The organism is Micromonospora sp. DT48 (assembly GCF_049844495.1).
Lineage (GTDB): Bacteria > Actinomycetota > Actinomycetes > Mycobacteriales > Micromonosporaceae > Micromonospora.
Genome location: NZ_JBNCLE010000006.1, coordinates 215,882 through 270,762 on the forward strand (window position 1 = coordinate 215,882; position 54,881 = coordinate 270,762).

Below are 54,881 nucleotides of genomic sequence, written 5' to 3' on the forward strand. Positions count from 1 at the left end.
CAACTCCAGGATCTCGCCCCGGGCATCCACCGTGATCTTCTGGCTCAGGTCACCGCGCGCCACCGCCGTGGTGACCGAGGCGATGTTGCGCACCTGGCTGGTCAGATTCGACGCCATCGAGTTCACGTTGTCGGTCAGGTCCCGCCACGTACCGCTGACGCCCTTGACCTGCGCCTGACCACCCAGCTTGCCTTCGGTGCCCACCTCACGGGCCACCCGGGTCACCTCGTCGGCGAACGACGACAACTGGTCCACCATCGTGTTGACGGTGTTCTTCAGCTCCAGCATCTCGCCCCGGGCGTCCACCGTGATCTTCTGACTCAGGTCGCCCTTGGCGACCGCGGTGGAGACCTGGGAGATGTTGCGGACCTGGCTGGTCAGGTTGCCGGCGAGCTGGTTGACGTTCTCGGTGAGGTCGCGCCAGGTGCCGGAGACGCCGCGTACCTGCGCCTGACCACCGAGCTTGCCCTCGGTACCCACCTCACGGGCCACCCGGGTCACCTCGTCGGCGAACGACGACAGCTGATCCACCATCGTGTTGACGGTGTCCTTGAGTTCCAGGATCTCGCCCTGCGCGGCAACGGTGATTTTCTGGGACAGGTCGCCCCGGGCGACCGCCGTGGAGACCTGGGCGATGTTGCGGACCTGGGCGGTCAGGTTCGACGCCATCGAGTTGACGCTGTCGGTCAGGTCCTTCCAGGTGCCCGCGACGCCCGGCACCTCCGCCTGGCCACCCAGCTTGCCCTCGGTGCCCACCTCACGGGCCACCCGCGTCACCTGCTCGGCGAAGAGTCGCAGCGTGTCGGTGAGGGAGTTCATCGTGTCGGCCAGCTCGGCGACCTCGCCACGAGCGCTGACCGTGATCTTCTGGGAGAGGTCGCCCTTGGCCACCGCGGTCGCCACCTGGGAGATCGACCGGACCTGGCCGGTCAGGTTCGACGCCATGGTGTTCACCGAGTCGGTGAGGTCCTTCCAGGTGCCGGCGACGCCACGGACGTCGGCCTGGCCGCCCAGCTTGCCCTCGGTGCCCACCTCACGGGCCACCCGGGTCACCTCGTTGGAGAAGGATGAGAGCTGGTCGACCATCGTGTTGACCGTGCGACCGATGCGCAGGTACTCACCACGCAGCGGGCGACCGTCCATCTCCAGCGCCATGTGCTGGGTGAGGTCGCCGTCGGCGACCGCCACGATGACCCGGGCGATCTCGGTGGTCGGTCGACCCAGGTCGTCGATCAGCGAGTTGACCGCCCGCTGACTCTCCGCCCACGCGCCGTCCAGGCCCTCCTCGTCCAACCGCTCGGTCAGCCGGCCGTCCCGACCCACCACCCGACTGATCCGACGCAGGTCCAGATGCTGCCGCTCCTGGAGCGACACCACGTCGTTGAAGGCGTCCGCCACCTCACCGGCCACGCCGGAGCGCCGGGGCAGCCGCACCTTGAGGTCGCCGCCACGCACCCGCCGCAGCGCCTCCGCCAGCTCGGTGAGGACCGCCTCGTGGTCGGCGGCGGGGGTCTCCGCGGTCACCGACTTCTTCGCCGTGGTCATCATTCCTCGCTCACCTCGGGGTTCACCGGCTCCCACCGGCCACCCCATCATTGTCCCCGTGACCTCGAAAACGCCACGGCGCGGCGTTGTCCGGCGGCAAAGACCGCTGATGATCGGCTTGGCACTTCAGAGGTGGCGGTGGAGGATACGAGGGTGTCAGCGGAGGCGGGGCCCGCGGCGAAGACGGGCCCAGACGAGCACGTACGACGCGTCCGGCTCCCCGCAGACCGCCGCACACCGGCCGCCGCACGCGCGGTCGTCCGGTCCGTGCTCGCGGAAGCGGAGCTGGACGAACTGCTCAACGAGGCACTTCTGCTCACCACGGAGCTGTCCACCAACGCGGTCGAGCATGCGCGCACCGAACTGGACATAGAGGTCACCGCCGACCATTCGGGCCTGACCGTGACGGTCTCCGACTTCGCCGCCGGCCCGGTCGACGAACTGACCGTCGGCGTACGCAACAAGTCCACCGACATCGCCGAGGTCGCCGAACGGGGACGTGGGCTGCTGCTGGTCGACCACTTCGCCAGCCGCTGGGGCACCACCTATCTGCGCACCGGCAAGGGTGTGTGGTTCCGGCTGGACCGGGCCGATCGCGGGGAGACCGGACTGTCGACCCCCGCACCGCCGACGTACCACGACCAACCGGACACCCCCGGACAGAACGCCGTGCCGAGCGCCGGTGCGATGAACGCGCTGATGCAGACCACCCCCGACCCGTACGCCGAGGATCCCCTGCCGGACTTCGCCGCCGGCCTGCTCACCCGGGTGGCGGAGATGGTCGGTGCCGCCGGTGGGTTGGTCCGGCTGGACCGGGGTGACGGTCAGGGAGCCCACATCCTCGCCCGGTACGGCCGCCAGCCCCGGGCCGGCAACGACCTGCTCCGGGTGCCGTTGACCGTGCACCGCCCGTACGCCGGGGAACTGGAACTGGACGCCGCGCCCACCGCGTACGCCCAGCCGCTGGCGGCGCTGACCGCCGAGCGGCTCTCGCTGCACCTGGAGAACGACCGGCTGCGCCGCGCGGACGTACGCCGACAGGCGTGGCTGACGTTCCTCGCCGAGGCCAGCGAGTTGCTCGCGCAGTCGCTGGACGTGGAGCTGACCATGGCGCTCGTCCCCCAGTTGGTGGTGCCCCGGCTCGGCCAGTGGTGCGCGGTGCACACCACCGACGAGTGGGGGCGGCTGCGGCTGGCGGCGGCCAGCCACGCCGACGAGTCGATGCTGCCGCAACTGCACGCCGCGCTCCGCGAGGCCGGTCCCGACTCGGTCCAGGCCCGACTGCGCGAGGCCAGCCGCAACGGCACCCGGACCCCGCTCGGTGCGCCGATGGAGGGCTTCGCCGTCCCGTTGATCGCCCGAGGGCAGCGCCTCGGCACGCTGGCCGTCGGGCGGCACCAACGGCACCGGCAGGACCCGGACGAGATCGCGGTGCTGGAGGATGTGGCCCGCCGGGCCGCCCTCGCCATCGAGAACGCCCGCATCCACGCGGAACGCCGCCGGGTGGCGCAGACCCTGCAACAGTCGCTGCTGCCGCCGGTCCTGCCGGTGGTGGAGGGCATCGGCTTCGCCGCCGAGTACGTCCCCACCGGCGGCGACGTCGACGTGGGCGGCGACTTCTACGACGTGGTGCCGCTGCCGGACGGGCGCTGGCTGGTGGTGATCGGCGACGTCTCCGGCAAGGGAGTTCAGGCTGCGGCGGTCACCGGGCTGGTGCGGGACGTGATCCGGGTGCTGGCCGGTGACGGCAAGCCGCTGCCCGAGGTGCTGTCCCGCCTCAACGAGACGCTGGTCGAGCGGGGTGCGGGCCGCTACTGCACGCTCGCACTGGCTGCGGTCGGGCCGGGTGAGGGTGACCGGCTCGACGTCGATCTGCACCTGGCCGGGCACGACCGGCCGGTACTGCTGCGCTCCGGCGGCGGGCCCGCCGCCTTCGTCGGCACCGGTGGCACCGCCCTCGGGCTGCTCGACACGATCGCCTCGCCCACCGCGCAGATCGTCCTGGACCCGGGCGACTGCCTGGTCTTCTACACCGACGGGGTGACCGAGCGCCGCCGGGGCCGGGAACTGTTCGGCACCGGGCGGCTGCGCGACGCCGCCGCCCCACTCGCCGGCTACCCGGCTGACGTGGTGGCCGCCCGGCTGCGGTCCACCGCGATCAATTTCTCGGTCGAGGAGCCCCGCGACGACATCGCCATCCTCGTCCTGCGCAACGACGCCGGCTGACCGGGGTCAGAGACCACCGGGGAGGCGGCCGGGCGCGAGGCGGTGGGTCGGGTCGAGGTGTTGCTTCACGGCGCGCAGGTGGGCCAGGTCGGCCCGCTCGCCCCACAGGTCGACGCCGTGTCGCACGGCGGGCGGGGCGGCGAGCACCACACAGCGGCCCTGCCGGGCGAGCAGCACGCTGCGCACCGCGGCCAGGATCGACGCGACCCGCCCCGGCGGCAGCGACCCGGGCAGGGCGGCGTGCACCACGCCGAGCCCGGCCGAACCACGGACCGGCACCGGCCCACCGGCCGCGTCACGCAGGGCGTAGACGGCGGCGTGCAGGTCGGTTATCGGCACCTCCAGCCGCAACGCCGTGTCGCCGGGCGCGAACGGGTAGCTGCGCCACCACGCGGGCGCTGTCCGCGCGACCGTCGAACGGGAGCCGAAGATGTCGAGCAGTCGGTCGGTGCGCTCGGCCACCTCGGCGGGACCGCCCTCCAGCAGCACCACCAGCGAACCGGTGCCCGTCGGCCCGGTCGGCACACGCCCGGTCATCGACGGGTGCATCGCCATCGACTCGGCGCGGCGGTCCCGCTGGGGTCGGCAGCCGGTGCCGACCGGCAGGTCGAGTTCGATCGCCGCCGGATCGAGCCGAGCGGCGAGCACCGCCCCGATCAGATCGTGCACCTCAAGCGGCGTCCACACCGGCCGGGTCACCCACACCCGGGCGGCCGGCACCGCCTGCACCCGCAGCGTCGCGCTGACCAGCACCCCGAGCGCCCCCTCCGAACCGCAGAGCAGGCGCGCCTCGGCCAGCCCCGCCGCCCCACCACCCGCCTCGGCCAGCTCACCATCGGCGGCCAGATAACGCAGCCCGACGAGTTGATCGCAGGCGGTGCCGTGGCGGTGACGCAGCGGACCGGCCTCGTCCGCCGCCAGCACCCCGCCCAGGGTCGCGCCGGGTGAGGGGGCGTCCAACGCGAGCCGCTGACCGGTGCGCTCCAGGGTGGCCTGTACCGCGCGCAGCGGAGTACCGGCACCGATCTCGGCGGTGCCCCGACCCGGCGACCGGTGGCCGATGCCGGCCAGTCTCCCGGTGTCGAGCATGATGTCGACCCGCTCGGGGGGCGCACCCCAATCGATCTTCGTGCCCGCTCCTCGGGGCACCACGGTCAGGTCGTGCCCGGCGGCCAGCCGCAGCACCTCGGCGGCGGCGTGCGGGCCGCCCGGCACCGCGACCCAACGGGCCGTGCTCCCGGCCACCTCGTCGGCAGGGCCGGCGAGGCGGGCGAAGCGCGGACCGCAGATCTCGGCCAGCCGACGGGTGATCTCGCGGACACCGGGCGTACCGGTGGAAGGGGGTGGCACCATGTCGGCGATCGTACATGTGTTCGAACAATCCGGTGCAGAATTGCGCCGCACCACAGGCCGCCGTGGCCGGTAACGTGGCGCCGTGACCACCGAGACCCCCGTTCCCGCGGCCAGGCGGGTACCGACCGAACGCGTCCACCACGGCGACACCGTCGTCGACGAGTACGCCTGGCTCGCAGTCAAGGACGATCCGGAAACAATCAACTATCTGAACGCGGAGAACGCCTGGACCGAGGCCCGGACGGCGCACCTGTCCGGGCTGCGGACAGAGTTGTTCGAGGAGATCCGGCGACGCACCCAGGAGACCGACCTGTCCGTGCCGACCCGCAAGGGGAAGCACTGGTACTACACCCGCACGGTCGAGGGCCAGCAGTACGGAGTGCACTGCCGCCGGGCGGTCCACCCCGACGAGACCACCCCGCCGATCAGCGCGGACGGTGCCCCGCTGGACGGTGAGCAGGTGCTGCTGGACGGCAACAAGCTGGCCGAGGGGCACGACTTCTTCGCCCTGGGCGCCTTCGACGTCAGCCCCGACGGGCGCTACCTGGCCTACTCCACCGACTACTCCGGCGACGAACGGTTCACCCTGCGGGTCAAGGACCTCGACACCGGCGAGTTGCTGCCCGACGAGATCCCCGGCACCTTCTACGGCACCGCCTGGTCCGCCGACGCCTCGGTGCTGTTCTACGTCACCGTGGACGAGGCGTGGCGACCCAACCGGGTCTGGCGACACGTCATCGGCACCGCCGCCGCCGAGGACGTGGTGGTGCACACCGAGGACGACGAGCGGTTCTGGGTCGGCGTCGAGCTGACCCGCTCGGAGCGGTTCATCCTGATCGACATCGCCAGCAAGCTCACCAGCGAGGTACGGGTGATCCCGGCCGACAACCCGACCGGCGAACCCGCGGTGATCGCGCCCCGCCGACAGGGTGTCGAGTACTCCGTGGAACACCACGGCCACCGGTTCCTGATCCTGCACAACGACAACGCCGAGGACTTCGCCCTCGCGTACACCTCCGCCGACGCCCCGGGCGACTGGGTGCCGCTGATCGAACACTCCCCGGGCACCCGGCTGGAGTCGGTCGACGCCTTCGCCGACCACCTGGTCGTCTCGGTACGCAGCAACGGCCTGACCGGGCTGCGGGTGCTGCCCGTCGGCGGCGGCGACGCCCACGACATCGAGTTCCCGGAGCCGCTGCACACCGTCGGGCTGGACGCCAACCCCGAATACCGCACCGGGCGGCTGCGGCTGCGCTACACCTCGCTGGTCACCCCCGACTCGGTGTACGACTACGACCTGGTCACCCGCGAGATGACGCTGCTGCGCCAGCGCCCGGTGCTGCCCGGACCGGACGGTCAGGCGTACCGACCGGAGGACTACGAGCAGCAGCGCGACTGGGCCCTGGCCGACGACGGCACCAAGGTGCCGATCTCGCTGGTCTACCGGCGCGGCACCCCCCGGGACGGCTCGGCGCCCTGCGTCATCTACGGCTACGGCTCGTACGAGGCGAGCATGGACCCGTGGTTCTCCGTCGGCCGGCTGTCCCTGCTGGACCGTGGGGTGGTCTTCGCGGTGGCGCACATCCGGGGCGGTGGCGAGCTGGGACGCCGGTGGTACGACCACGGCAAGATGCTGGCCAAGAAGAACACCTTCACCGACTTCGTGGCCTGTGCCCGGCACCTGGCCAAGACGGGCTGGACGGCACCGGACCGGCTGGTCGCCCGGGGTGGCTCGGCGGGCGGGCTGCTGATGGGCGCGGTGGCGAACCTGGCGCCGGACGCCTTCGCCGGCATCGTCGCGCAGGTGCCCTTCGTGGACGCGCTCAACACCATCCTGGACCCGTCGCTACCGCTGACCGTCACCGAGTGGGAGGAGTGGGGCAACCCGCTGGCCGACCCCGAGGTGTACGCGTACATGAAGTCGTACACCCCGTACGAGAACGTGGCCCCGCTGGACTACCCCGCGATCCTGGCCATGACCAGCCTCAACGACACCCGGGTGCTCTACCACGAGCCGGCGAAGTGGATCGCGCGGCTGCGGGCGGTCGCGCCGCAGGGTGACTACCTGCTCAAGACCGAGATGGAGGCGGGTCACGGCGGTCCGAGTGGGCGCTACGACGCCTGGCGGGAGGAGGCGTTCATCAACGCCTGGATCCTGGACCGCATCGGCCGCGCCTGACCGGCCGCCGCTCGCGTCTGACCGGCCGCCCGGTGGCTCGCGGCATGCGGTGGCTCGCGGCATGCGGTGGTTCGTGGCGTGCGGTGGCTCGCGGCATGCGGTAGCTCGCGGCATGCGGTGGTTCGTGGCGTCCCCGACCGGGGAGAGCCCGACATGCCGCATGCCGCGAGCCACGCGGCGGATCGAGGTAGGGCTGGGTATACCCGCGAAAGTGGGCCCAGTCGGCTGGGGACGGACTCGCCGTCTCACTAGCGTCGGCGGCATGACATCGGCCGCACCGACCCATCTCGCCCAGGCCCTACGGCGAGCCCGCTACCCGCTGACCGGCTGGCCCTGGCGCGCCCTGGGGTACCTGCTCACCAGCGTGCCACTGGCCGGCGTGCTCTCGATCGGGCTGCTCGTCGTGCTGGCGCCGCTGTTCGCCGCCATCAACGCGGCCCGCCAGGGCCGTCCCCCGTCGCTGACGCTCGGCGTCTTCCTGGCCTTCGGCGCGCTGATCATCCTGGCGCTGGCGCCGCTGCTGAGCGTGCCGGTGGCGGCATTCGAGCGCTACCGGCTCGGCCTGGTCGACGACCGGCCGGTGCCCGGCACGTCCTGGCGCGGCCTCGCCGCCCGGTACACCACGGGCGCGGCCTGGCGGGAGGTGGCCCACCTGTTCTTCCTCGGCGGCGTCGTCCCCGCCGTCTACTGGCTCTTCACCATGCTGGTGCTGCTGGACGCCATGCTGATCGTCAGCCCGTTCGTGGTCGGCCCCGGCGAGGAGGTGGTGCTGCTCTGGACAACTGCGGACACCGTGGTCGAGGCGGTACCGTACGCGATCGTCGGCGTGCTGCTCGCGCCGCTGCTGTGGTACGCGGTCGGTGCCCTCGCGGCGGCTCAGGGCGCGGTGACACGGTGGCTGCTGTGGAGCGCCGACGGGGCCGCGTTGCGCGAGGTGACCCGGTCGCGGGCCCGGTTGGTCGACGCGTACGAGGCCGAGCGCCGACGCATCGAACGTGACCTGCACGACGGCGCGCAGCCCCGGCTGACCAGCCTCAGCCTCCAACTCGGTCTGGCCCGGCTGGACGTGCCGGAGGACTCACCGGCCGCCCGCCCGCTCGCCGTGGCACACGAGCAGGCGAAGGGACTGATGGAGCTGCTCCGGCAGATCGTGCGGGGCATCCGCCCGCAGAGCCTCACCGACCTGGGGCTGGCCGGTGCGGTCCGGGAACTGGCCGACGAGGCGACGATTCCCGTCGAGGTGCACACCGAACTCCGACGTCCGATACCCGAGGCGGTCGAGACCACGGCGTACTTCGTGGTGTCGGAGGCGCTCAGCAACGTCGCCCGGCACGCGGAGGCGACCCGCGCCCAGGTCCGGCTCAGCGACAGCGGCACCGCGCTGGTCGTCGAGATCAGCGATGACGGCCGGGGCGGAGCGGACCCGGCCCGGGGCAGCGGACTGACCGGGCTGGCCGACCGGGTGGCCGCCGCCGAGGGACGGTTGCTGCTGGCCAGCCCGCCGGGCGGCCCCACGGTCGTACGGGTGGAGCTACCGTGCAACGGGTGACCCGGGTCGTACTCGCCGAGGACGAGGTGCTGCTGCGGGAAGGGCTGGTGGCCCTGCTCGACCGCTTCGGCTTCGAGGTGCTCGCCGCCGTCGGCACCGCACCGGCGCTGCTGGACGCCGTCCGGACGCACCGACCGGACCTGGTGGTGACCGACATCCGGATGCCACCCGGGCACCGTGACGACGGGCTGCGCGCGGCGGTGGAGCTGCGCGCCGAGCAACCCGGGCTGGCCGTGGTGGTGCTCAGTCAGCACGTACAGTCCGAGTACGCCTCGGCGCTGCTCGCCAGCGCCGACGGCCGACGGGTCGGCTACCTGCTCAAGGACCGGGTCGCCGAGGTCACCGATTTCGTCGACACCCTGCGCACCGTCGTCGCCGGTGGCACGCTGGTCGATCCCGACGTGGTCCGCCGACTACTGCACCGCCCACGCGATCCGCTCGCCGCCCTCTCCGCCCGCGAGCGGGAGGTGCTGGTGCTGGTCGCCGAAGGGCGGTCCAACGCGGCGATCGCCGGACGGCTGCACATCACCGAGGCGGCGGTCGGCAAGCACATCGGCAACATCCTGGCCAAACTCGGCCTGCCACCGGACGACGACACCAACCGCCGGGTGCTGGCGACCCTGACCTACCTGCGGGCCAACACCGCCTGATCCGCTCTCAGGTGGCCCGCAGTTCCGCCACCGCCGTGTTGGCGCGGAGGAAGAGCACGCCCAACCCCACCACGAACAACACCGCGACGGTCGCACCGGCCCCCTGCAACGCCAACTGCCCCAGCGGTACGCCCGGCTGAGGGCCGCTCCGACCGAACTCGCCGGTGAGCAGTCGACCGATGGCGTAACCGACGCCGAGTGCGATCAGCACCGCGGGCACCACCGGGGCCAACATCTGCCAGACGATCGAGGTGCCGATGGTGCTGCGGGGCACGCCTGTCGCCACCAGTGCGGCGTACGCCCGGCGGCGGCTGACGATCCCCTCCACCAGGGTGACGAACAGACCGGCGGCGGCGATGGCCACCGCCACGGCCACGGCCAGGTCGACCAGATTCATGGTGTCCAGGTAGAACGAGTTGTAGGAGGCTTCGCCGCCGTAACCGGCCAGCTCGTTCTGCTCCTGCTCGCGCTGCGCCTGGAACTGGAACGCGGCGCGGAAGGCGGCCGCGCCGCCGGCGATGACCAGGGCGGCCAGCAGGGCGGCGAAGGTACGGCTGCTGGCCCAGGGGTCGTCGGTCAGTCGGCGGGCCGCCAGCAGCGCGGCCGGACGTCGGGCGAACCGGTGCAGCGTCCGCCCGGCCAGGTGGGAGATCCAGCCGACCCCGAAGATCACCCCCATCACCGCACCGAAGATGCCGAGCAGCGCGGCCAGGGCCAGCAATTCGAGGCTGGCACCCCGCAGGGCCCACTGGATCTGGTCGATCATCGCCGCCGCCAGCACGCCGAGCCCGATCAGCAGCGCCGGCCACGGCCGGGGCGACCCGGTGCGACCGGCCCGCCGGACCACACCGAGCGGCGTGGTGACCACCCTGCGGAGCAGCAGGGCGGTGGCCGCCGCGGCGAGCACCGGAAGCCCGAGCACCACCGCCGCCATCGCCGACACCGGCGGCAACACGTCCGTGGGCAGCGCCAGCAGACCGTCGGCGTTGGGACGATGCAGCAGCTCCCGCCCACCCAGGTAGCAGGCCAGCCCGGCCAGGGCGCCGAGCAGGCTGGCGAAGCCGGTCTCCAGCATGGCGATCCGGCTCACCTGACCGGGGGTCGCCCCAGCCAGCCGGAGCGCGGCGAGTCGCCGATCCCGCGACGGCGCGCCCAGCCGGGCGCTCTGCCCGGCCAGCGCCAGCACCGGGATGGTCAGCAGCACCAGCGCGAACGCCGTCCCGCCGCGCAGCCCCGGCTGGCTGAGCAGCTCGCTGGTGTACTGCTCGGACCGCTGCCACTGGTCACCCGGCGGTTTCTCGATGGCCAGCACCGTCAGGGCGGCGAGCCCGGCGAGGGTGGCCAGCAGGGCGCTCAGCGCGGTCAACGCCACCCGCGCGGCGTCCGTGCGGTTGCCCGCCAGAGCCAAGCTGGTCAGGGTCGAGGGGCTCACCGGGAGCCGCCGGCAAGTGGCGCGTCGAGACCCAGGCCGGTGTGGTCGATCATGCCGTCGCGCAGGATGACCTCACGATCGGCGTACGCGGCGATCCGTGGCTCGTGGGTGACCAGGACGACGCTGGTGTGCTGCTCCTTCGCCACCCGGACCAGTTGCGTGAGCACCTGCTCACCGGAGAGGGTGTCCAACGCGCCGGTCGGCTCGTCCGCGAAGAGCACCCGTGGCTCGGTGACCAGCGCCCGGGCGGTGGCACAGCGCTGCTGCTGACCGCCGGACATCTCGCCGGGGCGCACGTCGGCACACTCGGCCACACCGAGCCGGGTCAACCAGGTCAGCGCCGCCGTCCGGGCCGCTCGCCGCCCCGTGCCGGCGAGCAACAGCGGAAGGGCGACGTTCTCCGCCGCGGTCAGCTCGGGGACGAGCTGACCGAACTGGAACAGCACCCCGAACTCGGTACGCCGCAGGCGGGATCGGGCCGCCTCGGACCAGGTGTCCAGCCGGTGACCGCGCCAGCTCACCTCACCGGCGTCGGGTCGGATGATGCCGGCGAGGCAGTGCAGCAGGGTCGACTTGCCACAGCCGCTCGGTCCGGTCACCGCGACGATCTCCCCCTCGTCGATGTCGAGGGTGATGCCGCGCAGGGCGGGTGTCGGTCCGTACGACTTCACCAGACCGCGAGCCTGAAGTTGCGTCACGAGTGCACCTCCCGGTGCCAGTCGGCGACCCGTTCCAGGGTGGTGTGCAACCACCGCAGGTCGGCGTCGAGATGGGCGATGGCGTAGTCGGCCGCCACGACGTCGTCGACGGTGGCTGACGGGGCCGTCTTCAGCGCGGTCAGCTCACGCAGCCGCTCGGTGTGTGCGCGGCGCTGCGCGACGAGGTACGCACGCGCCCGGTCCACGTCGGCGACCAGCAGCGCCACCACGACCTTCGTGAACAGCGGACTGTTCACGTGCGGCATCGGTGGCTCGACGCTGCTCAACCACTGGTCGAGGGCGGCCCGCCCCTGCTCGGTCAGCGTGTACGCCGTCCGCTCCGGCCCGGCGAGGCGCTCCTGCCCGGCCGGTGCCACCAACCCGTCCCGCAGCAGCCGGTTGAGCGTGGCGTAGACCTGCCCGAACGCCAGCGGACGGGCCTGCGGCAGCCGCGTGTCGTGGGCCCGCTTCAGCTCGTACCCGTGCATGGTGCCGGTCGAGAGCAGTCCCAGCAGCAGGTGGGAGGTGGACACCAGGCCACTATTCACTGAGTGAATAGTGGCCGTCAAGCATCCGGTGCGACCGAACCGGTGTCGATGCGTCAGCCGGCTGGCGACCAGGCCGGGTCGCGGCCGGTCGCGCCGAGCAGCCGGTCCAGCTCCGGCAGGGTGCCGTCGACCGGCACCTCCTCGGCGAAGACGCCCATCTGCCGGGCGGTCGTCGCCAACTGCCCGGTCAGCTCGTGCAGCGCGGGCAGCACCTCGGGGGCCGGCTCGTACGCCTGACCGGTGGCCACCGCGAGATCCCAACCGTGCACGGTGAGGTCGAGCAGTGCCATCCCGCCCACCACCTGCTGCGGCATCCCCATTCCCGGCGAGACCCCCTGCTCGCTGGCCGGATCCGCCCACGCCTCGACCAGCCGCCCGGTCTCGGCCTCGAACCGGTCCCGCCACCCGGCGGTCAGGTGGTCGGCTTTGTCTGCCCAGGTCACCGTCGAACGTCGGGCGAGGCCCTGGAAGTTCACCACCACCTCGTACAGGTGGTTGAGCAGGTCGCGGACGCGAAAGTCCCGGCAGGGGGTCGGCAGGTCGAGCTGGTCGTCGGTGATCTGCCGGACCACCGCCACGGTTCGCGGCGCCGCAGCCGCCAGCAAATCGCTAGTCTGTGTGGCCATATGGCCAGCGTATGAGGGTGGTCTTGAAGAAATGCGACAGCCGCGCGCAGACAGCCGGGGCATCCTCGACCCCGCCCGGCTGAAGCGGCAGGTCCGGTTCCGCAGGCACCTGCCCGCCGTTGCGCTACGCCGGTGGGTGGAGCACTACTGGCTGATCGACTGGGATCTCGACGAGCCGTTCGAGCAGCGGATCCTGCCGCATCCGGCGGTCAACGTGGTGGTCCAGCGCGACGGGGACGGCCCGGAACGCCCGGAGGTCGCGGGCGTCGGTCGGCACCTCTTCTCGATCACGCTGTCCGGTTCCGGGCGGGTCAGCGGGGTGCAGTTCCGGCCGGGCGGCTTCCATCCGTTCTGGCGTCGACCGGTCGCCGAACTGACCGGCCTGAGACGTCCCTTCGCCGACCTGGCCGACGTCGGTGTCCCACCGGCCAGGCCGGTCTGCGCCGGTACGGACACCGAGCGCGGCCAGGCACTGGACGCGCTGCTGATCGAGTGGGCACCCCGGCCGGATCCCGTCAACGACGAGGTGATGAGCCTGGTCGAGATGATCCGGACCGACCGGAACGTACGCCGGGTCGACGAGTTCGCCCGCGAGCACGGCGTCTCCGTCCGCCGGTTGCAGCGACTCTTCCTCACCCACGTCGGTGTCGGTCCCAAGTGGGTGATCCGCCGCTACCGGCTGCACGAGGCGATCGAGCGGGCGGCGGGTGAACCTCCCGACTGGGCCGGGCTCGCCGCCGAGCTCGGTTACAGCGACCAGGCCCACCTGGTACGCGACTTCACCGCCGCGACCGGCGTCTCGCCCGCCGCGTACGCCCACAACCGGCGTTAGGAAGGGCCCCTTCCTCTACCGCAGGCGTTAACAAGGTGCCCTTCCTTACACCTCAGCGGCGGCGGAGGGCGACTACGGCTACGTCGTCCTGGATCTCGTCCGGGGCCAACTCCACCAGCAGCCGCTCGCAGAACCGGTCGAGGTCGTGATCCACGTGTGCGGCACACGCCGAGAGCGCGGCCAGCCCCTCGTCGATGCTGACGTCCCGCCGTTCGATCAGACCATCGGTGTAGAAGACCATCGTCGCCCCGGCCGGCAGCACGAACTCCAGGTCGGCGGGGCGGGGTGCACGCACCCCGAGCAGCGGCGCGACGTGGTGCACGTACTCCGCCTTGCCGTCCTGGACGATCAGCGGCGGCAGGTGACCGGCGCTGGCCAGCCGGACGTGCCCGGTGGTCGGCTCCAGCAGCAGTACGCAGATCGTCGCCAGTTCGGTGGGCAGCAGCGTACGCATCAACTCGTTGACCCGGTGCAGGATCTCGCCCGGCTGGTGCCCCTCCACCGCGTACGCCCGCAGCGCGTATCGCAGCTCGGCCATGATGGTGGCGGCGTGCAGCGAGTGACCGGCCACGTCCCCGATCGCCAACAGCAGGTGCCCGTCGAGCATCACCAGCTCGTAGAAGTCGCCACCCACCTCGGTCTGGGCACTGGCCGGCTCGTAGCGCACCGCCAGGTCGAGACCGGCGATCTGCGGGATCCGACGCGGCAGCAGGCTGCGTTGCAGCGTCACCGCGATCCGGTGCTCCTCGTCGAAGGAGCGTTGCGCCTCCACTGCGGAGGCCACCGCCTGGGCGAGCTGGACCAGCACCGGGGTACGGGCGGTCTGCGTCGCGGTGGGCACCACCACGTAGAGCGGCGCACGATCCTCACGCAGCCGGGCAGCCGCGACGGTGACGGTGTCGCCGGCGGGCCAGTCGACCAACGACCAGGCATCCGGCTCCTGCACCACGACGGTGGCACCGGTCGGCACTCCGGTGTCGTCGACGATCCACGGCACGATGCCGGCCTCGGCCCCGGGTCCGGCACAGACCCCGGCCAGGCAGTCGCCGTCGAAGGTCTCGGCGATCACCGTGGCGGGACTCTTGAAGATCTCCGCGGCACCGGCCGCCGCCACCTGGAGCAGCTTGGTGAAGCTCGGCGCGGCGTGCACCGCGACGGTGGTGTCCGCCAGCCCGGTGAGCCGCTCGGCGAGCAGTTCGGCTCGCCGCCGGGCCTGGTAGTACCGCAACACCGACTGTGTGGTGGCGACGAGTTCCTCCGGCTCGATCGGCTCGGCCAGGTACGCGTCCGCCCCTCGGGTCAGGCCCTGGGTCCGGTCGTTCGTGTCGACGGCGTGCGCGGACACGTGGATCACCGGCAGCGCCGGGTGCGCCGACTTGATCCGCTCACACACCTCGAAGCCGCTGAGGTCCGGCAGCCGGACGTCGAGCACGACCAGGTCGATCGGGTCCACCCCGACCCGGCGCAGCGCCTCACCACCGGTCTCCGCCTCCAGCACGGTGAACCCGGCACGGGTCAGCCAGTTCACCAGGAGGTAGCGCTTGGTCCGACTGTCGTCGACCACCAGCACTGTCGCCGTGCCGTCCACGTCACGTCCCGTCCGGAAGCCGAACCGTGAAGGTGCTGCCCCGACCCGGCTCGCTGGCCAGTTCGAGTGTCCCGCCGAGCAGCTTCACCAGTCGCCGGGCGTACGGCAGCCCGAGGCCGGTGCCGCCGACCCGAGCCGGGCCGGGCACCTGGTAGAACTCCTCGAACACCCGATCGTGCAGCTCCGGCGGGATGCCCGGACCGGTGTCGGTGATGGTGAGCCGCCAGCCGTCCCCGTTCCGCTCGGCCCGCAGCCGAACCTCGCCGTCGGTGGTGAACTTCAGGCCGTTGTGCAGCAGGTTGCGCAACACCTGGGCGAGCAGCACCTCGTCGGTACGCACCGTGGCCGGCGGCGCCGGGTCCTCCACCACCAGTTCGACATTCTCGGCGGAGGGCAGTGCCCGCAGGGTGCCGCGCAGCTGGCCGAAGACGGCCCGCAGGTCCACCTCGGCCCAGTCCGGCTCGATCCGGCCCGACTCCGCCTTGGCCAGGTCGAGCAGCTCGTTGACCAGGGTGAGCAGGTCCTTGGCCGAGGTACGGATGAGACCGACCTGCCGTTCCTGCTCGGTGGTGAGCGGATCGGACGCGGAGTCACCGAGCAGGCGGGCCAGCCCGATGATCGCCGTCACCGGTGCCCGCAACTCGTGACTGATGTTGGCCAGGAACCGGCTCTTGGACTCGCTGGCCGTACGCAGCTGCGCCGACTTCTCGTCCAACTCCGCGTAGAGGGCCACCACGCCCTGGTTGGTCGCCTCCAACTCGTCGGTCAGCTGTTGATAGAGCGCCATCACGCCCCGATTGGTCTGCTCCAGTTCCTCGTTGAGTCGGGCCAACTCGTCGCGTTGGTTGCGTACCTCGTCCAGCGCATTGATCAACTGGATGTTCTGGGTGGCGAGTTCCTCCTCGGCGGTGCCCGGGGCACTCTCGCGGAGCTGGGCGCGCAGCTCCGTCAGGCGCTCGGTGGTGAGCGCCTGTGCCGTGGTGGGAACCCGTCGGGACATCCTGACGACCGTATCCCGCTGGACCGTCAACACGCTCAATGTGTCCACCAGGCGTGCCACCGCGCCGGATTCCGGCTCGTACCGCCCACCGGGCAGCGGGGCCACCGGAGTGAGGTCGACACGCAGGTGACAACGGCCGTCCGACGCGTCGGCGACGGCGAACGTCACGTCCGCCCCGCCGACCGTCCGGAGCAGGTCCCGGGCCACCTCGCTCAACGCGGTGGCGATCCGGACCTGGTCCTGGTGCTCCAGCCCCACCGCGGCGGCGACCTCCCGGCCGCGCTGGCGGACCACGAAGATGTCCTGCTCCACCCGCAGTGCCATCTGAAGCAGCGGTGTCGCGGTCATGACCAGGACCTTGCCACCAACACCCCGGCGTCGTCACGCCGGATGCCCGCGTCGCGCAAAAGGGTGGCGGCCACCACCAGGGGCGCCCGCCCGGCCAGACCCGGGTAGTCGGCGAGTTGCCACCGGTCCACCACACCGTCGGTGTGCATGATCAGCAGACTGCCGGCCTCGAAGGGATAGTCGTACTGCCGGATCACCGGTCGTTGGTGCCCGGCGATGCCGGGTAGCGAAACCAGACCACGCTGTCGACCGTCACCGGTGGCCACCACGCCGGTGATGTTGCCCAGACCGCAGTAGCGCAGCACCCCGGCTGCCGGGTCCGGCTCGGCCACGGCCAGGGCCGCGCCCCGGGTGTGCGACATCGCCCGGTGCAGGTGGCCGACCACCTCGGCCGGCGAACCCGCCGGGGCCTCCCGGAAGGCGGTGAGCGCGGCGGCGGAGGCCGCGGCGGCCAGCGGCCCGTGGCCCAGTCCGTCGGTGACCAGCACCTGACGGCGGTCGCCCAGGATCCGGACCGCGTAACCGTCCCCGCTGACCGTCTCCCCGGTCAACGGGCGGGTCAGCCCGTCAGCCCAGGGCAGCTCGACGTCCGGGGCGGCGAAGACCCGCACGGCGATGACGGTCCCCCGGCCCGGCCGCGAGTACGCGTCGAACCAGCTCGCCTGCCGGACGATCGCACCCAGACCGATGCCGAGGGTGCCGGTGGTGGAGTGGCCGTCGCGGGCGGATTCGGCGAGGTCGACCATGCCCGGACCGGTGTCGATCGCGATCAGTTCCACCCCGGCGTCCAGCTCACGGCGTACCGGTCGCAGCAGCAGCACCCCGTCCTCGGCGTGCTTGATGAGGTTGCTGGTCAGCTCGGCCGTGACGATGGCCAGGTCGGCGATGCGGGCGGCCGGCAGACCCAGCTGCTCGCCGAGTCGCTCGGCGGCCCGCCGCACCGCGCTGCCGGCGCTGCCGTTCTCCACCCGGAACCAGATGCCCCGATCGGCGATCGGTTCGACCGTCACCGGGACCACTTGGTGATCGTGATGCGGGTGCCCTGACCCGGCGCGGTCTGGATGTCGAACTCGTCGACCAGTCGACGGGCGCCGCTGAGGCCGAGGCCGAGGCCACCGCCGGTGGTGTACCCGTCGGTCAGCGCGAGATCCACGTCCGCGATGCCGGGGCCGGAGTCGACGAAGACGATTCGCAGACCGGTGCGTCGGCCGTTGTCGACGACGGCCACCTCGACGGTTCCGCCGCCGCCGTAGACGAGCGTGTTCCGGGCGAGTTCGCTCGCCGCGGTGACCACCTTGGTCTGGTCGACCAGGGAGAGCTTGACCGCCACGGCCACGGTACGCACCAACTGACGGACGCGGACGACGTCCTCGTCGCTGCCCACCGCCTGCGCCTGGGGACGCCCCAGGTCGACCCCGCTCGTCACGGTGACGCCGTCGGCTCTGGGATCGGACCGTCGTCCCGCTCGTCGTAGGGCTCGTCGGCCCGCTCGATCGCGATGAGTTCCATCCCCCGCTCGACGTTGAGCGCGGTTCGGATGCCGTTGAGCGACAGCCCCAGCTCGACCAGGGTGATGGCGACGGCCGGGCGCATCCCCACGACCACCGTCTCCGCGTCGAGCACGCGGGAGATCGAGGCGATGGTGGAGAGCATCCGACCGACGAAGGAGTCGACGATGTCCAGCGCGGTGATGTCGATGATCACGCCGTGGCAACCGGTCTCGACGATCCGCTCCGCCAGGTCCTCCTGGAGGGCCACGGCCGTCTGGTCGGACATGTCGACCTGGATGGAGACCAGCAGGATGTCGCCGATCTTGAGGATCGGCACCCGCTCCATCACGCCTCCCGACGCGGTTGGCGGCGGGCCGTCTCGACCCCGGTGAGTCGCAGGACGTGGCGCAGTGCGTCGGCGAGGCTCGCCTTGGTGGCGATGTCGCCGAACTCGATGCCGAGCGCGACGATGGTCTGCGCGATCTGCGGCCGGATGCCGGAGATGATGCAGTCGGCACCCATCAGCCGGGCGGCCACCACGGTCTTCAGGATGTGCTGGGCCACCTGCGTGTCCACCGCCGGTACGCCGGTGATGTCGATGATCGCGTACGGCGAGCCGGTGTCGACCAGGGTCTGCAACAGCCGTTCCATCACGACCTGGGCGCGGGCCGAGTCGAGCGTGCCGACCAGCGGCACCGCCACCACACCCTCCCAGAGCTTGACCACCGGGGTGGACAGCTCCAGCAGCTGCTCGGCCTGGTCGGCGATCAGACTCTCCCGGGTGCGGACGAAGCTTTCGAAGGTGAACAGCCCCATCTGGTCGATCAGCGTGGAGAAGGCGACGTAGTCGCGCAGCGTCTCGATGCTCTGGTCGACTTCCAGCACCGCGAGTAGCGCCTCCTTGAGGGCGAACACGCCGGTGGCGGTCTCGGTGGCGGAGAAGCCCTGACGGGCCTGTCCCCGGGAGAACTCGGCGAGTACGGCCCGCAGTTCGGTGGCCTCCTCGCCGTTCAGGTCGACCGTGCCCTTGCCGAGGGCGTCGACCATGGCGCGGTGCAACTCCTGCACCTGCCGGACCAGTTCGGCTTGGCTGAGCCGCCCCCGCAGCTGCCCGGCGATGATCTCCGTCCACTGCTGGGTGACCTGCTCGGCCCGGCTGGTCAGCAGCTCACCCAATCGGCTGCTCTCGTCAGCGCTGAGCGCCATGGCAATACCCCCTAGACCTGGACCGGCCGGACTCTATCACCGGGGCCCGGTCAACTACTTGTCGTAATGCAATGGAAATGGCTTTGAACACCTGATCCTGCTCCCGTTCTGCGTACCACGGTCCGCGTGGGATACCGTTCCACCGATAAACAGGAGGTCTGGCGAATGTCCTTGACGGTGCACACGGAACAGCGCGGTGACGTGGTCGTCGTGTCGGTCGCTGGCGAGTTGGACATGGCCACCGCACCGCAGTTGCAAGACCAGATCACCGACCTGCTCGACAAGGGGCGCAGTCGCCTCGTGTTCGACCTGTCGGATGTCTCGTTCTGCGACTCTACCGGTCTGTCGGTGTTCGTCCGCGCGAAGAACAGCTGCGACGAGGCCGGCGGAGTGGTCCGGCTCGCCGCGCCGCAGCGCGGCGTGCTGCGGATCCTTGAGGTGAGTGGCCTGGTCGAGGTGCTGCACACCTATCCCACCGTCGAGCAGGCGGTCGCCGGCGATCCGACGCCGGCTTCCTCCTGACCCGGTCGGCTCACGGCTCGTCCTCGATGTAGCGGGGACGAGCGATCAGTACGCCCGCGCAGGTCTGCACGGCCAGGGCCGCCAGCAGGAAGCCGATCGGCGCCAGCCATCCCCCGGTCACGTCGTGGAGGATCCCGACCAGAAGCGGACCGGATGCCGCGATGACGTAGCCCGTGCTCTGCGCGAAGGCCGACAGCGCGACCGTGCCGTCGGCGGTGCGGGCCCGCAGCCCGATGGTGGCCAGGATGAGGGGGAACGCCCCCTGTCCGAACGCCAGCAACACCACCCACACCACCGCCCCGCCGCGCGGTGCGAACGCCAGCCCCAGGTACGCCAGGCTGGACGCGGCGGTCAACCCGAAGACCAACGGCCGTAGGCTGCCCAGCCGCCCGGCCAGCGTCGGCATCAGCAGCGCGATCGGCACCCCGAGCGCGGTCACCCCGGCGAGCAGCAGCCCGGCGTCCTGCGGGTGGAAACCCGCGTCCCGGAACATCTGGGCCAACCAGCCCATGATCGAGTACCCGCTGAGCGACTGCGCGCCGAAGTAGACCGCCATCGCCCAGCCGAGCCGGGTGCGTCCGGGTCGCACCACCCGCCGGGAGGTTCCGTCGCGCCGCACGGTGGTGCGGCTGCGCAGCGCCGCCGGCAGCCACGGGAGTACGGCCAGCGCCGCCAACCCGGCCCAGACCCCCAGCCCGGCCCGCCAACTACCGAAGGCGTGGGCCACCGGCACCGCAGCGGCGGCGGCCACCGTCGTGCCCACGGTCAGCGCCATCGTGTACGCCCCGGTGACCAGCCCGGTGCGGTGCGGGAAGTGCTGCTTGACCAGCATCGGCAGGAGGATGTTCGCCACCGCGATCCCGGCCAGCGCGAGCGCGCTGGTGATCAGGAAAACCAGGGCGGAACCGGTGAGTGCCCGGAGCACCTGCCCGACGGTGAGCGCGATCATCGCCACCACCAGCAGCCTGGCCGGGGAGAACCGGCGGACCAGCCACGGGGTGGCCGCGCCGAGCGCGGCGAAGGCGATGGTGGGCAGGGTGGTGACGAAGCCGGCCATCGTCCCGGAGAGGGCCAGTCCGACGCGTACCTCGTCGAGCAGTGCGCCCAGGCTGGTGACGGCGGCGCGCAGGTTGAGCGCGACCAGCAGCATCCCGGCCAGCACCAGCCATCCGGCGTTGGCGCGGGAGGTGGCCGGAGCCGCGCCACCGGCCGGGTCAACCGCACCTGGCGACCCCGGACCGGTCACCGCCTCCGCCGCACCGGCCGAGACGGAGACCGGGTTCGTGGGGACGGCGGGGACGCCAGGGGGTGACGGGGGCATGACCTCGAACCTACAATCATGGGATGAATTCCGGCGAGAGGTTGTAACCAGTGACACCCGCAGCCGATTCCATCTCCGTACCGCCCCGTGGCCGACGGGTCCGGGAGACGATCGCCCAGCTCCGGCAGCGGATCATGGCCGGAGAGTGGCCGGTGGGTGGTCGGATCCCGACCGAGCCGCAACTGGTCGAGGCACTCGGCGTGGGACGCAACACGGTTCGCGAAGCGGTCCGGGCTCTCGCCCACGCCGGGGTGCTCGAATGCCGTCAGGGCTCCGGCACCTACGTGCTCTCCACCGACGAACTCGCCCCGGTGGTGGCCCGTCGACTCACCGACGACCGGATGACCGAGGTGATCGAGGTGCGCCGCGCCTTCGAGGTGGAGGCGGCGCGGCTCGCCGCGCGACGGCGTACCCCCGAGGATCTGGCCGCCCTCGACGACGCGCTCGCCGCCCGCGAGGCGGCCTGGCGCGGCGGCCGGGTCGACGAGTTCGTGGCGGCCGACGCCGCACTGCACACCGCGGTGGTCGCGGCGGCGCACAACGCCATGCTCGCCGAGTTGTACGCCTCGGTCGGCACCGCCATGCGCAGCACCCTGACGCAGGCCATGGGCGACGCGCTGACCCCGGAACGACACGTCGACCACGCCCGGCTGGTGGCCGCGATCAGGGCCGGCGATCCGGAACTCGCCGCCCGGGAAGCCGGCGCTTTCCTGGAGCACCAGCCCGGGGCATAGGTTGTCCCCGACAAAGACGGGACACCTCGGGAGTGCGGATGCTCAAGGGCTTCAAAGACTTCATCATGCGCGGCAACGTCGTCGACCTCGCGGTCGGTATCGTCATCGGCGCCGCCTTCACCGGCCTGGTCACAACCTTCACCGACTCGTTCCTCCAGCCGATCATCAACCTGATCGGCACCGGCCCGGCCGGCGACGGGGCCCAGTTCAGTCTCGGAAAGGACAACCCCGTCACCTGGGGCGTCTTCCTCAACGCGTTGATCACCTTCCTGCTCACCGCCGCCGCGCTGTACTTCCTGGTCGTCTACCCGATGAACAGGCTCGCGGAGCGCCGCAAGCGGGGCGAGGAGCCGCCGCCGGCCGCGCCGAGCGAGGAGGTCAAGCTGCTCACCGAGATCCGGGACGCGCTCGTCGCCGCCGGCCGGACCACCCCGGCCCAGCAGCGCGGGGCACTGGACGACGTCCTCGGCCGTCGGGACGAACCGCCCGCCGCGCGCTGAAACCGGCAACACCCAGGCAGGCTCCGGCGGGAATCCCGCAGGGGCCTGCCCCTATCGAACATATGTTCGATAGAGTCCCGCCATGGAGCAGCGAAAGCACTGGTGGAACGGGAAATGGGGGCGACTGGCCCGGCGGGACGTCTTCCTCCGAACGGATGCCGACCGATGGTTCGTCGAGCAGCGGGCCGGCGGCGCCGAGGGCGTCTCCCGGTTCTACGAGTACGACACCGTCGACGAGGCCGAAGAGACCATCCGCGCACTGCTCCACGGCACCGACACCTGGCGCGAACTAACCCCCCGCCCCCACTCGCGTTGATCAAGAAGTTTTGGTCAGGAACAGGCGTGGATTCTGACCAAAACTTCTTGATCAATACGGGTCTGCGGGCGGGAGGGTGGGTTTAGGGGGAGGGGAGGGTGGGAACCGCGCGGGGATGGAGCAGCAGGGCATCGATCAACGGACAACCCTCTCGCAGGTCACCACCGGCATGCGGGTGGTCGACTCGACCGGCCTCGACGTGGGCACCGTGGACCTCGTACAACGCGGCGACCCGAACGCGGTGACCGTGCAGGCGCCGACCACCGACCCCGGCAGCAGCCTCGACGAACTGATCGAATCCGCAGCCGTGCAGGAGCCGGACGTGCCGGCGGACCTGGCGGCCCGACTACTGCGTACCGGCTATCTGAAGGTCTCCACCGACCTGGTGCCCACCGGCGCCGTCTACGTCCTCGCCGACCAGATCTCCGCCGTCACCCCCACCACCGTGGCCCTGGACACCCCCGCCGCCGATCTGCCACCAGCAGACTGACCCCCGCCCGCTGGACTTGTCGACCGTGCAGCCAAACCGGGTGTACGCCCAGCTCAACCGGCATGTCGACACACCCGATCAGGGACACCGGCAAACATTCCTCAACCCGACGCAGTAGTGCGTAGAGACGCGGGAAGGGAGTTCTTGGCAAGCTTGACCCATGACGCTGATCCTCCGCTCGGCCATCCTCAACGACATCGGTCTGGTCCGGACCAACAACGAGGACTCCGCTCTTGCCGGCGAGCGCCTCGTCGCGGTGGCCGACGGCATGGGTGGACTGCCCGCTGGTGAGGTGGCCAGTGAGATCGTCATCCGGATCCTCGACGAGCTGGTCCCACCGACCGCACCGGACGCCGCCGCCGAGGCGCTGCGCGCGGTGGTGAGCACCGCCAACCAGCGCATCCACGCCGCGATCGTCACCGACCCCGCCCGCGACGGCATGGGTACCACGCTGACCGCCGCCCTGCTGGCCGGGGACACGCTGGTGGTGGCGCAGGTCGGTGACTCCCGTTGCTACCTGCTCCGGGACGGCCAACTGCGCCAGCTGACCCGGGATGACACCTTCGTGCAGGCACTTGTCGACCAGGGCGCCCTCTCCCCCGAGCAGGCTCGCCACCACCCGCAGCGATCGCTGGTGACCCGGGCGGTGCAGGGCGCGGACGCGCCACCGACGATGGGGGCGGTGACCCTCGTCGCCGGTGACCGGCTGCTGCTGTGCAGCGACGGGCTCTCCGACTACGTGACCGACGACGCCATCGCCGCCACCTTGAGCATGCACGCCGACCGCCACCAGTGCGGCGAGCAGTTGGTGAAGCTGGCCCACCAGGCCGGCGCGCCGGACAACGTCACAGTGGTGATCTCCGACGTCGTCAACGGCTGAGACAGCCCGACACCAGCGACATCCACCGGGGGTCCGCCGGTGGTCAATCCTGCCCGCCGGTCGCCGCGCACGGTCCACGCGCCGCCGCACCAGGTAGTTGCGGGTCCGGCCACCCGCGCACGGTCCACGCGCCACACCAGGTAGTTGCGGGTCCGGCCACCCGCGCACGGTCCGCGCGCCGCACTAGGTAGTTGCGCCATCTAGATAGCGGCACTAGGGTTCGGCGGGTGGATTACGACCGTCGGGGGCAGTGGCTGCGCGGGGTGCTCGACCTCTGCGTCCTCGCCCTGCTGCGTGACGGCGAGTCCTACGGCTACCAACTCGCCCAGTCACTCGACGCCGCGGGCGTCGGACCGATCCAGGGCGGCACGCTCTACCCGGTGCTGCTGCGGCTGCAACGCACCGGGCTGGTCACCGCGCAGTGGCGGCACGGGGGTTCCGGTCCCGCCCGCAAGTACTACCGCCTCACCGACGACGGGCGAGCGGCGCTGCGCCACGGCGGCAACGCCTGGTTGGCGTTCGTGGCCCCGGTGACCGGCATCGTCACGAAGGGGGTCGACGGGTGAACGCCGACGACTGGCTGCGGACGTTCGCGGCCGAGCTGCACCATCGCCGGGCGGGCCACGACGCCATCCGGCACGTGGTCGCCGAGGCGGCCACCCACCTGCGCGAGGGCGGCGGTGATCCGTGGCTGGTCTTCGGCTCGCCGCAGGCGTACGCCGCCGCCATCGTGGAGAGCATCGGCACCGTGCCCGGCCCGCGTCCCGGCCCCGTCCGGCTGCAAGCCCAGGGCATCACCAAGCGGTACGGCCGACACGTGGTGCTCAACGACGCGTCGCTGACCGTACGCGCCGGGCAGATCGCCGCCGTGATCGGCGCGAACGGCTGCGGCAAGAGCACCTTCCTGCGGATCTGCGCCGGGCTGATCTCCCCGGACGCGGGAAAGGTGACCGTCTCGGGCCGGCTGAGTTACTGCCCGCAGCAGGGCGGCACCGCCGACTTCCTGCTGCCCGACGAGCACTTCATGCTGGTGGGTGCCGGTCAGGGCATGTCCCGAGGACCCGCCCGGCAGGCCGGTCGGGCGGCGGCCCGACAGCTCGGCTGGGACGCCGAGAACGCCGCGCTCGCCAGAAACCTCTCCGGGGGTACGCGGCAGAAACTGAACCTGACCATGTCCACCCTGACGCAGTCGGACGTGCTCCTGCTCGACGAGCCGTACCAGGGCTTCGACCAGGGCAGCTACGTCAACCTGTGGGACCAGCTGACCCGGCTGCGCGACGAGGGACGGGCCATCGTCGTGGTGACCCACCTACTCAACCAGCTCGACCGGGTCGATGTCGTGCTCGACCTGACCCCCGTCCACCAGGGAGGCCGATCGTGAACCGGCTGGTCACCGTGGCCGAGATGACGCTGCGGGAGTTGGCGCGCCGTCGGGGCGTACTCCTGCTTCTGCTGTTGATGCCGTTGACCTTCTGGCTGATCCGGCGCGACTCCTACGTCGGGCAGTCCGTACGCGCGCTGCTGCTCGGCATCAGCTGGGCGGTCAGCACGGCGGCCCTCTTCGCCACCAGCGCGGCCCGTGAACTGGAGCCCCGGCTGCGGCTCGCCGGTTACCGGCCGCACCACCTCTACGTCGGTCGGATGCTCGGCCTGTGGGCGCTCGGAGTGGCGATCTCGGTGCCGTTCTTCCTGCTCACCGTCGTCGACGCGAACAACCTGCGGTACGGCGGGATCGCCGTGGCGATGCTCTGCTGCGTGGCGGTGGCCGCGCCGTTCGGCATGTTGATCGGTGCCCTGCTGCCCCGCGAACTGGAGGGCACGCTGCTGCTGCTCACCGTGGTGGCGGTGCAGATGCTGCTCGACCCGGCCGACGCGGGAGCGAAGCTGACGCCGTTCTGGTCGAGCCGGGAGATCGCCACCTGGGCGGTGGACCACACCGACGACGGTTACCTGACCCGTGGTTCCGTGCACGGGGTGGTGGTCACCGTGCTGCTGATCGTGACGGTGGCGGCCGTCTTCGCCGTCCGGCTGCGCCAGCGGCGACATCTGCACCACATGCCGCTCACCTGATCCCCAGATGCTAGGGCCCGCCCCTCGTTGACACGGGCCCTAGCATCACGGGGTGCGCCTGAGATCCTTCAATGCCCTGATCGCGTTCGGCGTCGCCATCGCCACCCTCACCGCGTGCGGCCCGTCCGTGCCGAGCGCCGACCCACGCGACGCGCAGGCACCGGTGACCGGCGCGGACACCGCCGCCTCGCCGACCGAACCGGAGCAGGAACCGGGCGCGCAGGCCACCCCGGCGGCGCGGACCGGGCTGGGCAGCCCAAGCCCCAGCGCCACCCCGTCCGGTACGCCCCGGGGGTCCGGTACCGGCAACCCGTCCGGGCGGGTGAGCGTACCGGCGGCGGGGCGGGCGGTCGACACGTCGAAACCGACCCGTACCGTCGGCGACGGCACCGCCGCGAGCTGCACCTCCGCGGCCGTCGTCCGGGCGGTCGCGGCCGGCGGGATCATCACCTTCGACTGCGGCCCCGACCCGGTGACCATCCGGATGACCGCGACCGCAAAGGTACGCAACGCCAACGGTCCACAGGTGGTGCTCGACGGCGGCGGCAAGGTCACGCTCAGCGGCCAAGGCAAGCGGCGCATCCTCTACATGAACACCTGCGACCCGTTGCAGGGCTGGACCACCTCGCACTGCGACAACCAGGACCACCCGCGTCTGACCGTGCAGAACCTCACCTTCGCCGACGGCGACGCCACCGGCCAGGGCACCGACGGTGGCGGCGGAGGTGCGATCTTCGTCCGGGGCGGTCGGTTCAAGGTGGTCAACTCACGCTTCGTCGACAACCGCTGCGACCGGAGCGGCCCGGACGTGGGCGGTGCCGCGATCCGGGTCCTCGACCAGCACGACGACCAGCCGGTGTACGTGGTCAACAGCACCTTCACCGGCGGCTCCTGCGCCAACGGCGGCGCGCTGAGCAGCATCGGTGTGTCCTGGGTGGTCCTCAACAGCGTGCTGCGGGACAACGAGGCGATCGGCACGGGCGCGAATCCGGCCCGCTCCGGCACGCCCGGCGGCGGCAGCGGTGGGGCGGTCTACTGCGACGGCAACACGTTCTCCGTACGCATCGCCGGCACGGTCATCGAGGGCAACGACGCCCGGGAGGGCGGCGGGGCGATCTTCTTCGTCAGCAACGACCGCACCGGCACCCTGCGCATCGAGAACTCGACCCTGCGCCGCAACCCCAGCCGTGGCTTCCAGACCCACCCCGGCATCTTCTACCTCGGCGCCGGCACACCAACCTTCACCACCTCCACCATCCGCTGACCCTGATCCGTGTTGATCAAGAAGTTTTCGTCACCCGCAGGGCGGTTTCTCGACCAAAAGCTCTTGGTCAACAGGCCGGGTCAGTGGGGGTTGCCCTGGCCGGTGGGGAAGGTGGGCGCGGTGGACAGGGCTGGGCTGGGTGCTTGGGCCCCGTCGGCCATGCCGCCGAACAGCTCGCGCAACGCGCTGACCGAGTCGACCGTCGGGCTCCAGCCAAGCTCGTTCTCGGCCCGCTCGCTGGACATCAGCGGCGCGTTGAGCGCCAACTCCACCCATCCGGCATCGACCGGTTGCAGCCGCGCCCGCCAGGTGAGCGCCGCCGCGACCCGCAGCACCGGTGCGGCCACCGGCACCGTCCAGCCGTGGAAGTGCCGGGCCACCAGCTCGGGAGTCAGCACCGGGTCCGCGGCGACATTGAACGCGCCGCGCGCATCACCCATGATCGCCCGGGCGTACGCGTCAGCCACGTCGTCGGCGTGCACCACCTGCATCCGTAGTCGCCGGTTGGTCGGCACCAACGGCAGCCGACCGAACCGCAGCAGCCGCACCGGTGCCAGCGGACCGAGGAAGTAGCGGACGATCTCGGTACCGGCCTCCCGCTGGAAGATCAGCCCGGGGCGCATCCGGACCAGCCGTAGCGCCGGATGGCTGCGCTCGATCCCGTCGAGCATCTCCTCCACCGTCGCCTTGTCCCGGCTGTACGACGACTCGGGCACCCCGGTCACCGGCCAGCGCTCACTGACCGGCGCGTCCTTCGGGCCGGGTGCGTAGGCACCGACCGACGAGGCGTACACCAGGGCCGGCACCCGGGCGCGCAGCACCGCGTCGACCACCGCCCGGCTGCCGCCGACATTGGTCCGGCGCAGCACATGCTGGTCGTGGCTAGGCTGGATCTGCCAGGCCAGATGCACCACCACATCGGCACCGGCGAAGACCCCGGAAAGCTCGTCGGTCGCGCCCGCCAAGCCGATGTCGCAGGAGTGCCACCGCACCCCGTCGTACGGCTCACCCGCTCCCCGAGGCGGCAACCGCCGCGCCACCCCGACGATCTCCACGTCACGCTCGCGCCGCATCCGGCGCAGCAGCGCCGAACCCACGTTCCCGCTCGCTCCCACGACCACGATCCGCATGTCCGGCCCGTACCCGGTCAGCCGCTTTCCAAGCGCGCCCGCCGCGCCGTCCTCGGCTCCCGCCGATCAGCGGGCGAGCAGCGCGCCGATCAGGCAGGCGAAAGCGGCGACCGAGCTGGCCGTCCGGACCAGGTTCCACCGCACCCACGGCGTCTCGAACCACCGGCGTACCCCCGCCAGATCATCGATCTCGTCCACCGGCCCGGCGGCTTCCAAGGTCCACCCGCGCCCCGGCCGGAGCCGCCACCAGCCATCGATGACACCGGCGGAAGCCGCGAGCCCGCTTCCGCCGGTGTCCGGTAACCTGATCGCGCGGGCCGCTAGCTCAATGGCAGAGCTGTGGACTTTTAATCCATAGGTTCAGGGTTCGAGTCCCTGGCGGCCCACTCCTCCGCAGGTCAGCGGCTCTGTGTGGGGTCGCACGAACCGCGATCTCGGCCCGCACAGCAGCGAAGAACAGCATCGGCCACGAGTGAGGCAACAGCGCCCCACCCGAGGTACAGTTTTCTGTACCTGCCCTGGAGGTCGTCATGCGGACCGTGAACTTCACCCAGCTACGCCAGAACCTGGCCGCCGAACTCGACAGCGTCATCAACGACGCCGAGGAAGTGGTGGTGACCCGCTCGGGCCACGAACCGGTGGTCATCGTCCCGCTTGCCGAGTACGAGGCGATGAAGGAGACCGAGTACCTCCTGCGCAACCCGGCCAACGCCGCAGCCCTGCGCCGCTCGATCGCGGAGCTTGAGCAGGGCGACGCGGCCGAGCGGGACCTGATCGACCCGGCCACCGTGCGAGACGTCGCGTGAGGTTGGTCTTCACCGCGACAGCCTGGAATCAGTACCTCAGCCACACCGACCGCAAACTGGTCAAGCGCATCAACGACCTGATCGCGGACGTGATGCGCAACGGATACGAGGGCATCGGCAAGCCGGAACCCCTTCGGGGAGAGCTGTCCGGCTTCTGGTCCCGCCGAATCGACCGCGAACACCGGCTGGTGTATCGAATCACCAAGGACGACGTCGAGATCATCGCCTGCCGATACCACTACGGCGACCGGTAGTCGGACCGGCGCGGAGCCAGCAGCGCCGACGGTCATCGGTCGAGCGCCTAGCCGAGCCGCTCGAGCGCGTCGCGGGTGGCCGCCGAGGACACCACCGTGTAGATCTCCATGGTGATGGCGAACTGCGCGTGCGGCTGATCATGCCGGGCTGGACGTGCGGCGGCTGCGGCGCTGACTGGCCCTGCCACACTCGGCGGCGGGAGCTGCGAGCGGAGTACGACCGCGCGCCGGTGTCGCTGGCCCTCTACCTGGCCGCCCAACTCGTCGACGCCGCCCAGGACCTGGCCCACGTCCCCGCCGGCCACCTGCACCACCGATTCCTCGGCTGGACCCGATGAGCATCATCCGGCCAGGCAACGAGACGTTCCACTACAGCGATGGCTCCCATAAGTGGATCCCGCCGGACCCGGACTACGACCAGGCAGCCTGGGACGAGCAGGTCCGCCGGACACGGAACCTGATCCGGCCAGCTCGTCGGCAATCCATAGGTTCAGGGTTCGAGTCCCTGGCGGCCCACGTACTTCTCTGACCTGCGGTTCTTGGTACGTGCCGCAGTCGTCATGCGAACCGGTTGGTCGAGGTTCGAGTCTTTCTGGCCAGCAAGTGAGACTGCATGCATAATGAATGCATGGTTGCGCTCCAGATTCGAGACGTCCCGGAAGAGGTGCGAGACGCCCTGGCGGCCCAGGCCAAGGCGCGTGGGCAGTCACTCCAGGCGTACCTGCTGGAGTTGGTGGAGACCCAGGCTCGACGGCTGCGCAACACGGCGGCCCTTGATCGCTTCGCCGGCCGATCGGACGGTGCTCGCTCCCTGCCGGGGGAGAGTGCCGCCGAGTTGGATGACCAGCGGGAGCAGCGCGGACCGTGGGGAACCGCCGCGTGATCGTGGTGGATGCGTCGGTTCTGGCCGATGCCCTGGTCGACGACGGGCCGGTCGGCGACGCGGCGCGGGCGGAACTGACCGGAGATCCGCACTGGGCCGCGCCGAGCCATCTTCTGATCGAGGTCATGTCGGTGATCAGAGGCAAGGTCCTCGGTGGGAAGCTCGGCCTTGCTCGGGCACAGGAGGCGATCGACACCCTGCCTTCGTTGGTCATCGACGAGGTTGGTGTCGCGACACTGCTTGATCGGATGTGGCAGTTGCGGGGCAATGTCACGGCGTACGACGCGGCGTATGTCGCGGCGGCCGAGTTGCTGGCCTGTCCACTCGTGACCGGTGATGGTCGGCTCGCCAAGGCCAACGGCGTCCGCTGCGAGATCCGGCTGCTCGCGGCGTCTTGACGGTAGCCGCCCGAGGAGTATCGGCCTGAGGTCCTTGGGGCGGCGGCCAACCTGAGTGGTAGCGGGTCACCGGCGATCGTGGCGGTGTGGTTCGCATGGTGGTGCCGCCGGCCCACCATTCGCCACTGCTGACCTGCGGGAGCGCAGCCTCCCGTGATCCGAGTTCTGCCACCTGACCGCCCGGATGTTCCGGCGAGGCCTCCATCTGCTCGGCATCTCGCCCCCGAACGGACGTGACACAGGCACGGAGAGGTTCAGTGTGCCGGCGGCCGGTAGCGGCGGAGCCAGAGCCAGATCGTCCATCCGATGAGATAGCCGAGATATCCGACCAGCAGGACCGGGGCCGCCCCGGACAGCCGGTGGTCGGCGCTGGTCGAGGCCTGGACGGCCAGGACGAGGACGCCGACGAGAAAGAGCATCGTGACCGCTCCGAGGTGGTATATGTCCTCGGCGGAGCGGCGGCGCAGCTCGGCCACGTGCTCCGGTTGTTTCCAGTACGACGGATGCGGGACGTTGAGGAGGTCGATCGGGATCCGACTGACCAGGGCGGCAAGACCGACGAACATCGCCACCAGGCAGAGACCGAGCACCACGGCGACCAGGATCGCCGTGCCGCGTGAGCTGTACGAGTCCGCGCGCAGATCGGTCCCGAAGTGCAGCGCCACCCGCTCCGGCCAGACGAGTGCACCGTAACCGACCGCTGCGGCGTAGCACAGAGTAGCTACTACGAAGCCCTTTCGCTGCATGGCCAGCGAGGCTATCCGACCGTCCGAGAGGGATCGTCGCCACCTGCTGATCGGAGTCGAACCCGTGGCTGGAGCGTGGCCTGACGACTGGCCCGGGCTTGCTACCGCGTGAACGTCTGGCGGTAGGTGTCGGGCGGCACGCCGACCGTACGACGGAAGTGGCGGCGCAGGGTTGTCGCGGTGCCCATGCCGGAGGCGGCGGCGATGGCGTCGATGCTGTCGCTGGTGGTTTCGAGCAGCTCCTGCGCGCGGCGGATCCGCTGGGTCAGCAGCCACTGAAGCGGGGTGGTGCCGGTGATCGCGTGGAAGTACCGGGTCAGGTGGCGTGAGCTCAGGTTCGCCTGGCGGGCCATGTCCTCCACGGTGAGTGGCTGGTCCAGGTGCCGCATGACCCAGGGGATCACGTCGGCCAGGGGATGGTCGTCCTGGGCGGGCACCGGTGTGGTGACGAACTGTGCCTGGCCGCCGGCTCGGTGCGGCGGCACGACCAGGCGGCGGGCGGCGATGTTGGCGATCGCCGAGCCGTGGTCGCGGCGCACCAGGTGCAGGCACAGGTCCATTGCCGCGGCCTTGCCTGCCGAGGTGAGCACGTTGCCGTTGTCGACGTAGAGCACGTCCGGGTCGACGGTGACCCGGGGGTGGCGCGCGGCGAGCTGCTCGGTGTGCGCCCAGTGGGTGGTGGCACGCAGCCCGTCCAGCAGACCGGCGGCGGCGAGTACGAACGCGCCCGTGCACAGGGAGACCACCCGCGCACCGGCCTCGTGAGCGGCGCGTACCGCTTCGACGAGGTCGATCGGCGGGTCCTCGTCGACGTCTGCCAGGGCGGGGACGATCACCGTTTCGGCGTGGGCCAGCTGGTCGAGTCCGTGGTCCGGGTCCAGCCGGAACCTGCCGACGCGCACCGGCCGGGTGCCGCACACGGCCACGTCGTACCAGGGGACTCGCACGGCGTCGGGGGCGGAGGCGAAGACCTCGTAGGCCAGGGCCAGTTCGAAGTGCAGCATGCCGTCGGTGGCGGCGAGGGCGACGGAACGCGGGCGAAGGGCCATGTCGGAAATTGTGCGGGTCGCGTCGTTCCGGACACTGGCAGGGGTACGCCGTACCGAAGAGGATCTTCAGCAACGGGAACACTTCGGCGTGCGGGAGCAGGACATGGTGGCGGTTGGAAGCATCGCGGTCTACGGGGCGTACGGACACACCGGGCGGTTCGTGGTCGCCGAACTCCGGCGGCGCGGGCACGTACCGCTGCTGCTCGGACGCGACCGGGACAAGTTGCGGGCGCTGGCGCGGGACCAGCCGGATCTTGAGACGCGGCAGGCGTCGGTCGACGATCCGGCCTCGCTCGACCGGGCACTGGAGGGCGCCGTCGCGTTGATCAACACCGCCGGACCGTTCGCCTTGACCGCCGGCCCGGTGATCGAGGCCGCGCTGCGCGCCGGCATTCCGTACGTCGACGTGGCGGCCGAGATCGAGGCGAACGTCGACACGTTCGCGCACTTCGCCGCACGCGCCCGCGCCGCCGGCACGGTGGTCGTCCCGGCGATGGCCTTCTACGGCGGTCTCGGCGACCTGCTGGTCACCGCCGCGATGGGCGACTGGACCACTGCGGATGAGGTGCACGTCGCCTACGGGCTGAGCAGTTGGCACCCGACCGAGGGCACGCTCGCCGCGGGCGCCGTCTCGGCGCGGCGGCGCGGTGGCCGCCGGGTCCGTTTCACCGGCGGTCGGTTGCAGTACCACGACGACCCGCTGCCGACCCTGGAGTGGCCCTTCCCTACGCCGCTCGGCCCGCAGCGCGTCATCGGCGAGTTCACCATGGCCGACGTCGTCACCGTCCCCAGCCATTTGGCGGTGCCGGAGGTGCGTACCTACATGGCCGCCAAAGCCGCCTCGGACCTGCTCTCCGCCGATCCCACGGCGCTGACCGGGGTCGACGAGCGCGGCCGCTCCGCGCAGACGTTCGTCGTCGACGTTCTCGTCCGCTCAGGCGACGCGAAACGCCGCGTGACCGCGACCGGCCAGGACATCTACGCCACCAGCGCGCCGCTCGCGGTGGAGGCCGTCGACCGCGTCCTCACCGGACGGACCCGGGCGACCGGTGTCGTCTCCGCCGGTGCGGCCTTCGACGCCCGCGACTTCCTCGACGCCCTGTCCGCGCACCTCACGCTGCACGGACCGGCGGACACCCGCACGGCCTGCCTCTCCGATGACGGTCGGCCAGGGGCGCACGCTGGTTAGAGTGCCCGACGTGGATGAGGACCCTCGGGATATCGCGGCCACGGTCACCGAGTTGCACGATGTGACGAGGGTCCACGAACTCGCCGAGCGGCGTCTCGGTGCCGGCGATGCGCGCTTCGTCGCGGATCTCGGCATCGCGTTGTGGCGAAGGTACGCAGGGCAAGCCGTCTCACCGTGGCAGTACCGCAGCGTCTTCGATTCGGTGCTGCGGCTGTTGACGCTCACGCCGGGTGTCGTCGACCAGGCGGCCCGGTTGGTTTCCGTCGTGCAGGACCGCCACACGACCCGCTACGCCGCGTCCCTGCTCGCTTCGGCCCATAGCCCGGCTGACCTGGGCGTCGTGTTCGACGCGGGCCGGTCGGAGGAGCTGCGGGCCTGCGTGCTCCAGGAGTTGGTGCTGCGTGGTGCCGAAGTTCGCCACCGGTGGGCGACCTCCTCGCACTGGCGCTACCACCCGCTCGGCTGGCTGCCGCTGTCGTTGACTCCGATCGAAGGACGCCCCGTCCTGCCCGACTACCACCTCCACGGAAGCAGCCAGGAGTTGCCGGTCATCGCGGCCGAGGCGGTGCGCGGACACGGACCCGTACCCCACTGGCAGGAGACGACCACTCCCGACGAGGCGGCCTCGCTCGCCGCCGCCGTGGACAACTGGGCCGAGGAGTCCAACGGTCACATCGAGGCGCGAACGTTCGCCTTCGACGACGACCTCCCGGCAGCGGCGGTCGGGGACGCGCTGGTCCGCGTCGGTCTGCAATGCGCCCAGGGCATGACGACCGGACTCAAGGTCTGCTCCGCCTCCCAGGCGTGGCGGCAGTTGTTCTCCGCAGCCTCCACCGGTGGGGCCTACAACAGCGGCGAGTTCGGCGCGTACGGAAGGCTGCTCGCCTGGCGGTCGGTCGCGGCACTGGTCGGTGCCCCGCACGACGCACCAGCCGGTGACGTCGAGGCCATCGCGAACCGCTGCTCCTGGTACTCGTTCGCCCTCTCCACCCCGTGGTTCGACAGAGTCGCCTGGGATATCGGCCTGGCGGTCGTGACACCGGACCGGCGGCGTCTGGCGGTACTCGCGGCCACCGACACCGACTGACAACGTCCTGAGTGAAAGCGCTTCCACACCCGGCTGAGCTGGTCAGATCGATCGGGGCGGGTTGTCCGGGCCAAGCCCGCACGGCACCCTTGCCGGCATGTCGATGGAGTCGCTCGACTGGCAGGACGTCAACGGTAATCGCGTCGGATCTCCTGACAGCGGTCTGCTCAGCGCACCGGCCCGTACGGACTGGTTCGCCGACCCGGCCGGCGGCGAACCGACCGGGTCAGCGCCACTCGCGCTGACTCGATGCGTCGGCGATTTCCAGCTCAGCGCCCTGGTCGAGGCCACGCTGACGGAAACCTACGACGCGGTTGCGCTGTTCGTCCATGGTGGAGCGACGAGCTGGGCGAAGCTGGCCATGGAACGATCACCGGCCGGTACGGACACGATCGTCACGGTGGTGACCCGTGGGGTGTCCGACGACGCCAACGGGGTCGCCGTGGCGTGTCCGGGGCGCTCGTGGCTGCGGATCTCCCGCATGGGGGTGGTGTACGCGTTCCACCACTCCGACGACGGCGCGCGTTGGAAGTTGGCCCGGCTGTTCACGCTCGGGCCGATAGCCAGCCACCGGGTCGGCTTCAGCGTGCAGTCGCCGATGGGCGACGGATTCGATGCCCGCGTACGGCACGTCAGGATCACCCCCACCACGCTGCTCGACGCCCGCAACGGATGCTGATCCGACCACCGGCCGCCGCCGTGAGCCGCCGCCGTCCGTGCGGCCCGGCACCACGCGCGGCGGGCCGTCATTCATCCGCGGCGGATCGGCAGCGCGCCTGTTCCAGTCCGTCGAAGAGCAGGTCGAGGGTGAACTCGAACTCGGTCTGACTGTCACACCAGCCCAGGGTGGGGTCGGTGGCGGCGTGCATCTCGGCGGCGACCATCGCGCCGAGGTGGGGCAGCTGCTCGGCCAGCACGGCCAGTTCCGCCTCTGCGGCGTCGGCCTCCTCGCCGGTGGCGGGCTTGAAGACCTCCTGGGCGAAGCCGAGTGCCAGGCTGCCGAACGCGTGCAGCGCCCGGTGGGCGATCCGGTACGAGAAGCCGCCGTCGACCAGGGTGGCGAGGATGCCCTCGTAGTAGCCGTAGACCCCGGGGGGAATGGTCGGGCGGGAGCTGAGCAGTGCGGGTGCCCACGGGTGCCGCAGCATGACCGTACGTGCGGCGAGGAAACGCAGTCGGAGCCGGGTACGCCAGTCTCCGCCGGCCGCGTCCGTCTCGGCCTGGTCGGCGGCTGCGGTGATCTCGGCGATGACGGCGTCGACGAGGCCGTCCAGCAGCCCTTCCTTGCCGGGCAGATGGTGGTAGAGCGACATCGCCTCGACGCCTAGATCGGCGGCGAGCCGACGCATCGTCAGCGCCGCCATCCCCTCCGCGTCCACCAGCGCTGTCGCGGCGGCCAGGGCCCGGTCACGGCTCAGCGGCTCCCGCCGTTTCCTCGCTGCCACGTGACCCCCACCTCTCCTTGACCTTACAACGTACGGTTGGCCTTACGACGTAAGGCTCGTCTGCCCGGTCCGCCCCGGGAACTGCCGCAACCGAAGGAGCCACCATGCATCCGCTGATTCGCACCGCCCGTACGACCGGACTGTTCTACCTCGGCCTCGGTGTCGCCGGCATGCTGGGGTTCCTCACCATCCGCCCGATGATCTTCGACGCCGGTGACGCCGACGCGACCCTCGCCAACCTGGTCGCCAACGAGTCGTTGGCGCGGGCGGGGGTGGCCCTCGAACTGCTCGTCGTGCTCACCCAGTCACTCGCCGCCGTCTGGTTCTACCGGCTGTTCCGTACCGTCGACAGCACCGCCGCCGGAAGTATCGCCGCCTTCGGCATCGTCAACGCCGTCGCGATCCTCGGCAGCGCCGCCCTGCTCGCGACCGCCGTCGGGGTGGCCACCGACGGGACCGGCGACGCCGCCGGCACCGTCCAATTGCTGTATCTCGTCAGCGAGAACCTGTGGGGAGTCGGCGGGATCTTCTTCGGCCTCTGGCTGGTGCCGATGGGCTGGTGCGTGCTGCGTTCGGGCTGGCTACCCCGCCCGCTCGGCTGGATCCTCGTCGCCGGTGGGGTGGGCTACGTGCTCATGACGTTCGTCAACTACCTCGCCCCCGGTGCTGGAGCCGCCGCCGACCTGCTGGTGATCCCCGCGACCGTGGGCGAGTTCTGGATCCTCGGCTACCTGATCATCTTCGGCCTCCGGAAGCGGGCGCTCACCGAGACTCCGCAGGTGAACGCACCGCTCACCGCCACCTCGCCCGCCTGACCGTCCGCCCGCCCCGGCTCGGGCCGTGTCCCCGTGCGGTACGCCCGAGCCGGGGTCAGCGGCGGGCCGGGCGGCGACCGGGCGGCGACGGCGGTTCGGGACCGAAGTCGGGTAGCGCGGGCATGGGACGGACCGTCGGTTGCCCGGCGGTCACCCGCAGGCGCTCACCGTGGTGCCACAGCTCGATCGCGGTGTCCGCGTCGGCGTCCGGCAGCGCGTACCGGGCCTCCTCGGCGGTCAACGTGACGTGCAGCCGGTGACCGTGCCAAAGCAGGCTGAACGCGAGGCGGTCGATCCGGTCGGGCAGCCGTGGGTCGAACGACAGCAGTTCCCGGTCGTCACGCAACCCGCCGAAGCCCTGCACCAGCGTCAGCCAGGCCCCGCCCAGGGAGGCCAGGTGCAGCCCGTCGCCCGTCTTGTCGCCGAGATCCTTCAGGTCCTGGAGCACCGACTCGGCGAACAGGTCGTACGCCAGGTCGAGGTGGCCCAGTTCGGCGGCGAGCACCCCCTGCGGGGCGGCGGACAGCGACGAGTCCCGGACCGTCCGCGCCTCGTAGTAGGCGAAGTTGGCGGCCTTCTCCTCGGCGGTGAACTCGCCTGGGCAGCGCAGCATCGCCAGCACCAGATCGGCCTGCTTGACCACCTGGTGCCGGTACAGCTCCAGATAGGGGAAGTGCAGCAGCAGCGGGTAGTCGTCGTCGCTGGTGTTGGCGAAGTCCCATTCCGGCAGGTCGGTGAATCCGGCGGCCTGCTGGTGCACCCCGCGCTTCGAGTCGTACGGGATGGTCATCGCCTCGGCGGCGGCCCGCCAACCGGCCACCTCGGCCGGATCCACGCCCAGCCGACCGGCTGCCTCCGGGTGCCGCTGCACGGCGTCGGCCGCGCCGCGCAGGTTCCGTCGTGCCATCAGGTTGGTGAACAGGTTGTCGTCGACCAGCGCCGTGTACTCGTCCGGACCGGTCACCCCGACGATGTGGAAGCTGCCGTCGTCGGTGAAGTGCCCGAAGCCGTGCCACAGCCGGGCGGTGGCCACCAGCAGGTCCAGCCCGGCACCGACCAGGAAGTCCTCGTCGCCGGTGGCCGCGACGTAGCGCAGGACCGCGTCGGCGATGTCGGCGTTGACGTGCAGCCCGGCGGTGCCGGCCGGCCAGTAGCCGGAGCACTCCCTGCCGCCGATGGTCCGCCAGGGGAAGGTGGCACCGGTGAGCCGCAGCTCCGCCGCACGGTCGAACGCCTGCGGCAGGTGCGCGTGCCGCCACCGCAGCGCCGACCGGGCCACGTCCGGCGCCACGTAGGTCAGCACCGGCAGCACATACCCCTCGGTGTCCCAGAGGACGTGCCCGTCGTAGCCGTTGCCGGTCAGCCCTTTGGCGGGGATGGCCCGGTCGCTGTCCGAACGCCCGGCCTGGATCAGGTGGAACATCGCGAACCGGGTGGCCAGCTGCAACTCCTCAGCGCCGTCGAGCACCACGTCGGCGGTGCGCCAGGCGCCGTCGAACGCGGCCCGCTGTTCGGCGAGCAGGGCGTCCAAGCCGTCGGTACGCGCGGCGTCCGCGTCGCCGGACACCTGGTCGGCCAGTTCCTCGACCGAGGAGTCCGCGACCGGCCTCCACTCGTACGCCGCGAACTTGGTCAGTCGGGCCCGCTCACCGGGGCGCAGCGCCCCGGTGAGGGTGAGCCGGATCCGGTCTGCGGTGGCGTCCACCCCGGTGGCGACGTGCTCCGGCAGGGCCGTCCGGTGCGCGACCGCGACGGCGACCCGCTGCCCGCTGCGTTGGGTACGGTGCACCAGCAGCGCGTCGGAGTCGTCGGCACGGTGCAGTTCGGCGGTCAGCGGCTCCTGGATCAGCGAGGCGGCCCGAGGGTCGTCGCCGCGTTCCGGGATCCGTTCGTTGGCCAGCAGGTCCGCGCAGATCCGGACGTCGACCGGCCCGTCCAGGGGCTCCACCGTCCAGTCGACGGCGGCGACCCGGCGGCGGCGCAGCGACACCAGCCGCCGGCTGCGTACCCGCACCCCGTCACCGGCCGGCGAGATCCATTCGGTGTGCCGTTCGATCACTCCGGCGCGCAGGTCCAGCACCTGCTCGTGGGCGAGCACCGTGCCGGTGCGCAGGTCCAGCGGCTCGTCACCGACCCAGAGCCGGATCAGTGTGGCGTTCGGCGCGCTGATCGCGGTGTCACTGAGCTGCGGGAAGGCGTACCCGTCCTCGGGGTAGTTCAGCTGTCGGCATTCGTGCAGCCCACTGAGGTAGCTGCCCGGCATGTCGACCGGATCGCCTTCGTCGAGGGTGCCGCGCCAACCCAGCCAGCCGTTGCTCAATGCGAAGACCGACTCGGTCTCACCGAGCCGGTCCAGGTCGTCCCGGGTACGTCGGATCCGCCACCGCTCGTCGGGCTGCGGCTCGTCGGCCTCCGGGGGCGACGGGTCGGTGTTGGGCTGCACAGCGCCTCCAGGCGTTTCCGTTGGTCCTGCAGGGCTGACAGTTCCCCAGCGGCTGGCTCGCCACACCAGCAGCGGCTCACCACCACACCAGCAGTAACGCGCCGAGCCCGCCGAGGACCAGGTAGGGCCCGAACGGCAGGTGGCTCGACCAGTGGGCCCGTCGGCTGACCAGCAGGGCCAGGGCGACCAGCCCGGACAGGGTCAGCGCGAGGAGCAGCCCGAGCACCGGCACGCTCCAGCCGTACCAGCCCAGGAGCGCGCCCGCGCTCAGTGCCAGCTTGGCGTCGCCGATGCCGAAGCCCCGGTTGCCGAGCAACAGGGTGGTGGTTCCGAAGAAGAGCGCCAACCCGAGCCCGGCGGCGATGGCGCGCAGCCACGGGGCGGCCCCGGCACCGGTCAGCGCGGCCAGCCCGAGCAGCAGCCAGGTACCGGCGGCGGCCGGCAGGGTGAGCCGGTCCGGCAGCCGGTGGACCGCGAGGTCGATGAAGACCAACGGCACCGCGAAGGCCAGCCACCATGTGGCGGCGGCCAGTTCGACGACGGGTGGGCGGGCCAGCAGCAGCGCGGTCACCGTGGCCAGGGCGGTCAGTTCGACGACGACCGGCGCGGCACCGACCCGTGCACCGCAGCCCCCGCAGCGGGCGGTGGGGCCGAGCGCCGGCCAGGGACGGCTGGGGCTGATCGGCGCGCCGCAGGCGTCGCAGCCGACCCGGCGATCGGTTCCCGGGGGTACGGCGTGTCGGGCGACGGCGTACCGCAGCAGTGGGGTGATCGCGAGCACGGCTGCGGCGTGCGGCCACGGTCGGGGGGCGCGCCTCGGCGGAGAAACGGTCGACGCGACGGTCCGGTCCGGCGGTGCCGGTGCGGCGGGTCGCCGGGTCACGCCATCCACCCCCTCACGGAGGGTAGTGTGACCGGTCGGTTCGGGTGGCGAACCGACCGGTCAGCGGGCCTTGTCGGGGCGCCGTTCGAGGGTCGACGAGCATGATCGACACCGGAAGATGCAATTCCCACGGGATGCAATTGACGCCCAATTGGCACCGTTATTGCCGGGGACGGATCGGACCGATTGCCATTTCCCACCCCATTGCGACCGGTCGGCTGTGAGCCCGATCGAGGGCGGGATCGACCACCCCGCCGACCCCACCGGCCCGCCCCACACATCGAGCCGACAAACGCCGGCAACCTTCCGGAAACCACGCCGCGCCACCACCGATCATCACTAAGAGTGTTCACATGAATTGCCTCTGTTGCATCGGCTGACGTCAGCCTATGCTCGCCCCTTGGATGTGACACAACCCACGTCCACTACCGACAAGCAGCCAGGCCAGTGCATTCATAGGAGATCCACAAAAGTCAATGCGGCTGCGTACGGGGGACAGACCGGAGTGATCCTTCCGGTCGCGCTGCCGCACGCCCGGCGAAAGCGTCCGCCGGTCGGCACCGAGGAGGGCACGAGGTGCGAGCACGGCAAGTGAGCCGCTGGACGGCCAGCCTGATCGCGGTGGCCACGGTCGGCACCAGCACCGCCTGCGGCGGCACCCAGACGACGTCCACCGCCGCGACACCCGAACGGAACACGCCTGCCGGTGCCGAGCGCGCCGCCGAGCAGGCGGCTGCGGAGAAGGCGGCGCTGGCGGCCTACTCCGGCTATCTCGCCGCCTCCCGCGCGGCAAGCCGCCGCAGTGACCCGCAGGAGCCGCAACTGGCCCGGTTCCTCGCCGACCCGCTGCTGACCAACGTCCGGTTCAACCTGCGGCAGGCCCGCCAGCACGGCGCGGTCGCTGCCGGCACGTTGCGCTCGGAAGGTCCCACAGTCGTCTCGATGGACCTGGACGCCGATCCCCCCACTGTGGAGATCCAGGACTGCGTCGACGCCAGCAACTACCGGCTGGTCTACGTCGCCGACGACAAGGTCGTACCGGGCACCCGTGGCTCCCGTCACCTGGCCACCGCCACCGCCACCCGCTATCCCGACGGCCGCTGGCGGATCAGCGCCGGCGCGGCTCACCAGGACCAGCCGTGCTGACCCGGCGGACCAACGGTCGCGGCCCACGGCGACCCGTCGACGCGTTTCCCGGCCGACCCGAGCCGGTATCGGTCGGCCGTCGATGCCGACCGGCCACCACCCGGATCGTCGATCTCCGCCGGGCGCTGCTCGGCGGGGCGCTGGCGGTGCTGCTGGCGGCCGTCGGCGCGGTACCGGCGACCGCCGACCCCGGTGCCGATTGCCCACCGGCCCAACCCAACTGCAACGTCTGGGACGACGACCCGGGTACGCCCGGCGGCGGCGGTAACGGAGGCGACAACGGCGGTGGCGACAACGGCGGCGGAGGCGGGGGCGTCTGCCAGTGGCAGGGTCGCACCGTCCCCTGCTACGACGAGTTGTTCGGCTGGTTCAACAGCGGTGACGGCTGCTACTACAAGCTCGTCGAGTCCCCGGCCACGGAACCTCCGCCGGGCCAGCAGTGGTACCTGCGGAACTGCATCGGCACGCTGGGCCAGGGCACGCTCGTGTCGCTGGACGAGCCGCCGCCGGGCTTCGGCGCCCCGCCGGACCCGGATGAGCTGGCCCGCCGGGCGTTCGCCTCGATCACCCTGCTCGCGCCCCGCGCGGCGGTCGCACCACGCAAGCGCGTCGGCCCGGGTCTGGTCGGCCTCCCGGTCTGGATGTGGGCCGAACGGGGCGCCAACCAGTTCGGCCCGTTGCGCGCCTCCGCCTCGGATCGCGGCCTGACCGTGACGATCCGGGCCGAGGTGGAGCGGGTGGTCTGGGACATGGGCAACGGTGACAAGGTCACCTGCACCGGCCCCGGCACCGGGTACGACCCTCAGGGCCGGTACGCCGGGCGACGCTCCCCCGACTGCGGCTACCACAGCGGCTACGACCGGGCCGACACGTACACGGTCCGAGCGACCACGCACTGGTCGGTGACGTGGACCAGCAACAGAAATGACAGCGGAAGCATCGACGGTGTCACCCGCACCACGGACCCCGTCGAGATCGAGATCAACGAGCTTCAGGTGGTGACGCGGTGAGCGAGCACGTCCTGCGCGTTCCGCAGTCGCGAGCGAAAGGTGGGCACCGATGAGCGTGGCGACCCGGAACGAGATCCCTCCGGTGGATGCGCCGGTCGCCCCACCCCGGGTGGTCCGCCAACGTCGGGTTCGACCGGGGCTGCTCGGCCTCGCCGTCCTGCTGATCGCCCTCGGCGGGCTGGGCTCCGCGTTCGCGGTGACCTCGGTCCGGGCGACCGGCAGCTACCTGGCGGTGGCCCGCGCGGTCGAGGTGGGCAGCGTGGTACGCGCCGACGACCTGATGTCGGTGCAGGTGGCCGGCGGTCAGGGACTCGAACCGGTGCCCGCCTCCCGGCTCGCCGACGTGATCGGGATGCGCGCCGCCGTCTCACTTGCCCCGGGCTCCCTGCTGACGATGAGCCAACTCACCGACGAACCGCTGCTCGGCCCCGGGCAGCAGCAGTTCGCCCTCGGGCTACGGGCCGCCCAGGTGCCCGCGCCGAAGCTGCGCCCCGGTGACCAGGTGCTGCTGGTCAGCACCCCGGACAACGACAGCGGCAAGGGTTCGTCGGCCGCCACCCGATTCACCGCCACCGTCACCGATGCCGTCTCCACCGACGGGCGGGACGAGGTCGTGGTCTACCTGGCGCTCGCCGTCCGGGACGTGCCGGCAGTGGTGGCGCTGGCCGCCCAGGATCGGATCGCGGTCGTGCTGACCAAGGCGGCCTGAGTATGGCGATCATCGCGCTGGTCTCGGCCAAGGGTTCGCCAGGGGTGACCACCACCGCGCTGGCCTGCGCGTTGAGCTGGCACCGGCGGCTGATCCTCGCCGAGTGCGACCCGGCCGGCGGCTCCATCCTCGCCGGATACCTCGGTGGAGCGCTCGACGGGCCACGCGGCATCGGCGAGTTGGCCGTCGGCGAACTGCGCGACGGCACCATGGAGACCTCGTTCTGGTCACAGTTGGTCGACCTCGACGCACCCCGTCGAGAGCGGCTCCTGCTGCCGGGAGTGGTCGACCCGGCCCAGGCGGGCAGCGTCACCCCGCTCTGGCAGCGCTTCGCCGACTTCTTCACCAGCCTCGAACGCGGCGATCCGCCGTACGACGTGATCGTCGACTGTGGCCGGCTGCACGTCCTGGGCCCGCCCTGGCCGCTGCTGCGCGCCGCCTCGGTGGTGCTGGTGGTGACCCGGGCGCAACTGCCCGACCTGTCCGGCACCCGGGCCATGGTCCAGGCCATCGAGCGGGACTTCACCGAACACCGGGTCACGCCGGGCACGCTGCGGCTGCTGCTGGTCGGCGGCGGGCACGGCAAGAGTGAGGTCAGCAAGGCCCTCCGGCTTCCGGTGATCGCCCGGCTGCCGCACGACCCGCGTACCGCGGCGGTGTTGAGCCTCGGCGGGACGGTGCGCGCCAACCGGCCGCTGCTGCGCGCGGCCCGCGAGTTGGAGGTGCCGATCGGCGCGCTGCTGGAACGTCGGCGGGCCCGGCTGGCGTGGCCCGTCTCCCAGGGGGTGCCGGATGCGATTTGAGCCGGTCTCGTCGGACCCGCGTCGGCAACCACCCGGCGCCACCTCCATCGCCCCGCCGCTGCCGCCCGTCAACGGCTGGCACCCCCCGCCCGCGCAGCCGCCGGTCCCGGTCACCGCGCCACCAGCGGCCCCGCCGCCCCGGCCACGGCTGGACTTCCAGGTGGTACGCGAGCTGCGCCGTCAGCTCAGTGAGCGGCTCACCCGGTGGCAACGCGGCCGGGAGTTCACCGTCGCCGAGGAGGACACCGAGCGGGCCCGGCTCGCCGTCGAACTGGTCGCCGAGTACGCCGACTCGGTGCGTCGCGCCGGCACGCCGATGGCCGCCGGTGAGGAACGCCTGCTGCTCGACCAGGTGACCGCCGAACTGGCCGGTCTCGGTCGGCTCCAGACGCTGCTGGTCGACGACACCATCGAGGAGGTGCACATCCTCGGCTGCGACCAGGTGCGCATCACCCGGCACGGCGGCGGCGTCGACTGGGCCGACCCCATCGCCGACAGCGACGACGAGTTGGTGGAGATCCTTCAGGCGGCGGCCCGCCGGGCCGGTGCCACGGAACGCTCCCTGTCGACCTCGAAACCCACCCTGGACCTGCAACTGCCCGACGGCAGTCGACTGGCCGCGGTGTTCCTGGTCAGCCACCGTCCGTACGCGGTGATCCGCAAGCACAACACCCTCGACGTCAGCCTGGACGACCTGGCCGGCGGGCGGGGCGATCTCGACGAGATGATCGACCCACTGCTGCGGGACTTCCTCCGGGCGTCGATGCGGGCCGGGTTGAACATCATGGTCGCCGGGCTGGCCGGTGCCGGTAAGACCACGGTGATCCGGGCCATGATGAACGAGATCCCACCGGACGAGCCGTACGTCCTGCTGGAGGAGAGCCGGGAACTGCTCCCGGCTCGTCGCGGCGAGCGGCATCGCGCGGTGATGAGCTTCGAGGCCCGGGAGGGGCACGGGGAACGCGGGCCGGACGGTCGGCCCGCCGGTGAGGTGAGCATCGCCGACCTGATCCCGGTCTCGCTGCGGATGGGTGTGCTGCGGATCATCGTCGGCGAGGTGCGGTCCCGGGAGATCGTGCCGATGCTCCAGGCGATGACCACCAGCCGGGGATCCATGTGCACCATCCACGCGCGTACGCCCGCCGGGGTGAGCGAGCGGATCATCGAGCTGGCGCTGTCGCACGGCCGGGAGATGACCGTCGACCAGGCCCGCCGGATGGCCGGCAACGCGCTCGACCTGATCGTCTACGTCAACGTCGACGACGAGACCGGCATCGGCGGGCGCAAACACCGCTTCGTCTCACACGTCGAGGAGGTCGTGGGGGTCGGTGAGGGCAGCCGGATCACCACCACGCAGGTCTTCGGTCCCGGCCCGGACGGTCGGGCGGTCCCGAAGCACCTGCCGGAACGGGTCCGGGACCAGCTGTTGCGGGTCGGCTACGACGCCCGGCTGCTGAGCCGTTGGATCGAGGCCGGTCAGGGCGCCTGGCGTCGCCCCCGGCAGACCCGACTCGGGCGGCGGTGAGCCGTGGGTACCAACGTCGAGCTGATCGCCCTGGTCTCGGGTGCGGCCTGTGTGGCCGGTCTGGTGCTGGCGGTCGTCGCGCTGGTCGGCACCCGTCGGCCACCCGGCCGGGCACCTGGGGCGGGCCCGGGGATCGAGCGGCTCTGGCGCGGCTCCGGCACCACCGCCCGCGAGCAGCGGGCACACCAGACACTGCTGGTGAGTGCGGTGATCGCGGGCGCGCTGGCCTTCCTGCTGACCGGCTTGCCGGTGGTCGGCCTGCTGGTCGCGGTGGCGGTACCGGGCACCCCGTGGCTGTTCTCGGTCGGCCGGGCCGAGCAGCGGGCCATCGCCCGGATCGAGGCGGTCGGCGAGTGGACCCGCCGACTCAAGGACGTCTCCGCCACCGGGCAGGGACTCCAGCAGGCGATCATCGGCACGGTCACCACCGCGCCCGAGGAGATCCAGGAGGAGGTACGCCTGCTCGCCGCCCGGCTCCAGGCCGGCTGGCTGGCCCGCTCCGCGCTGCTGGCCTTCGCCGACGAGATCGGCGACCCGGTCTGCGACCAGGTGGTGGCGGCGCTCATCCTGCACCTCACTGACCGGGGTGAGCGTCTCGGCGATGTGCTCGGCTCGATCGCCTCGGCCGCCGCGGCCGAGGTGGCGACCCGCCGGGAAATCGAGGCCAAGCGCACCCAGCCCCGGTTCGCGGTCCGCTTCCTCACCGGGATGACGCTGGCCACCCTCGCGTACGGACTGCTCAACCGCGAATACGTCCAGCCCTACGACACCCCGTTCGGGCAGTTGGTGATGGCGGTGCTCGGTGCCGCCTTCGTGGGGCTGCTGGCCTGGGTGCGCTCGATGAGCCAACCGCCCCGACCGGCCCGTTTCCTGCCCGCGCCGGACCCGAGCGAGGTGGTGGCGTGAACCTGATCCTCACCTTGGCGGTGGTGGCCGGTGCCAGCTTCGGGTTGGGCGTGTTCCTGGTGGTCCGCGAGCTGGTGCCGGCGACCCCCGCGCTCGGCCCGGCGCTGCGCCGGCTGCACCAGCCGACGGGGGCCGCCCACACCGGTCCCGCCGACCGGCGGCTGGACTGGCTCACCGGGTTGGCGCGCTGGCTGCGCCCGCCACACCGGCAACTGGCCCTGCTCGACCGCACCCCCGAGCAGTACGCCCTCTCCCTGCTGTTGTCCGCCCTGATCGGGCTCTCCGCTCCGGCGCTGCTCAGCGTCACCCTGCTCAGCGTCGGCGTCTCGCTGCCGCTGGCCGTACCGGTGGTGGGCAGCCTCGGTCTGGCGCTGCTCTGCGCGCTGGTGGCGCACCGTTCGGTGCTGACCAAGGCCGACGCCGCGCGGGACGAGTTCCGCCAGGCGGTCTGCACCTACCTCGACCTGGTGGCGTTGCAGCTGTCCGCGGCGCACGGCCCGGTGCAGTCGCTGGAGCGGGCCGCCGCGATCTGCCAGGGCTGGGTCTTCGACCGCATCTCCGAGGCGCTGCGGATGGCCCAGATGCAGATGCACTCGCCCTGGGACGAGCTACGCGATCTCGCCGACCAGATCGGCATCCCCGAGCTGGGCGATGTCGGCGCGATCATGCGCTCCTCCGGCAGCGAGGGCGCGCAGGTGCACGAGACCCTCCGCAGTCGGGCCGACTCGCTGCGGGACCAGATCCGCACCGACAACCTGGCTCGGGCCGAGGGGGTGACGAGCCGGCTCGACATCCCTGGCGCGCTGCTGGTCTTCGTCCTGCTCGGCTTCGCCATCTATCCGTTCCTGGCCCGCCTCTAGGCCGACCCGAGTAAAGGAGCCCCGAATGACCGTCCTCACCTACGTACACGTCGCGCTACGGGCGCGGCTGGCCGAGCTGCGCGGTGACCGTGGCGACAGCCCGGTGCCGACAGCTGTGATCATCTTCGGCCTGGTGGCCGTGGCGATGGCGGTGACCGCCGCCGCCCTCGGCGCGGCCAACGACTGGATGAGCAACATCCCGAGCCACCAGAACCCGACGGCCCCCTGATCAATGCGCCGTACCCTCTCCACCGGCTGGTGCCGGGTGGTCGCCGCCACCCGGCACCGTCGGTTGCCCGGCGACGGCGAGCGGGGCGGCAACCCGGTGGAGTTGGCGGTGGCGCTACCGGCGGTCCTGCTGATGCTGTTCGCCTCGATCCAGGTCGCCGCCGTCTTCGTCGCCCGGTCGACCGCGCTCAACGCGGCGCAGAGCGGGGTCAACGCGGCGCGGCTCCTCGACGCCCCGGCGGGGGCCGGTGAGGAACGCGCCGCCCGGTTCCTCCGGACCGCCGGGGACTGGCTGGTCGACTGGGACGAGCCGGGGCCGAGTTGCGCCGTCACGGACACCGACGTGACCTGCACGGTGACCGGCCGGGCCCTCTCAGTGGTGCCGGGGGTGCGCTTCTCCGTCAGGCAGACGGCACACGGGACAGCCGAACGATGGACCGAGCCGTGATGAGCCGGGGCTCCGTGTCGATCGAGGTGGCGGTGCTGGCACCGGCATTCGTGGCGATGATGGTGCTGGGCGGGGTCGCCGGGCGTACCGCGGTGGCCAGCGCGGCGTTGGAAGCCGCCGCGCACGATGCGGCGCGGGCCGCGTCGATCTCCCGCGACGCCTCCACCGCGCGTGCGGCGGCCCGGGAAGCGGCCCGGCAGCAACTCGACTGGCGGGGCGTGGCCTGCACCAGCGCCCCACAGGTGACCTTCCGCGGCTCGGTCGACGGTCGCTCGACCACCTTCAATCAGGCGTTCGGCAGCGCCATCGGGCAGGAGGCGTCGGTCACCGTCGAGGTCGCCTGCACCGTCTCCTACGCCGACATCCGACTTCCGGCACTGCGGATGCCGAACGGGCAGCGGATCACCGCCTCGTTCACCTCGCCGCTGGACCGTTACCGGAGCCGGCGATGACGGCCGCACGCGGTGACGCCGGCCGGGTGAGCATCTTCCTCGCCGTGGCCCTGCTCGGGGTACTCGGCATCATCGGCATGGCGTTCGACGGCGCCGGCCAGCTCCGGACGCTCCAACGCGCCGAGAACCTGGCCGCCGAGGCGGCCCGCGCCGGAGGCCAGGCGATCGACCGGGCGACCGCCATCGAGGGCGGCCCGAAGCGGATAGACCAGGCCCAGGCCCGCATCGCCGTCCGGGACTACCTGACCGCCGCCGGGGCCGACAACTACACGGTGGTCTTTCCCGTGGTCGACGGCGAAACCCTGATCCGGGTACGCGTCCAGGTCACCTACGACCGGGCGATGCTCGGCCTGTTCGGCTTCTCCAACACCGTCACCGTCTCCGGTGAGGCGACCGCACGGGCGCTGACCGGGGCTCCCTAGGAAGGAAGGTAGCCATGGCCGCATCGGGTGGCACCGCCGCACGGCGGGTCGGTCGGGCGCTGACCGGGTTCGGTGCGCTGGTCGTACTGGTCGGCCTGCTGGTCGGCGGGCCGATCGCCCTGCTGGCCTTCGCCGGCAACCCCCTCCCCGACCACGTACCCACACTCGCGGAGATCGGCAGCACGCTGACCAGCCGCGACGACGGGCAACTCTTCCTGCGGGCACTGGCGATCGTCGGTTGGTTCGGCTGGGCCACCTTCGCCCTCTCCGTGCTCGTGGAGTTGGGCGCGCAGGCGCTGGATCGGCCCGCTCCCCGGTTGCCCGGCATGGGTCGGCAGCAGCGGGCCGCCGCAGCGTTGGTGGGATCGGTCGCGCTGATCCTCGCCGCCAGCCCGGCCGCCACGGCCGCCACCACCGGATACGCCGCCCCCGCGTACGCGCCGTCGGCGAGCGGGCCGGCGGTGGTCGCCATGGCCGCACCCTCGACGACCGGGCCGACGACGACGGCCGTACGGGCGACGGACGACACCTCCAGCCACGCACCGGTGTACCGGGTCGCCAAGGGCGACTACCTGGGCGGGGTCGCCGACCGGTATCTCGACGACTTCGACGACTACCACCGTCTCGCCGCGCTCAACAAGCTGCGCGACCCGGACCGGATCCGTCCCGGTCAGCTGATCAAACTGCCCGGTGACGCACGCGACCAGGGTTCCCGGCCACACGCCACCGGGCGGTTGGTCGCGCCGAAGCCCCGGCCCGCACCCGGCCCGGAGCGCACCGAGCAGACCCGTCCGGCGCCGGAGCGGCCGGACAGCTCGACCCAACAGCCCGGCGAGGCGGTGGAGCTGCCCGGCGGCTCGACGCAACAACCTGACGGCGCGACGGACCGAGCCGGTAAGGCCACGCCCGCTCCGGTGCCGACCGAGCAGCGGCAGCCGGAACCGTCACGAGATGAGACGTCGGAGGACCACTCCCCGGTGGTGACGGTGGGCGCGGCTCGGGCCGGTGAACCCGACGGGGTGAACCGTCCGCTCGCCGTCTCCGCGGTACTGGCCGTGGCCAGCATCGTCGGCGCGCAGATCGGGGCGGTGCTGGGCCTGCGCCGTCGGCCCGCCACTTCCCGGCACCACCCGAGCGGCCACGTTCCCCGGGAGTTGCCCGTGGGTCGACACCGCCGGGACTGACCCCGGCACGGGCTCGGCGTCCGCGCGTGCCCGCAACGGGGCGGCCGGGGCCCGCGACGAGGCGGGTCGAGCGGGCGGGCGACCGCCCGTCAGGGCAGCCGGGCCTCCAGGCGACCGTCTACGATCCGGGTCGGTAGGACCTGCTGGTCGTTCGGGGACGGGCCGTGCACCACCTCGCCCCCGTTGAGCCGGAAGGTGCTGCCGTGCCACGGGCACACCACGCACGCGTGCCCGTCGACCTCGCGTACCTCGCCCTCGCCGAGCGGGCCGCTCTGGTGCGGGCAGCGCTCCAGCATGACGGTCACGTCGTCGCCGTGCCGGTAGAGGATCACCGATACATCGTCGACCTTGCGGGTGACGAGTTGCCGCTGCGGCAGGCTGGTCATCTCCGCGACCGGGTGCCAGCCATCGCTGATCAGATGCAGGTCGGAGACGCTGACGTTCACCTGGGCACCCTGCTTGTACGCCAGGTGCCCGCCGAGGTACGCCCCGGCACCGGCGGCGCTGAGCCCGAGCCACCCGAGGGTACGCCCGAGCCCGTGCCGACCGGACAGGCGCGCGGCCAGCGAGGCGCCGTACAGCGCCAACCCGACGGAGTTCGACGCGGCGTGCACCAGGCCGACCCGGCGCTGGTCGCGGGAGAGCCCCGCCCAGTCGTTGAGCCCGGCGACCGCCGCCGGCAGCGCGCTCAGCGTGCCGACCGCGGTCAGGGTGGTGGCCGCCCTCCGCTGGCCGGGCATCAGGTCCAGCACGGCCGCGCTGATCCACGCGCCGACCGGCACCTGCACCAGCGCCGGATGCAGTGGATGGCCCAGCCAGACGCCGTGCAGCAGGTCACGCACCCGTTGCGGGCGCAGCACCCCCTGCACTCTCTGCTGCAACCGGTCACCGAACCGGTCGAGGCCGGAGGCTTGCTCGATTTTCGTCAACAACGCTCGCACGGGTAACGACTTCCCGCCGTACGCCGACGCAAACCGGTCGTCGGGGACGAACCGCCATCGGACCGGGGATTCAGCTCATCGTCCCAGGTTGCTCAGCGCGTCGGAGATCGCCCGGTGGAAGGTCGGGTACGCGTAGATCATGTGTCGGAGCTGGGTCAGCGGGACGGCCGCGTGCACGGCCACCGCCAGGCCGGACAACACCTCACCGCCGGCTGGACCGACCGAGGTGGCACCGATCAACACCCCCTGGTCGGCGTCGGCGACGAGCTTGACGAAACCGACCTCGTCGGTGCGGTGGATCCAGCCCCGGGCCGACGACGGCAGCCGGGTGAAGCCGACCTGCACGTTGACGCCGCGCTCACGGGCCTGCTGCTCGGTGAGGCCGACCGCGCCGATCTCCGGATCGGTGAAGGTGACCCGGGGCAGCGCCCGGTAGTCGGCGCGGGGCACCGACCCGGCCGAGCCGCCCGCGCCGGTGCCGGCCAGCGAACTGGCCGCGCCGGCCGCACCGCCGACCACGCTGGCCATCCCGCTCGGGTCCGCGCCGCTGTCCGCGCGCCGGAAGTGGTCGAGCAGGTCGGCGACCACGATGGACGCCTGGTACATGGCGACGTGGGTGAAGGCACCCTCGCCGGTGACGTCACCGACCGCCCAGATCCCGTCGGTGACGTGCAGCCGGTCGTCCACCCGCAGGTACCGCCCGCTGGTGTCGACGCCGATTGAGTCCAGCCCCAACTCCTCGAGGTGGGCGCGGCGACCGGTCACCACCAGCAGTCGTTCGGCGGTGAACTCCTCACCCTCGGAGCCGTGCAGGGTGAAAACCGCGTCGTCGTACTCCACCCGAGCGGCCTTGACCCCGGTGTGGATCTCCACCCCGTCCGCCCGCAGTGCGGTCGCCGCCGCCTCGGACGACTCCGGCTCCTCGACGGCCAGCACCCGATCGAGCGCCTCGACCACGGTGACGCGTACGCCGAAGCGGGCGAACACCTGGGCCAACTCCAGCCCGATCGCCCCACCGCCCAGCACCAGCAACGAGGCAGGCAACCGCTCGACCTCGATGGCCGCCCGGTTGGTCCAGTACGGGGTCTGCGCCAATCCCTCCACCGGCGGCACCGAGGGACGCGTGCCGGTGCCCAGCACGATGCCGTGGCGTGCCTGGAAGACCTGGTCACCGACCCGGACCCGGCCGGGGCCGTCGATCCGGCCGCTGCCCCGGACGAAGCGCCCGCCCTTGTCGGTGAACCGCTGCACCGCCACCCGATCGTCCCAGTTGTCGGTGGCCTCCGCGCGGATCCGCTGCGCCACCGGCGTCCAGTCCGCAGTGAGCTGCACGGTGCCCGCGAGACCGTCGACCCGACGGGCCTCGGCGAGCGCGTTCGCCGCCCGGATCATCATCTTGCTCGGGACACAGCCCCAGTACGGGCACTCCCCACCGACCAGGTCCCGTTCGATGCCGACCACGGTGAGTCCGGCCTCCGCGAGCCGACCGGCCACCTCCTCCCCACCGACACCGAGCCCGAGCACCACCACGTCCACCAGTTCCGGCTCCGCCATGTCGCCCAGCATCGCGCACCGGCCTGTCGTCGGCCAGCGGGTCGCGCGGATGCCGGCTCACCGCAACGGCGGTCCGGGCACCTCGACCGGGGTGCCGGCCGGGGTCAGCAGGGCGCGGGTGGCCACCGCGAGCCGACGCCGCTGCGGCACCGTGGCCCGGCGGGCGAAGACGTCGTAGCCCTGGGCGGCCACCTCGTCGAGGATGCCGCCGTAGAGCAGGTAGGCCGTGCGGATGCAGGCCTGTGAGGCACCGTCGAGCAGGACCACACCCGGCGCGGCGGCGACGTAGTGCGCCTGGGCACGAGCCACCTCGTACCGGATCAACTCCCGCACCGGTTCGGTGGCCCGCCCGGCGGCGTGGCAGGCCAACAGGTCGTCCCGCGTCACGCCGAAGGCGGCCAGGTCCTCGTCGGGCAGGTACGTCCGGCCGCGAACCAGGTCCTCACCGACGTCCCGGATGAAGTTGGTCAGCTGGAACGCGAAGCCGAGCTGCCGGGCGGGCTCGCGGGCCGCCGCCGGATCGGAGCTGCCCAGGATCGGCAGCATCATCGTGCCGATGACCGCCGCCGACCCCTCCATGTAGTCCAGCAGGTGCTCGTAGGTGCGGTAGGAGGTGACGGTCAGGTCCATCGCCATGCTCTTGAGGAACGAGGCGAAGTCCTCCCGGTCGAGGTTGAAGACGGCGATGGTGTGCAGCACCGCCGGGAGCAACGGATCGGTCACCGGCGCACCGTGCAGCCCGGCGACGAACCGACCCGCCCAGTCGTCCAGTCGGGCCGCACGCGCGGCCGGTGGCAGGGCGTCGGTCTGATCGACGATCTCGTCGGCGTAGCGCGTGAATCCATATAAAGCGTGCACATGCCGCCGTTTCCAAGCGGGCAGCAGCCGGGTGGCGAGATAGTAAGTACGGCCATGACGTCTGTGCAGTTCGCGGCATCTGTCGTAGGCATCGGCGAGATCCAAGTCCACCGGCCCCTCCTCTAAATCGACGCACCAATCGACGCAACCTGTACCCTAGGGTACGCTCGGCGGCATGGCCAGCGATGAACCAACGGGTAACCTCCTCCGGGTGGTGAATGAGCAGCCGATCGGTGGAGTCGACCCGATCGCTGCCGTCCTGGCCGCCTACACGCGGGACCTCGTCACCGCCGTCGACACCACCCTGGCCGAGTTCCTCGATGCCGAGGTCGACGCACTCACCGCTATCGACCCGGCGATGGGCGGTTTCGCCGCCACCGCCCGCGACTGCGTCCTCTCGGGCGGCAAGCGGGTCCGGCCCACGTTCGCCTACTGGGGGTGGCGCGGCGCGGTCGGCGGCAACACGCCGGTCACCCCGGTGCTGCCCGCACTGGCCACCCTGGAGTTGCTGCACACCTTCGCGCTGGTGCACGACGACGTGATGGACGCCTCCGCTACCCGACGCGGCCGACCGACCGCGCACGTCGCGGTGGCCGCCCAGCACGCGGCGGCGGGTCGCAGCGGCGACTCGGGGCGCTTCGGTGAGGCGGTCGCGGTCCTCATCGGCGATCTCTGCATGGTCTGGGCCGACCAACTCATGGCCCTCGCCGACCTGCCGGCGGACCGGCTGCTCCAGGTCCGGCGTGGCTACGACCGGATGCGGGTGGAGACGGTCGCCGGGCAGTACCTCGACGTGCTCGGCGAGACCGACCCGGAGAGCTGGTCGGTGGACCGCGCGCTCCGGGTGGCCCGGTACAAGACCGCCAGCTACACCGTGCAGCGACCGCTGCTCTTCGGGGCCAGCCTGGCCGGCGTCGACCCGGACGGCCCGCTGGCCACCGCGTACACCCGCTACGGCCTCGCCGTCGGCGAGGCTTTCCAGCTCTGCGACGACCTGCTCGGGGTCTTCGGTGACCCGACCACCACCGGCAAACCGGCTGGGGACGACCTGCGCACCGGCAAGCCGACGGCGCTGCTCGTACTGGCCCGGGAGTTGGCCACGCCGGCCCAGTTGCGGGCCCTCGACGACACCGACCGGCACGCCGCCGAGCCGGAGATCGCCCGCCTCGCCGAGGTCGTGGTGGACACCGGGGCGGTGCGACGGATCGAGCGGATGATCGACGAACGGGTCGAGGAGGCGCTGGCCGCGCTCGACACGGTCGCCGTCGACGAGACCGCCCGCACCGCACTGGTCGGCCTCGCGATCGCCGCCACCCACCGGCGGGCATGATGGGCTTCCT

At 71.6% G+C, this 54,881-nt stretch carries 60 protein-coding genes and 1 tRNA gene; 38 read left to right on the top strand and 23 right to left on the bottom strand.

What is annotated here, in order from left to right:
* Positions 1-1,545: HAMP domain-containing protein (locus ACLQ2S_RS06955; RefSeq protein WP_425701356.1), on the bottom strand; the 1,545-nt coding region annotated here is incomplete at its 3' end.
* A 153-nt stretch (positions 1,546-1,698) separates the two neighbouring features.
* Between ACLQ2S_RS06955 and ACLQ2S_RS06960 the strand changes: the two genes are divergently transcribed.
* The gene (locus ACLQ2S_RS06960) at positions 1,699-3,771 is read left to right on the top strand and encodes a SpoIIE family protein phosphatase (RefSeq protein WP_309223116.1); all 2,073 of its coding nucleotides are present in this window, start codon (positions 1,699-1,701) and stop codon (positions 3,769-3,771) included.
* Between the two features lie 6 nt (positions 3,772-3,777).
* Here the strand turns inward: ACLQ2S_RS06960 and ACLQ2S_RS06965 are convergent, their stop codons facing one another.
* A complete protein-coding gene (locus ACLQ2S_RS06965) occupies positions 3,778-5,124 on the bottom strand; it encodes an FAD-binding oxidoreductase (protein WP_155217274.1) in 1,347 nt (448 codons plus the stop codon).
* A gap of 82 nt (positions 5,125-5,206) precedes the next feature.
* Here ACLQ2S_RS06965 and ACLQ2S_RS06970 point away from each other — a divergent pair, with 82 nt between their 5' ends.
* The 3 genes from ACLQ2S_RS06970 to ACLQ2S_RS06980 all read left to right on the top strand — a co-directional run bounded on the left by ACLQ2S_RS06970 (position 5,207) and on the right by ACLQ2S_RS06980 (position 9,502).
* Positions 5,207-7,303, top strand: a complete 2,097-nt coding sequence (locus ACLQ2S_RS06970; RefSeq protein WP_309223115.1) for a S9 family peptidase — start codon at positions 5,207-5,209, stop codon at positions 7,301-7,303.
* Positions 7,304-7,565: 262 nt separating this feature from the next.
* Positions 7,566-8,852 carry a sensor histidine kinase gene (locus tag ACLQ2S_RS06975; protein ID WP_155217272.1) on the top strand — a complete coding sequence of 429 codons (1,287 nt, stop codon included), beginning with the start codon at positions 7,566-7,568 and terminating at the stop codon, positions 8,850-8,852.
* Positions 8,840-9,502: a response regulator transcription factor gene (locus ACLQ2S_RS06980; RefSeq protein WP_309223114.1), complete on the top strand. Its 663-nt coding sequence runs from the start codon at positions 8,840-8,842 to the stop codon at positions 9,500-9,502. The genes ACLQ2S_RS06975 and ACLQ2S_RS06980 overlap by 13 nt, the downstream gene beginning before the upstream one ends.
* Before the next feature lie 7 nt (positions 9,503-9,509).
* Here the strand turns inward: ACLQ2S_RS06980 and ACLQ2S_RS06985 are convergent, their stop codons facing one another.
* The 4 genes from ACLQ2S_RS06985 to ACLQ2S_RS07000 form a co-directional block, all read right to left on the bottom strand.
* The gene (locus tag ACLQ2S_RS06985) at positions 9,510-10,934 is read right to left on the bottom strand and encodes an FtsX-like permease family protein (protein ID WP_309223113.1); all 1,425 of its coding nucleotides are present in this window, start codon (positions 10,932-10,934) and stop codon (positions 9,510-9,512) included.
* Positions 10,931-11,632 carry an ABC transporter ATP-binding protein gene (locus tag ACLQ2S_RS06990; RefSeq protein ID WP_309223112.1) on the bottom strand — a complete coding sequence of 234 codons (702 nt, stop codon included), beginning with the start codon at positions 11,630-11,632 and terminating at the stop codon, positions 10,931-10,933. The genes ACLQ2S_RS06985 and ACLQ2S_RS06990 overlap by 4 nt, the downstream gene beginning before the upstream one ends.
* Positions 11,629-12,165: a PadR family transcriptional regulator gene (locus ACLQ2S_RS06995; RefSeq protein ID WP_309223111.1), complete on the bottom strand. Its 537-nt coding sequence runs from the start codon at positions 12,163-12,165 to the stop codon at positions 11,629-11,631. Before ACLQ2S_RS06995 ends, ACLQ2S_RS06990 begins: the two co-directional genes overlap by 4 nt.
* A gap of 68 nt (positions 12,166-12,233) precedes the next feature.
* Entirely contained in the window at positions 12,234-12,806 is a 573-nt protein-coding gene (locus ACLQ2S_RS07000) for a TIGR03086 family metal-binding protein (protein ID WP_425701357.1), read from the bottom strand.
* Between the two features lie 31 nt (positions 12,807-12,837).
* Between ACLQ2S_RS07000 and ACLQ2S_RS07005 the strand changes: the two genes are divergently transcribed.
* The gene (locus tag ACLQ2S_RS07005) at positions 12,838-13,638 is read left to right on the top strand and encodes a helix-turn-helix domain-containing protein (RefSeq protein WP_155217268.1); all 801 of its coding nucleotides are present in this window, start codon (positions 12,838-12,840) and stop codon (positions 13,636-13,638) included.
* A gap of 52 nt (positions 13,639-13,690) precedes the next feature.
* On the opposite strand, the gene ACLQ2S_RS07010 is transcribed toward ACLQ2S_RS07005, so the two are convergent.
* Genes ACLQ2S_RS07010 through ACLQ2S_RS07035 form a run of 6 tightly spaced genes read right to left on the bottom strand, consistent with a single transcriptional unit; the run spans position 13,691 to position 19,270 of the window.
* A complete protein-coding gene (locus tag ACLQ2S_RS07010; protein ID WP_425701358.1) occupies positions 13,691-15,226 on the bottom strand; it encodes a SpoIIE family protein phosphatase in 1,536 nt (511 codons plus the stop codon).
* A 1-nt stretch (position 15,227) separates the two neighbouring features.
* On the bottom strand, positions 15,228-16,574 hold the full coding sequence (locus tag ACLQ2S_RS07015) for a sensor histidine kinase (RefSeq protein ID WP_425701359.1): 1,347 nt from the start codon (positions 16,572-16,574) through the stop codon (positions 15,228-15,230).
* Positions 16,571-17,593 (bottom strand): SpoIIE family protein phosphatase, encoded by a 1,023-nt coding sequence (locus ACLQ2S_RS07020; protein ID WP_425701360.1) that lies wholly within the window; start codon positions 17,591-17,593, stop codon positions 16,571-16,573. Before ACLQ2S_RS07020 ends, ACLQ2S_RS07015 begins: the two co-directional genes overlap by 4 nt.
* On the bottom strand, positions 17,581-18,000 hold the full coding sequence (locus ACLQ2S_RS07025) for an ATP-binding protein (protein ID WP_425701361.1): 420 nt from the start codon (positions 17,998-18,000) through the stop codon (positions 17,581-17,583). The genes ACLQ2S_RS07020 and ACLQ2S_RS07025 overlap by 13 nt, the downstream gene beginning before the upstream one ends.
* Complete coding sequence (locus tag ACLQ2S_RS07030) at positions 17,997-18,410, bottom strand: STAS domain-containing protein (protein WP_155217264.1); 414 nt, start codon at positions 18,408-18,410, stop codon at positions 17,997-17,999. Before ACLQ2S_RS07030 ends, ACLQ2S_RS07025 begins: the two co-directional genes overlap by 4 nt.
* On the bottom strand, positions 18,410-19,270 hold the full coding sequence (locus ACLQ2S_RS07035; protein WP_155217262.1) for an STAS domain-containing protein: 861 nt from the start codon (positions 19,268-19,270) through the stop codon (positions 18,410-18,412). Before ACLQ2S_RS07035 ends, ACLQ2S_RS07030 begins: the two co-directional genes overlap by 1 nt.
* 165 nt (positions 19,271-19,435) lie before the next feature.
* On the opposite strand from ACLQ2S_RS07035, the gene ACLQ2S_RS07040 reads away from it, so the two are divergent.
* Positions 19,436-19,792 (top strand): STAS domain-containing protein, encoded by a 357-nt coding sequence (locus tag ACLQ2S_RS07040; RefSeq protein ID WP_093403921.1) that lies wholly within the window; start codon positions 19,436-19,438, stop codon positions 19,790-19,792.
* Positions 19,793-19,802: 10 nt separating this feature from the next.
* Here ACLQ2S_RS07040 and ACLQ2S_RS07045 read toward each other — a convergent pair whose 3' ends face one another.
* On the bottom strand, positions 19,803-21,113 hold the full coding sequence (locus ACLQ2S_RS07045) for a CynX/NimT family MFS transporter (protein ID WP_425701362.1): 1,311 nt from the start codon (positions 21,111-21,113) through the stop codon (positions 19,803-19,805).
* 50 nt (positions 21,114-21,163) lie between these two features.
* Here ACLQ2S_RS07045 and ACLQ2S_RS07050 point away from each other — a divergent pair, with 50 nt between their 5' ends.
* The 9 genes from ACLQ2S_RS07050 to ACLQ2S_RS07090 all read left to right on the top strand — a co-directional run bounded on the left by ACLQ2S_RS07050 (position 21,164) and on the right by ACLQ2S_RS07090 (position 27,367).
* Positions 21,164-21,847 carry a FadR/GntR family transcriptional regulator gene (locus ACLQ2S_RS07050; protein ID WP_425701363.1) on the top strand — a complete coding sequence of 228 codons (684 nt, stop codon included), beginning with the start codon at positions 21,164-21,166 and terminating at the stop codon, positions 21,845-21,847.
* 38 nt (positions 21,848-21,885) lie between these two features.
* A complete protein-coding gene (gene mscL, locus ACLQ2S_RS07055) occupies positions 21,886-22,347 on the top strand; it encodes a large conductance mechanosensitive channel protein MscL (RefSeq protein WP_155217258.1) in 462 nt (153 codons plus the stop codon).
* Positions 22,348-22,429: 82 nt separating this feature from the next.
* Complete coding sequence (locus tag ACLQ2S_RS07060) at positions 22,430-22,663, top strand: hypothetical protein (RefSeq protein ID WP_155217256.1); 234 nt, start codon at positions 22,430-22,432, stop codon at positions 22,661-22,663.
* A 115-nt stretch (positions 22,664-22,778) separates the two neighbouring features.
* Complete coding sequence (locus ACLQ2S_RS07065; protein ID WP_155217254.1) at positions 22,779-23,153, top strand: hypothetical protein; 375 nt, start codon at positions 22,779-22,781, stop codon at positions 23,151-23,153.
* A gap of 160 nt (positions 23,154-23,313) precedes the next feature.
* On the top strand, positions 23,314-24,033 hold the full coding sequence (locus ACLQ2S_RS07070; RefSeq protein WP_155217252.1) for a PP2C family protein-serine/threonine phosphatase: 720 nt from the start codon (positions 23,314-23,316) through the stop codon (positions 24,031-24,033).
* A gap of 227 nt (positions 24,034-24,260) precedes the next feature.
* Complete coding sequence (locus tag ACLQ2S_RS07075; RefSeq protein ID WP_309223106.1) at positions 24,261-24,599, top strand: PadR family transcriptional regulator; 339 nt, start codon at positions 24,261-24,263, stop codon at positions 24,597-24,599.
* Positions 24,596-25,414, top strand: a complete 819-nt coding sequence (locus ACLQ2S_RS07080) for an ATP-binding cassette domain-containing protein (protein ID WP_425701364.1) — start codon at positions 24,596-24,598, stop codon at positions 25,412-25,414. The genes ACLQ2S_RS07075 and ACLQ2S_RS07080 overlap by 4 nt, the downstream gene beginning before the upstream one ends.
* A complete protein-coding gene (locus ACLQ2S_RS07085) occupies positions 25,411-26,103 on the top strand; it encodes a hypothetical protein (RefSeq protein WP_309223104.1) in 693 nt (230 codons plus the stop codon). The genes ACLQ2S_RS07080 and ACLQ2S_RS07085 overlap by 4 nt, the downstream gene beginning before the upstream one ends.
* Before the next feature lie 52 nt (positions 26,104-26,155).
* On the top strand, positions 26,156-27,367 hold the full coding sequence (locus ACLQ2S_RS07090; RefSeq protein ID WP_425701365.1) for a hypothetical protein: 1,212 nt from the start codon (positions 26,156-26,158) through the stop codon (positions 27,365-27,367).
* An 80-nt stretch (positions 27,368-27,447) separates the two neighbouring features.
* Here ACLQ2S_RS07090 and ACLQ2S_RS07095 read toward each other — a convergent pair whose 3' ends face one another.
* Entirely contained in the window at positions 27,448-28,497 is a 1,050-nt protein-coding gene (locus ACLQ2S_RS07095; protein WP_155217250.1) for an NAD-dependent epimerase/dehydratase family protein, read from the bottom strand.
* A 66-nt stretch (positions 28,498-28,563) separates the two neighbouring features.
* Complete coding sequence (locus ACLQ2S_RS07100) at positions 28,564-28,695, bottom strand: hypothetical protein (protein ID WP_255456625.1); 132 nt, start codon at positions 28,693-28,695, stop codon at positions 28,564-28,566.
* Between the two features lie 116 nt (positions 28,696-28,811).
* Here ACLQ2S_RS07100 and ACLQ2S_RS07105 point away from each other — a divergent pair.
* The 6 genes from ACLQ2S_RS07105 to ACLQ2S_RS07130 all read left to right on the top strand — a co-directional run bounded on the left by ACLQ2S_RS07105 (position 28,812) and on the right by ACLQ2S_RS07130 (position 30,838).
* Positions 28,812-28,883 (top strand) — tRNA-Lys (locus tag ACLQ2S_RS07105).
* Between the two features lie 144 nt (positions 28,884-29,027).
* A complete protein-coding gene (locus tag ACLQ2S_RS07110) occupies positions 29,028-29,303 on the top strand; it encodes a type II toxin-antitoxin system Phd/YefM family antitoxin (RefSeq protein WP_102657755.1) in 276 nt (91 codons plus the stop codon).
* Positions 29,300-29,557: a Txe/YoeB family addiction module toxin gene (locus ACLQ2S_RS07115; RefSeq protein WP_120328095.1), complete on the top strand. Its 258-nt coding sequence runs from the start codon at positions 29,300-29,302 to the stop codon at positions 29,555-29,557. Before ACLQ2S_RS07110 ends, ACLQ2S_RS07115 begins: the two co-directional genes overlap by 4 nt.
* A 140-nt stretch (positions 29,558-29,697) precedes the next feature.
* Positions 29,698-29,895, top strand: a complete 198-nt coding sequence (locus ACLQ2S_RS07120) for a flavin reductase (protein WP_155217246.1) — start codon at positions 29,698-29,700, stop codon at positions 29,893-29,895.
* Between the two features lie 290 nt (positions 29,896-30,185).
* Positions 30,186-30,440, top strand: coding sequence for a FitA-like ribbon-helix-helix domain-containing protein (locus ACLQ2S_RS07125; protein WP_155217244.1), 255 nt, complete (start codon positions 30,186-30,188; stop codon positions 30,438-30,440).
* Entirely contained in the window at positions 30,422-30,838 is a 417-nt protein-coding gene (locus ACLQ2S_RS07130; protein WP_309223101.1) for a type II toxin-antitoxin system VapC family toxin, read from the top strand. Before ACLQ2S_RS07125 ends, ACLQ2S_RS07130 begins: the two co-directional genes overlap by 19 nt.
* A 254-nt stretch (positions 30,839-31,092) precedes the next feature.
* Here the strand turns inward: ACLQ2S_RS07130 and ACLQ2S_RS07135 are convergent, their stop codons facing one another.
* Positions 31,093-31,584 (bottom strand): hypothetical protein, encoded by a 492-nt coding sequence (locus ACLQ2S_RS07135; protein ID WP_425701366.1) that lies wholly within the window; start codon positions 31,582-31,584, stop codon positions 31,093-31,095.
* Between the two features lie 101 nt (positions 31,585-31,685).
* Positions 31,686-32,633 carry a helix-turn-helix domain-containing protein gene (locus ACLQ2S_RS07140; protein WP_155217240.1) on the bottom strand — a complete coding sequence of 316 codons (948 nt, stop codon included), beginning with the start codon at positions 32,631-32,633 and terminating at the stop codon, positions 31,686-31,688.
* Here ACLQ2S_RS07140 and ACLQ2S_RS07145 point away from each other — a divergent pair.
* From ACLQ2S_RS07145 to ACLQ2S_RS07155, 3 genes are all read left to right on the top strand, one after another.
* A complete protein-coding gene (locus tag ACLQ2S_RS07145) occupies positions 32,632-33,822 on the top strand; it encodes a saccharopine dehydrogenase family protein (protein WP_230462518.1) in 1,191 nt (396 codons plus the stop codon). The two genes, ACLQ2S_RS07140 and ACLQ2S_RS07145, sit on opposite strands and share 2 nt — an antisense overlap.
* Positions 33,823-33,832: 10 nt before the next feature.
* Complete coding sequence (locus ACLQ2S_RS07150; RefSeq protein ID WP_309223100.1) at positions 33,833-34,909, top strand: DUF6183 family protein; 1,077 nt, start codon at positions 33,833-33,835, stop codon at positions 34,907-34,909.
* A 97-nt stretch (positions 34,910-35,006) separates the two neighbouring features.
* Positions 35,007-35,588, top strand: coding sequence for a DUF1349 domain-containing protein (locus ACLQ2S_RS07155; protein ID WP_155217238.1), 582 nt, complete (start codon positions 35,007-35,009; stop codon positions 35,586-35,588).
* A gap of 67 nt (positions 35,589-35,655) precedes the next feature.
* Here ACLQ2S_RS07155 and ACLQ2S_RS07160 read toward each other — a convergent pair whose 3' ends face one another.
* Positions 35,656-36,354 (bottom strand): TetR/AcrR family transcriptional regulator, encoded by a 699-nt coding sequence (locus ACLQ2S_RS07160; protein WP_425701367.1) that lies wholly within the window; start codon positions 36,352-36,354, stop codon positions 35,656-35,658.
* Between the two features lie 104 nt (positions 36,355-36,458).
* Here ACLQ2S_RS07160 and ACLQ2S_RS07165 point away from each other — a divergent pair, with 104 nt between their 5' ends.
* Complete coding sequence (locus ACLQ2S_RS07165) at positions 36,459-37,169, top strand: DUF4386 domain-containing protein (protein WP_425701368.1); 711 nt, start codon at positions 36,459-36,461, stop codon at positions 37,167-37,169.
* Between the two features lie 55 nt (positions 37,170-37,224).
* Here ACLQ2S_RS07165 and ACLQ2S_RS07170 read toward each other — a convergent pair whose 3' ends face one another.
* Both ACLQ2S_RS07170 and ACLQ2S_RS07175 read right to left on the bottom strand, forming a co-directional pair.
* Positions 37,225-39,612: a glycoside hydrolase family 65 protein gene (locus ACLQ2S_RS07170; protein WP_425701369.1), complete on the bottom strand. Its 2,388-nt coding sequence runs from the start codon at positions 39,610-39,612 to the stop codon at positions 37,225-37,227.
* 76 nt (positions 39,613-39,688) lie between these two features.
* Entirely contained in the window at positions 39,689-40,393 is a 705-nt protein-coding gene (locus ACLQ2S_RS07175) for a prepilin peptidase (RefSeq protein ID WP_309223185.1), read from the bottom strand.
* A 678-nt stretch (positions 40,394-41,071) separates the two neighbouring features.
* Here ACLQ2S_RS07175 and ACLQ2S_RS07180 point away from each other — a divergent pair.
* The 12 genes from ACLQ2S_RS07180 to ACLQ2S_RS07235 all read left to right on the top strand — a co-directional run bounded on the left by ACLQ2S_RS07180 (position 41,072) and on the right by ACLQ2S_RS07235 (position 50,188).
* A complete protein-coding gene (locus ACLQ2S_RS07180; RefSeq protein ID WP_309223097.1) occupies positions 41,072-41,641 on the top strand; it encodes a hypothetical protein in 570 nt (189 codons plus the stop codon).
* Between the two features lie 104 nt (positions 41,642-41,745).
* Positions 41,746-42,651: a hypothetical protein gene (locus tag ACLQ2S_RS07185; RefSeq protein ID WP_425701435.1), complete on the top strand. Its 906-nt coding sequence runs from the start codon at positions 41,746-41,748 to the stop codon at positions 42,649-42,651.
* A gap of 49 nt (positions 42,652-42,700) precedes the next feature.
* Entirely contained in the window at positions 42,701-43,360 is a 660-nt protein-coding gene (locus tag ACLQ2S_RS07190; RefSeq protein ID WP_155217234.1) for an SAF domain-containing protein, read from the top strand.
* 2 nt (positions 43,361-43,362) lie between these two features.
* Positions 43,363-44,163 (top strand): ParA family protein, encoded by an 801-nt coding sequence (locus tag ACLQ2S_RS07195; RefSeq protein ID WP_155217232.1) that lies wholly within the window; start codon positions 43,363-43,365, stop codon positions 44,161-44,163.
* Entirely contained in the window at positions 44,153-45,688 is a 1,536-nt protein-coding gene (locus ACLQ2S_RS07200; protein WP_155217230.1) for a CpaF family protein, read from the top strand. Before ACLQ2S_RS07195 ends, ACLQ2S_RS07200 begins: the two co-directional genes overlap by 11 nt.
* 3 nt (positions 45,689-45,691) lie before the next feature.
* Positions 45,692-46,594: a type II secretion system F family protein gene (locus ACLQ2S_RS07205; protein WP_309223096.1), complete on the top strand. Its 903-nt coding sequence runs from the start codon at positions 45,692-45,694 to the stop codon at positions 46,592-46,594.
* Positions 46,591-47,454 (top strand): type II secretion system F family protein, encoded by an 864-nt coding sequence (locus tag ACLQ2S_RS07210; RefSeq protein ID WP_309223095.1) that lies wholly within the window; start codon positions 46,591-46,593, stop codon positions 47,452-47,454. The genes ACLQ2S_RS07205 and ACLQ2S_RS07210 overlap by 4 nt, the downstream gene beginning before the upstream one ends.
* 25 nt (positions 47,455-47,479) lie before the next feature.
* Positions 47,480-47,683: a hypothetical protein gene (locus tag ACLQ2S_RS07215; protein ID WP_155217228.1), complete on the top strand. Its 204-nt coding sequence runs from the start codon at positions 47,480-47,482 to the stop codon at positions 47,681-47,683.
* Positions 47,684-47,686: 3 nt separating this feature from the next.
* On the top strand, positions 47,687-48,130 hold the full coding sequence (locus ACLQ2S_RS07220; RefSeq protein WP_155217226.1) for a TadE family protein: 444 nt from the start codon (positions 47,687-47,689) through the stop codon (positions 48,128-48,130).
* On the top strand, positions 48,115-48,582 hold the full coding sequence (locus ACLQ2S_RS07225; protein ID WP_155217224.1) for a TadE/TadG family type IV pilus assembly protein: 468 nt from the start codon (positions 48,115-48,117) through the stop codon (positions 48,580-48,582). Before ACLQ2S_RS07220 ends, ACLQ2S_RS07225 begins: the two co-directional genes overlap by 16 nt.
* Entirely contained in the window at positions 48,579-49,004 is a 426-nt protein-coding gene (locus ACLQ2S_RS07230) for a pilus assembly protein TadG-related protein (protein ID WP_155217222.1), read from the top strand. The genes ACLQ2S_RS07225 and ACLQ2S_RS07230 overlap by 4 nt, the downstream gene beginning before the upstream one ends.
* A gap of 14 nt (positions 49,005-49,018) precedes the next feature.
* On the top strand, positions 49,019-50,188 hold the full coding sequence (locus ACLQ2S_RS07235; RefSeq protein ID WP_155217220.1) for a LysM peptidoglycan-binding domain-containing protein: 1,170 nt from the start codon (positions 49,019-49,021) through the stop codon (positions 50,186-50,188).
* Between the two features lie 89 nt (positions 50,189-50,277).
* Here ACLQ2S_RS07235 and ACLQ2S_RS07240 read toward each other — a convergent pair whose 3' ends face one another.
* The 3 genes from ACLQ2S_RS07240 to ACLQ2S_RS07250 form a co-directional block, all read right to left on the bottom strand.
* Positions 50,278-51,129 carry a Rieske 2Fe-2S domain-containing protein gene (locus ACLQ2S_RS07240; protein ID WP_425701370.1) on the bottom strand — a complete coding sequence of 284 codons (852 nt, stop codon included), beginning with the start codon at positions 51,127-51,129 and terminating at the stop codon, positions 50,278-50,280.
* A gap of 75 nt (positions 51,130-51,204) precedes the next feature.
* Complete coding sequence (locus tag ACLQ2S_RS07245) at positions 51,205-52,683, bottom strand: dihydrolipoyl dehydrogenase family protein (protein ID WP_155217216.1); 1,479 nt, start codon at positions 52,681-52,683, stop codon at positions 51,205-51,207.
* Positions 52,684-52,740: 57 nt separating this feature from the next.
* Positions 52,741-53,652, bottom strand: a complete 912-nt coding sequence (locus ACLQ2S_RS07250; RefSeq protein WP_309223093.1) for a phytoene/squalene synthase family protein — start codon at positions 53,650-53,652, stop codon at positions 52,741-52,743.
* 64 nt (positions 53,653-53,716) lie between these two features.
* On the opposite strand from ACLQ2S_RS07250, the gene ACLQ2S_RS07255 reads away from it, so the two are divergent.
* Positions 53,717-54,871 carry a polyprenyl synthetase family protein gene (locus tag ACLQ2S_RS07255; protein WP_155217214.1) on the top strand — a complete coding sequence of 385 codons (1,155 nt, stop codon included), beginning with the start codon at positions 53,717-53,719 and terminating at the stop codon, positions 54,869-54,871.
* Positions 54,872-54,881: the final 10 nt, after the last annotated feature.

Excerpts from the sequence above, each read along its gene's own strand:
- ACLQ2S_RS06965 (WP_155217274.1), bottom strand. The coding sequence starts at position 5,124 with ATGGTGCCACCCCCTTCCACCGGTACGCCCGGTGTCCGCGAGATCACC.
- ACLQ2S_RS06975 (WP_155217272.1), top strand. The coding sequence starts at position 7,566 with ATGACATCGGCCGCACCGACCCATCTCGCCCAGGCCCTACGGCGAGCC.
- ACLQ2S_RS07000 (WP_425701357.1), bottom strand. The coding sequence starts at position 12,806 with ATGGCCACACAGACTAGCGATTTGCTGGCGGCTGCGGCGCCGCGAACC.
- ACLQ2S_RS07005 (WP_155217268.1), top strand. The coding sequence starts at position 12,838 with ATGCGACAGCCGCGCGCAGACAGCCGGGGCATCCTCGACCCCGCCCGG.
- ACLQ2S_RS07015 (WP_425701359.1), bottom strand. The coding sequence starts at position 16,574 with ATGACCGCGACACCGCTGCTTCAGATGGCACTGCGGGTGGAGCAGGAC.
- ACLQ2S_RS07030 (WP_155217264.1), bottom strand. The coding sequence starts at position 18,410 with ATGGAGCGGGTGCCGATCCTCAAGATCGGCGACATCCTGCTGGTCTCC.
- ACLQ2S_RS07035 (WP_155217262.1), bottom strand. The coding sequence starts at position 19,270 with ATGGCGCTCAGCGCTGACGAGAGCAGCCGATTGGGTGAGCTGCTGACC.
- ACLQ2S_RS07040 (WP_093403921.1), top strand. The coding sequence starts at position 19,436 with ATGTCCTTGACGGTGCACACGGAACAGCGCGGTGACGTGGTCGTCGTG.
- ACLQ2S_RS07045 (WP_425701362.1), bottom strand. The coding sequence starts at position 21,113 with ATGCCCCCGTCACCCCCTGGCGTCCCCGCCGTCCCCACGAACCCGGTC.
- mscL (WP_155217258.1), top strand. The coding sequence starts at position 21,886 with ATGCTCAAGGGCTTCAAAGACTTCATCATGCGCGGCAACGTCGTCGAC.
- ACLQ2S_RS07060 (WP_155217256.1), top strand. The coding sequence starts at position 22,430 with ATGGAGCAGCGAAAGCACTGGTGGAACGGGAAATGGGGGCGACTGGCC.
- ACLQ2S_RS07065 (WP_155217254.1), top strand. The coding sequence starts at position 22,779 with ATGGAGCAGCAGGGCATCGATCAACGGACAACCCTCTCGCAGGTCACC.
- ACLQ2S_RS07070 (WP_155217252.1), top strand. The coding sequence starts at position 23,314 with ATGACGCTGATCCTCCGCTCGGCCATCCTCAACGACATCGGTCTGGTC.
- ACLQ2S_RS07095 (WP_155217250.1), bottom strand. The coding sequence starts at position 28,497 with ATGCGGATCGTGGTCGTGGGAGCGAGCGGGAACGTGGGTTCGGCGCTG.
- ACLQ2S_RS07110 (WP_102657755.1), top strand. The coding sequence starts at position 29,028 with ATGCGGACCGTGAACTTCACCCAGCTACGCCAGAACCTGGCCGCCGAA.
- ACLQ2S_RS07120 (WP_155217246.1), top strand. The coding sequence starts at position 29,698 with ATGCCGGGCTGGACGTGCGGCGGCTGCGGCGCTGACTGGCCCTGCCAC.
- ACLQ2S_RS07125 (WP_155217244.1), top strand. The coding sequence starts at position 30,186 with ATGGTTGCGCTCCAGATTCGAGACGTCCCGGAAGAGGTGCGAGACGCC.
- ACLQ2S_RS07135 (WP_425701366.1), bottom strand. The coding sequence starts at position 31,584 with ATGCAGCGAAAGGGCTTCGTAGTAGCTACTCTGTGCTACGCCGCAGCG.
- ACLQ2S_RS07145 (WP_230462518.1), top strand. The coding sequence starts at position 32,632 with ATGTCGGAAATTGTGCGGGTCGCGTCGTTCCGGACACTGGCAGGGGTA.
- ACLQ2S_RS07140 (WP_155217240.1), bottom strand. The coding sequence starts at position 32,633 with ATGGCCCTTCGCCCGCGTTCCGTCGCCCTCGCCGCCACCGACGGCATG.
- ACLQ2S_RS07155 (WP_155217238.1), top strand. The coding sequence starts at position 35,007 with ATGTCGATGGAGTCGCTCGACTGGCAGGACGTCAACGGTAATCGCGTC.
- ACLQ2S_RS07165 (WP_425701368.1), top strand. The coding sequence starts at position 36,459 with ATGCATCCGCTGATTCGCACCGCCCGTACGACCGGACTGTTCTACCTC.
- ACLQ2S_RS07190 (WP_155217234.1), top strand. The coding sequence starts at position 42,701 with ATGAGCGTGGCGACCCGGAACGAGATCCCTCCGGTGGATGCGCCGGTC.
- ACLQ2S_RS07195 (WP_155217232.1), top strand. The coding sequence starts at position 43,363 with ATGGCGATCATCGCGCTGGTCTCGGCCAAGGGTTCGCCAGGGGTGACC.
- ACLQ2S_RS07200 (WP_155217230.1), top strand. The coding sequence starts at position 44,153 with ATGCGATTTGAGCCGGTCTCGTCGGACCCGCGTCGGCAACCACCCGGC.
- ACLQ2S_RS07215 (WP_155217228.1), top strand. The coding sequence starts at position 47,480 with ATGACCGTCCTCACCTACGTACACGTCGCGCTACGGGCGCGGCTGGCC.
- ACLQ2S_RS07220 (WP_155217226.1), top strand. The coding sequence starts at position 47,687 with ATGCGCCGTACCCTCTCCACCGGCTGGTGCCGGGTGGTCGCCGCCACC.
- ACLQ2S_RS07225 (WP_155217224.1), top strand. The coding sequence starts at position 48,115 with ATGGACCGAGCCGTGATGAGCCGGGGCTCCGTGTCGATCGAGGTGGCG.
- ACLQ2S_RS07230 (WP_155217222.1), top strand. The coding sequence starts at position 48,579 with ATGACGGCCGCACGCGGTGACGCCGGCCGGGTGAGCATCTTCCTCGCC.
- ACLQ2S_RS07235 (WP_155217220.1), top strand. The coding sequence starts at position 49,019 with ATGGCCGCATCGGGTGGCACCGCCGCACGGCGGGTCGGTCGGGCGCTG.
- ACLQ2S_RS07245 (WP_155217216.1), bottom strand. The coding sequence starts at position 52,683 with ATGGCGGAGCCGGAACTGGTGGACGTGGTGGTGCTCGGGCTCGGTGTC.
- ACLQ2S_RS07255 (WP_155217214.1), top strand. The coding sequence starts at position 53,717 with ATGGCCAGCGATGAACCAACGGGTAACCTCCTCCGGGTGGTGAATGAG.